Genomic DNA, 57,671 nt, shown 5'->3' on the forward strand with positions numbered 1-57,671 from the left:
TGGACTGGGAGGCGGGCGCCGTACGTCTGTTGACCGAGTCCGCCGCCTGGCCCGAGACCGGCCGGCCCCGCCGCGCGGCCGTCTCCTCCTTCGGCATCAGCGGCACGAACGCGCACACCATCATCGAGCAGCCCCCGTCCGCGTCCGCTCCGGAACCGGTGGGGGACCCCTCGGGCCCACTGCCGTACGTGCTGTCGGCGCGGTCACCGGAAGCGCTGCGCGCCCAGGCCGCCCGGCTGCGGGCGCATCTGGAGCAGACTCCGGGGGAGCGGACCGTGGACGTGGCCCACACGCTGGCGGTGCACCGTGCCGTGTTCGACCATCGCGCGGTGGTCGTGGTCGGAGACCACGACGAGCTGGTACGTGGTCTGAACGCCCTCGAGTCCGAGGGCCCGGCCGCCGGGGTGGTGCGCGGGGAGGCAGACGCCCGGGGCAAGGTCGCCTTCCTGTTCACGGGGCAGGGGAGTCAGCGGCTCGGCATGGGACGTGGGCTCTACGCCGCGTACCCCGTCTTCGCGGCGGCGCTGGACGCGGTCGCGGAGCGACTGGAGCTCGAAGTGCCGCTGAAGGAGGTGCTGTTCGGGGACGACGCGGAGGTGTTGAACCGGACGGAGTACGCGCAGCCGGCGCTGTTCGCGGTCGAGGTGGCGTTGTTCCGGCTGTTCGAGTCGTGGGGCGTGAAGCCGGACTTCGTGTCCGGTCACTCGATCGGTGAGATCGCTGCCGCGCATGTCGCCGGGGTGCTGTCTCTGGACGACGCCTGCAAGCTGGTGTCCGCTCGTGGTCGGCTGATGCAGGCGCTGCCCGGGGGCGGGGTGATGATCGCGCTCCAGGCCACCGAGGCCGAGGTCACGCCACTTCTGAACGAGCGGGTGAGCATCGCCGCGATCAATGGGCCCCGGTCGGTGGTCATCGCGGGCGACGCGGACGAGGCGGAGAGGATCGCCGGATCGTTCGGCGACCGCAGGTCCAAGCGGCTGACCGTCAGTCACGCGTTCCACTCGCCGCACATGGACGGCATGCTCGACACCTTCCGCAAGGTGGCCGAGAGCCTGACCTACGAGCTTCCGCGCATAGCGGTGATCTCGAATGTGAGCGGTGCTCTCGCTTCGGAGCAGTTGACGCAGCCCGAGTTCTGGGTCCGTCACGTCCGTGAGGCGGTCCGCTTCGCCGACGGCATCCGCGCCCTGGAGGCCGCGGGCGTCACCACGTACCTCGAACTCGGCCCCGACGGCGTCCTGTCCGCCATGGCCCAGGACTGCGTCGAGAACGCCGACGTCACCCTCGCCCCCGCGCTGCGCGCCGGACGCGACGAGGCCGAGACCATCGTCACCGCCCTCGCTCAGGCTCACGCCCACGGCACGCGCGTCGACTGGGCCGCGTACTTCGCCGCTACCGGCGCACACCGCGTGGACCTGCCGACGTACGCCTTCCAGCACGAGCGGTACTGGATCGACGTGCCGGTCGGTGGTGTCGGCGACGTGGCCTCGGCCGGGCTCGGCGACGCCGAGCACCCGCTGCTCGGCGCGGCGGTGGAACTGCCGGACGGGGCGGGCACGGTGTTCACCGCGCGACTGTCGCTGGCCGCGCACCCGTGGCTGGCGGACCACGCCGTCGCGGGCACGGTCCTGCTGCCGAGTACGGCCTTCGTGGAGCTGGCGCTGCACGCCGGACAGCGAGTCGGCGTCGGCGTCCTGGAGGAGCTGACCCTGGAGGCGCCGCTGGTGCTGCCCGAGCAGGGCGCCCGCCAGCTGCGGGTCTCCGTGACCGGGCCGGACGAGGCGGGCCGGCGGGCGCTGCACGTGCACTCGCGTCCCGAGGGCGAAGCGCGGGCGGACGACCTGTGGACGCGGCACGCCAGTGGCACGCTGGCCTCGCCGGAACCGGCGTCGCTGCCGGACCGGCTGGAGAACTGGCCGCCCGCGGGCGCCGACGAACTGGACTCGGACGACCTGTACGAGCGGTTCGCGGCCGGTGGGTTCGGCTACGGTCCGGCCTTCCGCAACCTGCGGGCGGCCTGGCGCCACGGCGAGGAGCTGTACGCGGAGCTGGCCCTGGCCGAGGGCTCCGGCGCGGACGCCTTCGGGGTGCACCCGGCGCTGCTGGACGCGGCCCTGCACGGCCTGGCGTTCGGGATCGTTCCGCTCGGCGCGGGGCAGGACGCGGCCGGGCAGGTCCGGCTGCCGTTCTCCTTCAGCGGGGTCGCCCTGCACTCGGTGGGCGCGGACGCGCTGCGGGTGCGGCTGGCTCCGGCCGGTTCGGGGGCGGTGTCCCTGACGGCCTACGACGTGCAGGGCGCACCGGTGCTTGCGGTGGAGTCGCTGCTGCTGCGGGCGCTCGACCCGGCCCGGCTCGGGGCCGCCCAGGCGCCCGCGCACCACGAGTCGCTGTTCCGGCTGGAATGGCCGATCGTGTCCGCCGCGCCCGGACGGAACGAGCGCTGGGCGGTGGTCGGGGACGACCCGATGGGCCTGGAGGCAGCGCTGCGCGGCGCCGGGTACGCCGTCGACGGGTTCGCCGACGTGGGTGCCCTGGCCGGTGTGGTGGCCTCGGGCAAGCCGGTGCCCGACACCGTGCTGGTGTCGTACGTCCCGTCGGACAGCGGCGATGCGACACCGGCCGCGCACGACACGCTGGCGCTGGTGCGCGACTGGCTCGCCGGTGACGTACCGGAGGACGCCCGCCTGGTCGTGGTGACCCGGGGCGCGGTGGAGGCCCGACCGGGCGAGGGCGTGGCCGACGTGGCCCACGCGGCCGTATGGGGTCTGCTGCGCTCGGCGCAGTCGGAGAACCCGGGCCGGTTCGTGCTGCTGGACCTGGACGCGTCCGCCGCCAGCGATCCGGCCGAGGCACTGGCCGCCGCCGCGGGCACGGGCGAACCCCAACTCGCGGTCCGGGACGGCGAGATGCGTGCGGCCCGGCTGGCCCGCGTGCCGGCCGACCGGGAGACGGCCGCGGAGATCGCCCTCGATCCCGAAGGCACGGTCCTCGTCACCGGTGGCACCGGTGCGCTGGGCGGCCTGCTGGCCCGGCATCTCGTCGTCGAACACGGAGTACGGCACCTGCTGTTGACGAGCCGGCGCGGTCCGGCCGCCGAGGGCGCGACCGAACTCGTGGCGGAGTTGCACGAGTTGGGGGCCGAGGCGACCGTGAGGGCGTGCGACGCGGCCGACCGGGACGCGCTGGCCGCGCTGCTGGCGTCCGTGCCGGCCGCGCACCCGCTGACGGCGGTCGTGCACACCGCCGGCGTGGTGGACGACGGCATGGTGGGGTCGCTGACGCCGGAGCGCCTGGAGAAGGTGCTGCGGCCCAAGGCCGAGGCGGCGCTGCACCTGCATGAGCTGACGCGCGGGCTGGACCTTTCGGCGTTCGTGCTGTTCTCCTCGGCGGCCGGCACCCTCGGGAACCCCGGCCAGGCCAACTACGCTGCGGCCAACGCCTACTTGGACGCGCTCGCCCAGCATCGGCGCGCGGCAGGACTGCCCGCCGTCTCGCTGGCCTGGGGCCTGTGGGAGCAACGCAGCTCGATGACCGGGGAGTTGTCGCAGGCGGACGTGCAGCGCATGGCGCGGGCCGGGCTCGCGCCGCTCACCTCGGAGCAGGGACTGGCGCTCTTCGACACCGCCTGCACGCTGGCCGCAAGCCGCGAACGGCCGGACGCCGCGGTGTTCGTGGCGATGCGCCTGGACACGGCCCCGCTGCGTGGCCAGGCCGAGGCCGGGGCGCTGCCTCCGGTGCTGTCCGGGCTGGTACGGGGCGGACCGCGCCGGGCCGCGGCGGGACGGGCGACCGCCCCGGTGGCCTCGGCCGCCGCGCGGCGACTCGAGGGCCTCGCCGGGCTGCCGGAGGCCGAGCAGGAGCGGATGCTGCTCGACGTGGTGCGGGCGGAGGTCGCGGCAGTGCTCGCGTACCCCTCGCCCGAGGCGGTCGGTGCCGACCAGCAGTTCCTGGAGCTGGGTCTGGACTCACTCACCGCCGTTGAGCTGCGCAACCGGCTGAACGCGGCGACCGGGCTGCGACTGCCCGCCACGCTGCTCTTCGACCATCCGACACCCGTTCTGGCCGCGGCACGGCTGCGTAGCGAACTGGGCGCGGGCGCACCGGCGGAGCGGTCCGCCGACGCGGGTGCGGCGGAGGAGTCCGGGGTGTTCGGCGCGATGCTCCAGGAGGCGGGCGCGCAGGGCGCGTCCGGCCGGTTCATGGAGCTGCTGATGCAGGCGTCGCGGTTCCGGCCGTCGTTCTCCTCGGCGGCGGACCTGCGTCGCGCGCCGGCCCTGGTGCGGCTGGCCCGCGGCGGGGAGGGCGTGGAGCGGCCCGGGCTGATCTGTTTCTCGTCGATCCTGTCGATCTCGGGCCCGCACCAGTACGCGCGGTTCGCCGCGGCCTTCCGGGGCCGCCGCGACGTGCACGCGCTGAGCGCCCCCGGGTTCCTGCACGGCGAGCAGTTGCCGGTGAGTACGGACGCCGTCGTGGAGGCGCAGACGGAGGCGGTGCTGAGGCACGCGGACGGCAGGCCGTTCGTGCTGCTTGGCCACTCCTCCGGCGGCATGCTGGCGCACGCGGTCACCTCCCGGCTGGAGGACGCGGGCGTGTTCCCGCAGGCCGTGGTGCTGATCGACATCTACTCGCACGACGACGACGCGATCGTGGGCATCCAGCCGGGCCTGTCCGCGGGCATGGACGAGCGGCAGGACAGCTACGTGCCGGTCGACGACGACCGGTTGCTCGCCATGGGTGCGTACTTCCGGCTCTTCGGCGGGTGGAAGCCGAAGGCGGTCAAGACGCCGACACTGCTCCTGCGGGCCGGTGAGCCGTTCTTCGACTGGCGTCGGGGCTCGGACGGTGACTGGCGCTCGTACTGGGATCTCGACCACACGGCGGCCGATGTACCGGGGAACCACTTCACGATGATGGAGGAGCACGCGGGGGAGACGGCCGGGGCGGTCGAGTCCTGGCTCGACGCCCCCCGCTGAGGACCTGAAGGGCGGCACCGCCGGCATCCTGCCGGCGGTGCCGCCCTTTCCGCGCCCTTCGCCGGGCGCCGCCCCTACACCCCCGGACCCCCACGCCCCGCAGTTCCCCGCGCCCCCGAGGCCGCGGCGTGGCTGGACGGCCGGGCTCCGGGCCGGGGCCCGCACGACTTGGGCCCGGGCCGAGCGGAAGAACCGCTCGGCCCGGGCCCCGGTGTGTGGTGGTCAGGACGCGGTGCGCCGCCCCGGCCGCTGACGCTCCCGCTTCTTGGGCAGCCCCACGGTCCGCACCGTGAACAAGGAACGCGTGAGGTCGAGTCGGTGAAACAGGTTGTCCGGCCCGGTCACGCACACCGTGCCCACGTCCAGCCGCGTGAGGGTCTCCACGACGCTGGGCCAGTTGATCGGCCGGTCGAACGTGTCCAGCATCATCGAGCGCAGCTCCGCCGCCGTCCGCACCACGCTTCCGTCGTGGTCGGAGACCACGGGAAGGGTCGGATCGGCCAGCTCGTACCGGGTGAAGACCTCCTCCTCGGCCTTGCGCCGCAGCGCGGAGAACGAGGCCGCGTGCACCGGCGGGCGCATCGAGTACATGGAGTACCCGCCGGCCGCGCTGATGCGCGCCTTGAACTCGTCGAGGTCCTGCTCGCGCACGGACACCATGTGGAAGGCCTCGTCGAGTCGGCCGGAGAAGTCGTACCAGGCGCCGCGCGCGTCGAAGTCGGCGAGGATCTCCGCCAGGCGCTCCTGCGGGGTGCGCACGAAGGAGTGGGTGACCACGTCCGGATGGGAGGTGGCGAAGAACTCCTCCTCGCAGCGGGCCAGTTCGGCCGTGAGCCGGACGACGTCGGCGAAGGGCAGCGCGCCGGACCAGGCCGCCGCGGCCTTCTGGCCGAAACTGGGGCCGGTGATCACGGTGGGGGAGAGGCCGAGTTCGGCGACGGCCCGGTCGGCCAGCGCCATGGAGTTGACCAGGAAGACGATCTGCGAGTGGACGGAGTAGTCCTCCTCGGAGTCGCGGAAGCGGTCGAAGACCGAGTGGCCGAGGGCCTCGTCGGCCTGGGCGAGCCGTTCGCGGGCGTACGGGTCGAGCAGGAGGAACTTGCCGACCTCCGCGAAGGCCGAGGGGCCCATGCCGGGGAACACGATCGCGGTCCCGGTCCGGTCCGGTGCGACGGTGTGGGTCATCATGCTGAACGCCTCTGCTGGTAGGGGTGGTTCGTCGAGGGGAAGCGGTCGGGGACGGGCGCGGCCCCGTGTCCGGACCGGCGGGCGCAGGTCCGGACACGGGGCCGGGGAGGCGAGAGGGACGAGGGGGGAGCGGGAGGGAGTCCCGCGCCGCCGCGGGATCAGTCCTGCGGGAGCGGCAGTGAGTCCCGCGTCCCGGCGGGATCAGTCCCGTGCCCCGCGGGATCAGTCCTGCGCCCTGCGGTGGAAGCCCTTGATGCCGATGAGGCCGAAGATCACGACGGCCCCGCCGAGAGCGGTGAGGTCGAGCCAGAGCGGGATGGACTCGGGGCCGCCCGGCGGCAGCAGCAGGGCGCGGATGCCCTCGCTGACGTACGTGAGGGGGTTGAGCGTGCACAGCACCTGGAACCAGCGGATGCCGGCGAGCCCGTGCCAGGGGAACTGGGCGCAGCCGGTGAACATCAGCGGGGTGAGGGTCACCGCGAAGATGACGCTGATGTGCCGGGGCGGGGCGAGCGTGCCGATGGTCAGGCCGACGGTGCTGCCGGCCAGCGCGCCCATCAGCAGCACGCCGAGGGTGGCGGCGAACTTGTCCATGGGCCAGGAGACGTCGTCCAGGACGAGGAATCCGACCGGGATCATCACCAGCGAGGCGATGACGCCGCGCAGCGCGCCGAAGACCAGTTTCTCCACGGCCACCAGGCTGGTGGGGATGGGCGCGAGCAGCCGGTCCTCGATCTCCTTGGTCCAGGAGAAGTCGATGACCAGCGGCAGGGCGGTGTTCTGCAGGCTGACCAGGAAGCTGTTGAGGGCCACCACGCCGGGCAGCAGGACCTGGTTGAAGCCGCTGACGTAACCGAGTTCGCCCAGCACCTTGCCGAAGACGAACAGGATGAAGAACGGCTCGACCAGCACCTGGGCGAGGAAGGGGCCCAGTTCGCGGCCGGTGACGAAGACGTCCCGCCACAGGATGAAGAAGAAGGTGCGGGCGGCGGTGCGCACGTCGGTGCGGGCCGGTCGCAGGGCGGCGGGGAAGTCCCGGACCGGGTCGGGGGCGGTGGTGGCCGTCATCGCAGCTCCCGACCGGTCAGTTCGATGAAGACGTCCTCCAGTGAGGCAGTGCCCATGCTGATGTCCTTGATGTCGCAACTCGCTTCCGTGAGGGCCACGATGGCGCCCGGCAGCACCGCGCCGGACGGCGCGTCGCTGTAGAGGCGGAGCCGTACGACGGCGCCGGCGTCCTGGCCGGCCGGCTCCTGGTCCTCCTGCTGCACCACTTCGACCCGGTCCACCGCGGGCAGCTTCCCCAGCAGCCGGACGACTTCCTCGTGGCCGGCGCGGGCGGGTTGCACCGTGAGCCCGACCGCGGTGGCGCTCAGGGTCTTCATCAGGGCCTCTGGGGTGTCCAGGGCGAGCAGCCTGCCCTGGTCCACGATGCCGACCCGGTCGCAGAGCTTCGCGGCCTCGTCCATGTCGTGGGTGGTCAGCACGGTGGTGACGCCCCGCGAGCTGAGTTCGGCGATCCGCTCGTGGATGAACAGCCGTGCCTGCGGGTCGAGTCCGGTGGCCGGCTCGTCCAGGAAGAGGACCTGGGGGCGGTGCATCAACGCCCGGGCGATCATCACCCGTTGGGCCTGGCCGCCCGAGAGTTCGTCGCCGCGCGCGTTGCGCCGTTCGGCCAGCCCCACCCAGTCCAGGCACTCGTCGGCGAGCCGGCGCCGCTCGGCCCGGCCCATGCCGTGATAGCCGGCGTGGAAGAGCAGGTTCTGGCGGAGTGTCAGGGAACGGTCGAGGTTGTTGCGCTGCGGCACGACGGCGAACGCCCGCCGGGCGCGGGCGGGTTGGGCCACCACGTCCACGCCCTGCACATACGCGCGCCCCGCCGTGGGGGCGACGCGGGTGGTGAGGACGCCGATCGTGGTGGTCTTGCCGGCGCCGTTGGGGCCGAGGAATCCGAAGACCTCTCCCCGGCGGACGGAGAAGCTCAAGCCGTCCACCGCCGGTCGGTCGCGGTCCCGGTACTTCTTGACCAGTCCGTCGACCACGACAGCAGAATCCATGGGTGGTTGAGAATTCATTTACGCCTGCGAATCGCGCGGGACGCGTAAACGGGGGGTCCGGGCTCTCGCGCAAGAATGTCGCGCCACCGGCCGCACGTCGAGCGCCGACTGAATGGGACACAGAAGTGGTGCTGCCCCTGTCTAGCACTCGGATCCGGGCAGCGGACCAACTTTCCCCGTGCGTAGGGGTCGTTCGGCCGGGCTAGGGGGAATGAGGGGGAAACGGGGCCGGACGGGGTCGGCGGAAATCACCACCCCTATTCGTCGATCTACCGGTGATTGACTGTTGCGATCGCTCGAAAATGCCTCCTAGCATCGCTGCGTGATCACGCCGAATTACTCTTTGCAAAACGAAGTGTCGGTGGGGTGGACGGACACGGCGGAGGGCGAGGACCCGGCCGCTTTGCGATGGATGGTGATCGGCGCGACCGGCATGCTCGGCGGCGAGGTCGTCGCCCAGCTCACCGCCCGCGGCGTCGACCCCATGACGAGCGGGCGGGCCGAGCTGGACCTGACCGACCCGGCGGCCGTCGCCGACGCGGTCGCCGGGGCCCTGGCCGACGTGGTCGTCAACTGCGCCGCCTGGACGGCCGTCGACCTCGCCGAGACCGAGGAGGCCGCGGCCCTCGCCGTCAACGGCACCGGCACGGACCACCTGGCCCGCGCCTGCGCCGCCACCGGCAGCAGACTGCTGCACGTCTCCACCGACTACGTCTTCTCCGGCACCCCGGCGGACCTCGGCCGCCCCTACGCCGAGGCGGCGCACCCCGCCCCGCGCACCGCCTACGGGCGCACCAAGCTCGCGGGCGAACGCGCCGTGGCGCGGCACCTGCCGCGTACCGGCGCCGTGGTGCGCACCGCCTGGCTCTACGGGCGCGAGCGGGGCGGCTTCGCGCACACCATGGCCGGCCTGGCCCGTGAGCCGGGACGCACCGTCGAGGTCGTCGACGACCAGCACGGGCAGCCCAGTTGGGCGCCCGACGTGGCCGACCGGCTGATCGCCCTGGGCACTCTGCCCGCCGACCGCGGCCACGGCGTCTTCCACGCCACCGGCGCCGGCAGCACCACCTGGTACGAGCTGGCCCGGGAGGTCTTCCGGGTCACCGGCCACGACCCCGACCGGGTGCGTCCCGTCGACAGTTCCCGGCTGGACCGGCCCGCCGTGCGGCCCACCTGGAGCGTGCTGGGCCACGACCGGTGGGCCGCGGTCGGCCTGCCCCCGATGCGGCCCTGGCGCACCGCGCTGGCCGACGCCTTCGCGGACGCGGACCTCCCCGCGTCCGACCCCCGTACCCGAAAGGCTGTGGAAACGTGAAACCCCTGTCGCTGGAGGGCGCGTGGCTGTACGAGCCGCACCTCCACGAGGACGAACGCGGCACGTTCCTGGAAGCCTTCCGGAGCGAGACGTTCGAGAGGGCCACCGGACGCCGCCTGGAACTGGCGCAGGTCAACTGCTCCACCTCCCGCCGGGGCGTGATACGCGGCGTGCACTTCGCGGACGTGCCCCCCGGGCAGGCCAAGTACGTCAGCTGCGTGCGGGGCGCCGTCCTCGACGTGGTCGTGGACCTCCGCGTCGGCTCGCCCACCTACCGCCAATGGGAGGGCGTGCTCCTGGACGACCGGGACCGCCGTTCGGTCTTCCTCTCCGAGGGCCTCGGCCACGCCTTCCAGGCCCTCACCGACGACGCCACCGTCGTCTACCTGACCACCTCGGGCTACGACCCCGCCCGCGAGCACGGCGTCCACCCGCTCGACCCGGAGCTGGGCATCGTCTGGGCGCCCGGCACCGACCCGGTGCTCTCGCCCAAGGACGACCGGGCGCCCGGCATCGCCGAGGCCGAGGCCCGCGGTCTGCTGCCGCGCCACGAGGACTGCGTACGCCACCCGTCCTCGCCGGCCGCACCCCTCAGCGAGGAGACGCCGTGAAGGCACTCGTCCTGTCAGGAGGCTCCGGCACCCGCCTGCGCCCCCTGACCCACACCACGGCCAAGCAACTCGTGCCGGTCGCCAACAAACCCATCCTCTACTACGTGCTGGAGGGGATCGCCGACGCCGGCGTCACCGACGTGGGCATCATCGTCGGCGACACCGCGGAGGAGATCCGCGCCGCCGTCGGCGACGGCTCCCGCTTCGGCATCAGCGTCACCTACATCCCCCAGCACCAGCCGCTCGGCCTGGCGCACGCGGTGCGCGTGGCCCGCGACTGGCTGGGCGACGACGACTTCGTGATGTACCTCGGCGACAACTTCCTGCTCGGCGGGATCAGCGAACAGCTGGAGGATTTCCGCAACCGCAGGCCCGCCGCGCAGATCATGCTCACGCGGGTCCCCGACCCCTCCGCGTTCGGCGTCGTCACCCTCGATGACGAGGGCCTCGTCACCGGCCTGGAGGAGAAGCCGAAGTTTCCCAAGAGCGACCTGGCCCTCGTCGGCGTGTACTTCTTCACCCCCGCCGTGCACGACGCGGTCGCCGCCATCCGGCCGTCCGCGCGCGGCGAACTCGAGATCACGGACGCCCTCCAGTGGCTGCTCGACCAAGGCCTGGACGTCACCTCCTCCACCGTCCACGGTTACTGGAAGGACACCGGCAACGCCACCGACATGCTGGAGGTCAACCGCTCGGTGCTCGACTCACTGACCGCCGCCTGCGCCGGCACCGTGGACGAGGACAGTGACATCGTCGGCCGGGTCGTGGTGGAGGAGGGCGCGGTCGTCACCCGCTCCCGCATCGTCGGCCCGGCCGTCATCGGCCGCGGCACCCGCGTCGAGGGCTCGTACATCGGTCCGTTCACTTCCGTCGCGGAGGACTGCCTGGTGGCCGACAGCGAGATCGAGTACTCCATCGTGCTGGCCGGCACGGCCATCGAGGGCGTGCGCCGCATCGCCGCCTCCGTGATAGGTCGGCATGTGCAGGTCACCCCCGCGCCCCGTACGCCCCAGGCCCACCGACTGATCCTCGGCGACCACAGCAAGGTGCAGATCCGCTCATGAACATCCTCATCACGGGAGCGGCCGGATTCATCGGCTCCCACCTGACGCGCACCGTCCTCGGCCCCGGCAAGCCGCTGGGCGACGACGTCCGCGTCACCGTCCTGGACGCCCTCACCTACGCCGGCGACCGCGCCAACCTGGCCGCCGTCGAGGACGAGCCCGGCTTCTCCTTCGTGCACGGCGACATCACCGACGCCGCCCTGGTGGACCGGCTGGTCGCCGAGCACGACGCCGTCGTGCACCTGGCCGCCGAGTCCCACGTGGACCGCTCCATAGCCCACGCCGACGCGTTCGTGCGCACCAACGTGCTCGGCACCCAGACCCTGCTGGAGGCCGCGCTGCGCCACGGCACCGGCCCCTTCGTCCACGTCTCCACCGACGAGGTGTACGGCTCGGTGCCCACCGGCTCCTCCAAGGAGACCGACCCGCTCGCCCCCAACTCCCCGTACTCCGCCTCCAAGGCCGCGAGCGACCTGCTCGCGCTGTCCTACCACCGCACCCACGGCCTGGACGTGCGCGTCACCCGCTGCTCCAACAACTACGGGCCGCACCAGTACCCGGAGAAGATCATCCCGCTGTTCGTCACCCGACTGCTCGCCGGTGGCACCGTCCCGCTGTACGGCGACGGGGAGAACGTACGCGACTGGCTGCATGTGGACGACCACTGCCAAGGGCTGCTCGCCGTCCTCACCGGTGGCCGGGCGGGGGAGACGTACAACATCGGCGGCGGCTCCGAGCTGACCAACAAGGAGCTGACCGGGCTGCTGCTGGAGGCATGCGGCGCGGGCTGGGAGCGGGTGGAGCACGTCACCGACCGCAAGGGCCACGACCGGCGCTACTCGGTGGACTGGACCAAGATCAGTGGCGAGCTGGGCTACCGGCCCCGCCACGACTTCACCGACGGTCTCGCCGAGACCGTCGCCTGGTACCGAGCCCACCGCCCGCCGCTGACCGCGCCCGAGGCGGAGCTCCAGGGCGCATGACACCCGAGTGCACCGAGCACTCCACCAGGGAGGTCACCCCGGACGCCGTCACTCTGATCCAGATCCGGCAACCCGCGGTCCCCAGCACGTACCGCATGATCTGCTTCCCCAGCCGGCGCAACTCCTCCGTCTGCTACCTCGCCATGTCGGAACTGCTGCTGCCCACAGTGGAGTTGCTGATCATCCAGTACCCCGCCGGCTCCACGGAGGAGGAACAGGAGGACGGCGACCGCGCACGACTGGTGGACAAGATCTTCCAGTCGATCCGCGGCTGGGCCGACCGTCCGCTGGCGCTCTTCGGCCACCGGCTCGGCGCCGAACTCGCCTACGCCGTCGCCCGCCGCCTGGAGCAGGAGGAGCACGCCGTCCCGCTGACCCTGTTCGTCTCCGGGTGCACCGGACCGGCCAACCGCGGAAGCATCGGCCCACCGGCCCTCACCTGCCGGGTGGTCGCGCTCGCCGGGAACCACGACAACCGTGCGCCGCTCACCGGGATCCGGGCCTGGCGCCGGTGCACGGCCGGCCGCTTCGACCTGGAGGTGTTCCCCGCGCCGCGCGGCTACCTCGACTCCTACCGCCGCGAGGTCGTCAACCTCGTGCACGACCAGCTCATCTCGCTGCACGGGACCGAACCGGACTGAAACGCAAGGGAGTTGAGGACTCGGGTCGGCCCCCGGTCGGCACCCGAGGTGGCGTTGACAGGGGGCGGCAGGGGCGGGACTGGGGTACCCGCGCCCACCCCGACTGAATAGCGTGCCGTGCGGAGACCCGCGTCAACCGGGCGGGACCGACCGGTCTCCCCGTCTCTCGTGAAGCTCGCGATTCCGCGATTCACCCACCGGACCAGCCGGACCCGCCTCGGCACGGCGCACCGCGCGCCGCCTCCGGTCCCGTCCGGTCCAGAGGAAGGACAGTGTGCGACCGATGACCGCGAAGATCTTCGCAGCCGACTCGGTGCGGCCCGTTGCCGAGTTCGAGCAGGACGCCCTGCGCGTCGCCGATGTGATCCGCGACCGCGGTGTCGGCCTCGGCGACCGGGTCATGCTCAAGGCGGGCAACTCGGCCAACTACGTATGCGTGCTCTACGCGCTGATGCACGTCGGCGCCTCGATCGTCCTCGTCGACCAGCAGGAGCACAAGGAGGAGACCCGCCGCATCGCCCTGCGCACCGGCGTCAAGGTCACCCTGGTGGACGACGAGACCCCCGTCGACCGGGACGCCGACCCCATCCACCTGTACGAGCTGATGGTGGACGCGGCCGACCGCGTACCCGTCGAGACCGAGCTGTCGTTCGACGCCTGGGGCGAGCTGCCCGACGGGCTCATCATGTGGACCTCCGGCTCCACAGGCTCCCCCAAGGGCGTGGTGAAGTCCGGCGCCAAGTTCCTCACCAACCTGCGGCGCAACGCCGCCCAGGTCGGCCACCGGCCCGACGACGTGCTGCTGCCGCTGCTGCCCTTCGCCCACCAGTACGGGCTGTCGATGGTGCTCATCGCCCAGCTCACCCGCTGCTCCCTGGTGATCGCCCCCTACCGCCGGCTGGACCGGGCGCTGCGCATGGCCCGCGACGCCGGCACCACCGTCGTCGACGCCACCCCCTCCAGCTACCGCAGCATCCTGGGCATGGCCACCAGACAGGCCGCCCTGCGCGAGCACCTGGCCGGGGTGCGCATGTTCTGCGTCGGCGCGGCCCCGCTCGACGCGCCGCTGGTCGAGGGCTACGTCAAGGAGTACGGGCTGCCGCTGCTGGACAGCTACGGCTCCACCGAGCTGGGCAACATCTCCTTCGCCACCCTGGAGAACCCGGTCGCCTGCGGCAGGGCCATGGACGGCATCCGGCTGCGCATCGTCGACGAGGACGGCCGCGAACTGCCCGCCGGGCAGCCCGGCGAGATCGAGGTGGACACCCCCGACGCGCTGGAGGGTCAGATCGCCGACGACGGCACCGTGGTGCCCGCGCCGACCGGCTGGCAGCCCACCGGCGACCTCGGCCACCTCGACGCGGAGGGCAACCTCCATGTGCTGGGCCGCAAGTTCGCCGTGCACCGCATGGGCTACACGCTCTACCCCGAGCTGATCGAGCGCAAGGTGGCCGGCGAGGGCTGCTCCACCCGCATCGTGCCGGTGGACGACGAACTCCTCGGTTCCCGGCTGGTGTTCTTCGTCGAGGACGACGAGCGGCGCGACGCCGCCCACTGGCGGGAGCGGCTGTGCGCGGTGCTGCCCGCCTTCGAGCAGCCCAACAAGGTCGTGGTGCTGGAGCAGTTCCCGCTCAACCGCAACGGCAAGCCCGACAAGAAGGCCCTGGCCCGCCTGGCCGCCGAGGAACAGCGCTTCCCGGCAGCGTAGTCGGCGACTGCCCACGCTCCAGGGACGGGACCTTCCACGCAACGGACGCCGCCCCCGTCCCGGTTCGCCGGGACGGGGGCGCCATCGGTGCGGCCCTCAGCCGTCGTAGGGCAGTTCCACAGGAGCCAGCGCGTCGAAGAGGTCACCGGGGCCCGGGTTGTCGGGGTGCGTGGCGCCGCCGAGGTGGTCGAGGACGGCCCACACCGCGTTGAGCGCGGTGGTGACCGCGCCCTCCGCGAAGCCGGCCGTCCAAGACACGTCGTCGCCGCACAGGAAGAAGCCGCGCTGGTGCGCGGCGAGGTCGCGCTGCACGAACTGGGTGAACAGCCGGCGCTGGTAGCGGTAGTGGCCGGGCAGGTTCGACTTGAAGGCGCCCATGAAGTGCGGCTCGTTCTCCCAGGTGATGGTGATGGGGTCGCCGACTATGTGGGAGCGGATGTCCACGTCCGGGTAGATCTCGGCCAGCCGCTCCAGCAGCACCTCCAGGCGCCGCGCGGTGCTCAGCGTGGAGATCTTCGCCGAGTCGTCGTTCCAGGTGTACGACAGGCACATCACACCCGGCCGGTCCGGGCCGTCGTCGAAGAGGTACACCCCGCGCGGCATCCGGTCGGTGAGCGTCATGCTCATCGCCGGCCGGCCGGTGAGCGGGTCGAGGTCGTGCCAGAAGGGGCGGTCCGTGAGCACGAACAGTTTCGAGGCGCCCATGTAGTGGGTGCGCTCCACGGCCGTCCACAGCGGCGCGGTCAGCAGCGCCGGATCGCACGCCACCCGGTTCAGCAGGGTCCACACGTGCGGGGTGTAGACCACCGCTGCGAACCCCTCACGGTCGCCGTCCGCGTCGGTGACGACGAAGCGGTCACCGTCGCGCGCCACGGCCGCCGCGGCCGGGCGGGTGCGCCCGCCGTGCAGCGAGGCCAGCGAAGTGCCGGCCGGCCAGTGCGCGAGCGCGTCCGGACTGTGCTCCCACAGCCCCAGCGGCACCCGCTGTGAACCGCCGTCGATGGAGACCTGGTTGTCGTCGGCCTCGGTGTAGACCACCCGCAGGATCTCCAGCAGCGAGTTGGGGAAGTCGGTGTCCCAGCCGCCGGAGCCGAACCCCACCTGGCCGAAGATCTCGCGGTGCCGGAACGACTGGAACGTCGAACTCGTCGCGAGGAAACCGTAGAACGACTGGTCGTCGAACTCCCTGACCAGCCGGTTCCATATCTGCTTGAGGATGTCCACGTCGCGGCGCTGCACCGCGTCGCGCATGGTGGCCAGCTCGGCCCGCTCCTGCAGGGCCTTCTCCCAGGCGACCGCCACCTCCTGGAAGACGTCCGGGAGTTGCTCCACCATGCGGGCGCTGTGCCGCTCGCCGCCCAGGTCGATCAGGGTGCTGGGGGTGGTGGGGGCCAGCGGGTTCGGGAAGGGGCGGGTGGACAGCCCCAGCAGGTCCACGTAGTGGAACAGGGCGCGGGCGGAGAGCGGGAAGCGCATCGCCCCCATCTCCGCCACGCACCCGGGCGCCTCGGGGAAGGGCAGCGACCGCATCCGGCCGCCCACCTGCTCCGCCTCGTACACCACCGGGCGCAGCCCCAGCCGCATCAGTTCGTACGCGGCGGTCATCCCGGCCATCCCGCCGCCGACCACGGCCACCGGGGTGCCCGCCCGGTGCGCCGGCAGCGTGCCGAGCCCGGCCGGGTGGCGCAGCCAGTCGTCGTAGGAGAAGGGGAAGTCCGGTACGAGCATGGTGGTGGGAGGCGCGCTGGCTGACGTCATCTGGAATACCTCTCGGGCCGATTCCACATCGTTTCCGGGGAAACCGGAGACCTGTCCCGGCGGAGCCGGAACGCGCGGAGTCGGGCCGGGCACCGTGAGACGGTCGCCGCGAGCGGCCCGGCGCGGTCGTGCCGGTCACCTCACGCTAAGGACCGGCCACAAACCCCGACAACCCCTATCCACCCTGGTTGCGCCCCGTACCCGGGGTACCGGGAGACACGGCCGTCGCCCGCCGGGCCGGCACCGCGATCGCCGTCACGACGATGCCGCGCCCGGACAGCCAGCGACCCGCGAACCGGTCGACCAGCCGGCCGTCCGGGGCGTGCCGGGGCCGCAGCACGCGCGCCGCGAAGACGCCGCGCGCCGCGCCGGTGACGGCGTCCTCGTGCTCGGTGCGGAAGGCGATGTCCGCGTCGTCGAAGTCCAACTCGGTGCCCAGCGCCGGGAACCAGGTCTTGTAGACGGCCTCCTTGGCGCTGAACAGCAGCCGGTCCCGGCACAGCCGCCCGCCCGCCCCGGCCCGTACCCAGGCCAGTTCGCGCGGCAGGGCGATCGACTCCAGCACCCCGTCCGGCAGCGGCCGGTCCGGCTCGGCGTCGATGCCGACCATCGCCAGATCGGTGTCGCGGGCCAGCACCGCGGCGCGGTAGCCGGCGCAGTGCGTCATGCTGCCCACCACGCCCTCGGGCCAGCGGGGCACGTTGCGCACGCCCGGCAGCACCGGGGCGGGCGGCAGGCCCAGCGCCGTCATCGCGCGGCGGGCGCAGGCCCGTACGGTGGTGAATTCCTCGCGGCGCTGGTCGGTGGTGCGGGCCACCAGCTCCGCCTCCTCCGGGTACAGCGTCGCCGAGCCGTCCGGCCCGAATGCCTCGACCGCGACGGCCGTGTCCGGCAGCAGTACCTCGATCACGTTCCTGCCTCCTGAGCCTGGCGCGCACCCGTCCCGGTGACGCTCTCCGCGCCGGTCGTGGTGCGGGCCCCCTGCCGACCGGGCTCGGGCAGGATCTGCCGCAGCAGGCCCTTGGGATGGCCGCGTCGGCGCCACTCGCGCGGATAGCCGATCGACACCTCCTCGAACCGCACGCCGTCGTACCAGGTGGTCCTGGGGATGTGCAGATGTCCGTAGACGACCGCGGCGGTGGAGAACCGGCGGTGCCAGGCGGCGGTGAGCACCGTGCCGCACCACTGGGCGAACTCCGGGTGCCACAGCACGTCCGTGGGCTCGCGCACCAGCGGGAAGTGGTTCACCAGCACCAGCGGCACCGCCGGGTCGTGCGCCAGCAGCCGCTCGCGGGTCGCCGCCACCCGGGCCCGGCACCACGCGTCGCGGGTCGGATGCGGGTCCGGGTGCAGCAGGTACTCGTCGGTGCACACCACGCCCGCCTCGTGCGCCCGGGCCAGCGACTCCTCCTTGGTCGTCGTGCCCGGCACCCGGAAGGTGTAGTCGTACAGCAGGAACAGCGGGGCGACCGCGACCGGACCGCCCGGGCCGCGCCACACCGGCCACGGGTCCTCCGGTGTGCTCACGCCCAGGTCCCGGCACAGCCGCACCAGGTACTGGTAGCGGGCCTCGCCGCGCAGCTGCACCGGGTCCTCGCGCGCGGTCCACAGCTCGTGGTTGCCCGGCGTCCAGATCACCTTGGCGAAGCGCCCCGCCAGCAGCCGCAGCGCCCAGGCGATGTCGTCGGTCAGCTCGCCGACGTCCCCCGCCACGATCAGCCAGTCGTCCTCGTGCGTCGGGCGCAGCGACTCGGTGATGGGCCGGTTGTCGGCCATCCCGATGTGCAGGTCGCTGACCGCGAGCAGTCGCGGGGCGGAAGTCCTTTCGGCACCGGGGATTCGGGGCGCGGCGTACGGGTCATGCGGTGTGTGCGACATCTATGTCCAGACTGACCGGCAGGTCCTGACGGTGGGTTATGTTGATCTTCCGGTAGACCCGGGTGAGGTGCTGCTCCACGGTGCTGACGGTGATGAAGAGCTTGGCGCTGATCTCCCGGTTGGTGTAGCCGTGCGCGGCCAGCGCCGCCACTCTGCGCTCGGCGTCCGTCAGCGAGGCCGACGCCTCCGAACCCTGCCGGCCCGCGCCCGCCGCCCTGTCCGGGCGGGGCAGCACGGTGCGGTCCGCGAGCCGCGTCGGCGCGTCGCCGGCGGCCTGCGCGGGAGCGGTCTGCCGCTGCGCGCCGTCCGTGCGGTCCTGGTACGGCTGGAGCGCGCGGTACAGCTCCTGCGCGGCGCAGCCCTTGGCGATCCGACGGGCCCGCCGGGTGTGCAGCTTGAACTGGGCCGCGTCACCGAGCTGCTTGTACGCCGAACCCAGGTCGCTCAGCGCCCGTGCCAGCTCGTACCAGTCGCCGTTGTCCTGCAGCAGCGACACCGCCTCGCCCAGCAGCGCCGGGCGCTCGGCGGCCGGTCGGGCGGTGGCCAGCACCCGCAGCGCCAGCCCGCGCACCCGGGGACCGGCGTCCCCGGCGAGCTGCTCGCGGGCGAACCGTTCCGCATCGTCGCGGCTGCCCAGCGCCAGCGATGCCTCGGCCACGCCCACCCGCCACGGCACCAGCGCCGAGCGGTCCATGTCCCAGCGCCGCATCAGCCCGCCGCAGGCGGCGAAGTCGTTCAGCGCCGCGTGGTGCCGGCCGGTGGCCAGCCGGTGCCGGCCGCGCGCGTAGAGGTAGTGCAGTCCGTAGCGGGTGCGCAGCATCGCCTCAGGCACCGGCCGCCGCACCAGCTCGCCCGCCGCCTCGTGGTCGCCCATCGCGGTGCGCGCCTCGATCAGCGCGGCCAGCGGCATCCCCACGCCCACGCCCCAGCTGTGCGGCGGCAGTTGCTCCAGCGCCTGCTCCGCCATGTGCCGGGCCTCCGCCAGGCAGCCGCGGCGCAGCGACATGTGTGCGCGCATCCCGCGCAGCACCGCCGTCCAGCCCGGTGCCCGCCGGTCCGCCGCCTCCGCCAGCAGCCGGTCCGTCCACACGGTCGCCGTGCCCAGCCGGTCCGCGTACAGCAGCGCCAGCAGACAGCCGCGCATCCCCAGGTGGGTCTCCTCCGTCAGCCGGGTGGCGGCCAGCAGCCGCTCCGCGGTGTCGGCGAGCTCCTCGTCGGCGGCCTCGCCCGCCCCGGCCGCGCCCAGCACCTCGTGCAGCACCCGCGCCGCCTCCAGCCGGGGATGGGACGGCGTCGGTGCCCGGTGCCCGGCGAGGGCGGCGTCGGCAGCGGCGACCGGCGCCCCGTCGAGCTGTTCCAGGACCGTCGGGTACGTGCCGGCCAACAGGAGCCACAGGGTTCGCAGTTCCGCGGCGAGCGGCTCGTCCGGCTCGTCCGGCATCTCCGCCAGCACCTGGCACAGCGCGGCCGAGGCGTCGTCGGTCCAGCCGTTCCACAGCAGGTCGCGCACGAGCCGCAGGGTGTCGGCGGGCGGCAGCAGCCCGTCGCGGACCGCGCCGAGCAGCGAGCGCAACTGCTGTGCCCAGGCCGAGGGTTCGACCCGCCAGATGTACTTGGCGAGCGCCGCGCGCAGCTGCATCCGCTCGGCCTCGTCCGCGCAGCAGCCCTCCGCCAGCCGCAGGCAGCGCACAGCCAGGGCGACGTTCTGCGCGGACAGCGCGGTGCGCGCGGCCTCCCGCAGCACCCGGGGTGCCCACTCCTCCTCGGGCGCGGGCATCTCGTGCGCGAGGAGCTGGGCGGCGACCGCCATGGGCGAGGCGCCGTCCGCGTACAGCAGCCGGGCGGCGCGCAGCCGCAGCCGGGTGACTTCGTCGTCGGCCAGGCTCTCCACCACGGCGGCCCGCACGCCGCCGTGCCGGAAGCGGGTGCCGGCGAGCACCCCCGCGTGGTCCAGGGCGCTCACCACGCGGGCCGCGGTGCGCTCCTCGACCTCCACCAGCCGGGCCAGCAGCGCCATCGAGCCGGCCGAGCCCAGCAGCGCGATGCCCTGGGCCACCCGCAGCCCGTCGGGGCCGGTGCGATGCACGCAGATGAGCGCGTTCCGCAGGAAATGCTCGTCGGGCTGGCCCGCGACGACCGGGGCGGGCGCGGCGGTGCCGTCCGGGTACAGCAGTGGGTCGGCGGCCGGGTCGCCCAGCTCGGCGAGGTCCATCGGCGGGCGCGGCCCGAAGGCACCGTCCGCCGCCGGCGGGTCCGCCTCGTCGTGCCCGTCGCCCGTGTCCGGAGCCGGTACGCGGTAGGGGTCTTCGCCGGCCGGCCGGCCCAGGCGGTCCTCCATCAGGCCGAGGACCAGCAGCGGGTTGCCACCGGTCGCCGCGTGCAGGGTGTCGGCCAGCGCGGCCGTCTGCCGGGCGGTGCGGCGGGCCGGGCGCCGCAGGGTGCGCTGCCCGGCGGTCGGTGCGGTCGGTACGGTCCCGGTCGTCGTGGCGTCCAGCCCGGTCTCCCGGGCCGCGAGCAGCCGTGCCACGCCGTCCACGCTCAGCGGCACCAGACGCAGGTGCACCCCGTGCCACTGGTGCAGCAGCCGCGACAGCACGCGCGGGGCCGGGCCGCCCGCGTAGGGGTCGTGGGTCACCATCAGGGAGATCGGCGCGCCGGGCGAGGGGGCCCGCAGCGCGTGCGCCAGGCATTGCAAGGACTGCGGGTCGGCGTACTGCACGTCGTCCACCGCGATCAGTACCTGCCCGCGGGACCGTACGGTCGTCAGCCTGGCCTGGAACTCCTCCAGGACGTCGAGGGGGACGTCCTGCGGCGCGTCCGGACCGGTGGGCGCCACGGGCGGGCGCAGCGGCGGCAGCCCGTCGACGGCCGGGGCGTCGCACAGCAGCTGCTCCACCACGCCGAAGGCGATGGCCTGTTCCGCGGGCGAGGGGACCGCGGTGAGCACCTGCGGGCCGGTGTCCGCGGCGGTCTCCAGCGCGCGGTGGAGCAGTGCCGTCTTGCCCGAGGCGACGGGCCCGCTGATCACCGCGATCCGCCCGGCCCCGCGGGCGGCGCCGGGAGCCGTGCCGGAGGCCGCCCCCGATATGAAGGAGGTCAGCCTTCCTATCTGTTCGTCCCGCTCCACCAACACAGCCGCGAAAGCCTTTCCGTTGTATGTCAAAAGGCGTCTGCGGGGCGCGCTGCCGCACCCCCGTCCGCTCTCCCCGTCCCCGCACGCTGCAGAGGCATCAGGCCAACTCGTTTGGGATGCACCGGGAATTCACCGAACTTGTCCCAGGCCGCACGACACCCCGGTTCTCCTCGTTCGGCGGGTTTCTCGAACTGTACCAACGACGCGGCCCCCGATTGCGTCCACGACATTACGGCTTCGCCCCGTCGTGTTTCCCGGGTAACTCCGGGTAATGGAAGCCCAGTTACCTCTTGACTGGGATCGTGGCTGGTCAGGCGGGTAAGCGTGCCGCATGGGACCTGAACCTCAGGGAAACCTCAAGGAATGGCCGCGGCACGGAGAACTGGCCGATGGCCAGCCGCTATTGAACCCCTCTTCTTCTAGGGGTGATCGTGCCGAGAGTAGGGGTGGCCAGCGGTGTCGGGCCCATTGCTCAGGCCGCTTGAATTACCGGACGTGGGCATTTGGCGCCCACAGGACCGCAGAGTCGCCCGCACCGCCGGGCCGGGTTGGGGATGGTGCATGTCGACGATCCGGGAGAGTGCTTCGGCACACGGGAGCGCCACGACAATCAACGGCAAGGTTGCCGAGTTGTGCGCTGTTCGTGAAGCCGCCGTACGCGGTCCGAGCGAGAAGGCGACCGAGGCGCAGCACGCCAAGGGCAAGCTGACCGCCCGGGAGCGGATCGAACTGCTGCTGGATCCGGGGTCGTTCGTGGAGGTCGAGCAGCTTCGCCGGCACCGGGCCCAGGGCTTCGGTCTGGAGGCGAAGAAGCCGTACACGGACGGTGTCATCACCGGCTGGGGGACGGTCGAGGGCCGGACGGTCTTCGTGTACGCCCATGACTTCCGGATCTTCGGCGGCGCGCTGGGCGAGGCCCACGCCGCGAAGATCCACAAGATCATGGACATGGCCATCGCGGCCGGTGCGCCGCTGGTGTCCCTGAACGACGGCGCGGGCGCCCGTATCCAGGAGGGCGTCTCCGCGCTCGCCGGCTACGGCGGCATCTTCCAGCGCAACACCAAGGCCTCCGGGGTCATCCCGCAGATCTCGGTGATGCTGGGCCCGTGCGCCGGCGGCGCGGCCTACTCGCCGGCGCTGACGGACTTCGTGTTCATGGTCCGGGAGACCTCGCAGATGTTCATCACCGGCCCGGACGTGGTCAAGGCGGTGACGGGCGAGGAGATCACCCAGAACGGCCTGGGCGGCGCCGACGTCCACGCGGAGACCTCCGGCGTCTGCCACTTCGCGTACGACGACGAGGAGACCTGCATCGCCGAGGTGCGCTACCTCCTGTCGATGCTCCCGCAGAACAACCGCGAGAACCCGCCAGTGGTCCACTCCGGCGATCCGGTGAACCGGCGCGGCGAGGTGCTGCTGGACCTGGTCCCGACCGACGGCAACCGCCCGTACGACATGACCAAGGTCATCGAGGAACTCGTCGACGACGGCGACTACCTGGAGGTCCACGAGCGCTGGGCCCGCAACATCATCTGCGCGCTGGCCCGCCTCGACGGTCAGGTCGTCGGCATCGTCGCCAACCAACCCCAGTACCTGGCAGGGGTGTTGGACATCGAGGCCAGCGAAAAGGCCGCGCGCTTCGTCCAGTTGTGCGACGCCTTCAGCATCCCCCTGCTGACGCTCCTCGACGTCCCCGGCTTCCTGCCGGGCGTGGACCAGGAGCACGGCGGGATCATCCGGCACGGCGCGAAGCTGCTCTACGCGTACTGCAACGCGACGGTGCCCCGGATCTCCCTGATCCTGCGCAAGGCGTACGGAGGTGCCTACATCGTCATGGACAGCCAGTCCATCGGGGCGGACCTCACCTACGCCTGGCCGACGAACGAGATCGCGGTGATGGGTGCGGAGGGCGCGGCGAACGTGATCTTCCGTCGGCAGATCGCCGAGGCGGAGGACCCCGAGGTCATGCGGGCGCGCATGGTCAAGGAGTACAAGGCCGAGCTGATGCACCCGTACTACGCGGCGGAGCGCGGCCTGGTCGACGACGTGATCGACCCGGCGGAGACCCGTGAGGTGCTGATCAAGTCCCTCGCGATGCTCCGGACCAAGCACGCGGACCTGCCGTCCCGCAAGCACGGCAACCCGCCTCAGTAAGCCACCGGAAAGGTACCGATCCCACCATGACCGCCCACCCCAATGGAGTGACCCCGCCGGTGCCGCCGGTGGAGTCGGACCGCACCGTCCACTTCGCGGGCCTCGCGACGTTCGGGCGGGTGCCCCGGCTCGACCAGGTGGACAAGGCGGAGGTCGCCGTCGTCGGGGTGCCCTTCGACGGGGGCGTCACCTACCGCCCCGGTGCCCGCTTCGGCAGCAACGCCATCCGCGAAGCCTCCCGAACGCTGCGCCCGTACAACCCCGCACAGGACGTCTACCCCTACCACTACAGCCAGGTCGCGGACGCCGGCGACATCACCGCCAACCCCTACAACCTCGACGAGGCCGTGGAGACCATCGAGGCCGGCGCCGACGAACTCCTTGCCACCGGCGCCCGGTTGATGACCCTGGGCGGTGACCACACCATCGCGCTGCCCCTGCTGCGCGCCGTCGCCAAGAAGCACGGCCCGGTCGCCGTCCTCCACTTCGACGCCCATCTGGACACCTGGGACGACTACTTCGGCCAGGCGTTCACCCACGGCACGCCCTTCCGGCGCGCCGTCGAGGAGGGCATCGTCGACACCTCCGCCCTCTCGCACGTCGGCACCCGGGGCCCCATCTACGGCAAGCAGGACCTCGACGAGGACGCCAAACTCGGCTTCGGCATCGTCACCTCCGCCGACGTGATGCGGCGCGGCGTCGACGAGGTCGTCGACCAGCTGCGCCAGCGCGTCGGCAACCGCCCGCTCTACATCTCCATCGACATCGACGTCCTCGACCCCGCGCACGCCCCCGGCACGGGCACCCTGGAGGCGGGCGGGCTGACCTCCCGCGAACTGCTGGAGATCCTGCGGGGCCTCAGCGACTGCAATCTGGTCTCCGCCGATCTCGTCGAGGTCGCCCCCGCCTACGACCACGCCGACATCACGTCCGTCGCCGCCAGCCACGCCGCGTACGAGCTGGTGAGCATCATGTCGAAGCAGATGGCCCCGGTACGGTGGGGGAGCGGGCAGTAGCCGCCCCGCACGCCCCGGCCGGACCCCTTGTGCGGCCCCCCTGTGCGGCCCCCCTGCGCGGGGCCACTGGGTGTCTGGCGCGCCGCGGGGTCAGAGCCCCTGGCCAACCTGGAAATAGCCCTTGACCTGCAAGAACGCAGGCAGGGAGCTGCCATTCCGCGGTTCACGGCAAGCTGGTGCCGTCCCCTTCCGTCGCTGCGTCAAGTTCCTGGCCGGAGCGTGGAACCCGCCGGGCAGGCGGCAGTCGCGCCGTACGCGGCCGGCCGACCGAGAGCTGTCCGGAAGTCCACAGGGGCAAGTGTCAGCAAAAGTGTCTGATAGATCGCTAGGTATATTGTTAACAATCTTGTAGCGTCCATCAGGCCTTGACTCCAAGGCGTCGGCGGAGCACTTGGTGCTCAACGAGGGGAGACCCCCATGCAGCGGCTCTCTGCGTCCTTCGGACGCGATGGACTGACCCGAGCGACGGGCAAGCGCGAAGGACACCCTGTGATCCGTAGAGACTTCCTGAGAGTCATGGCGATCACGGGCTCCCTGGTGCTCACTGCCGCCCCGGTGCCCGCCTCCTTCGCGGCGGCCGGCACCGGGGTGGCCCACTCGCGGGGAAGCGGCCAGGCCGCAGACCCGCAGGACGTCGCGCTGGCCTTCGACTCCGCCGCCTACACGACGATCACCGTCTCGGTCGACGGCCAGCCGATGAACGTGCGCTGGTACAAGGAGATCTGCTACGTCGCGAACCCGGTCGCTGCGGCGGCGCAGCAGCCCGGCGGTCCCGGCGGCGGCAGCACCACGATCCCCAACACCGCCTGCGGCTACCAGAGCATGAACGTGTTCGTCCCCGAAAGCGCCTTCGGCAACCAGCAGGCGCCGATCTACTTCGCGGTGAACAACGCCGGCTGGATGGCCAGTTACATCAAGGCCGGCGTGACCGACGGCACCGCCTACGACAGCGCGACGTCCAACGTCGGCGCCGCGCTGAAGGCCGGCTATGTCTTCGCCGACGTCGCCAACCGCAGCCGCGGACTGATCGGCGCCGACGGAACGTCTCCGGGCAAAGCCCCTGCCGCGGTGGTCGACGCCAAGGCTGCCGTCCGCTACCTGCGCCTCAACGACGCGACGATGCCCGGCAGCGCCGAGCGGATCGTCGTGAACGGCACCAGTGGCGGCGGCGCGCTGTCCTCGATCCTGGGCGCGTCCGGCAACAGCGCCGAGTACAACCCCTACCTTGCCGCGATCGGCGCCGCAGGCATCGACGCGAAGGGCCGAAGCACCCTGCGCGACGACGTCTTCGCCGTCAACGCGTACTGCCCGATCACCGACCTCGGCAACGCCGACATCGCCTATGAGTGGCTGTACAACATCCTCGGCACCCGCGACACCACCGGTGAGAACCCCTCGCCGGCGGACGCCGCCGCCATCGCGGCCCAGTTCCCCGCGTACGAGAAGAGCCTCGGGCTGCGCAACCCCGCCGGCTCCCGGCTCACCGCCGCGAACATGCTCGACACCATCAGGAAAGAGGTCGTCCGCTCCGCGGAGACCTACCTGAAGGCCGATCCCGCCAACACGATTCCGCCTCTGGGCGGCACCTTCGAGATCCAGTCCGGTGGCCCCGGAGGCCCGCCCACCACCAAGTCGTACGTCAACGACTGGATCGACGCCGACAACGCCACCGACAAGGTGCTCTCCGTCGACATGGCGAAGTACCTCGCCTTCGTCGCCACCCAGGCCGCCCTCAAGACGACTCCCGCCTTCGACGCCGTGGGCGTCAACGGCAACACGACCAGCGGCACCGAGACCAACCTCTTCGGCCCGTCGACGCAGAAGTACATGAACTACACCGAGTACAGCTGGAATCACAACAACGTCGCCGGCGACGGAAGCGGCATCGACGACACCGGGCTGACCTGGGACGAATACACCAGCAAGAGGAGCACCACCGTCGACGACCAGGTCCACCTGATCAACCCGATGGACTTCGTCGGCACCAGCGCCGACACCGCGCCGAACTGGTACGTCCGCAACGGCACCCGCGACCGGGACACCTCGTTCATCATCTCGCTCAACCTCGACCGCGCGCTCGAAGCGGACAAGCAGGTCAAGAACGTCGACTACCAGCTCGCCTGGAACAAGCCGCACGCCGGCAACTACGACGTGCCCGAGGCCATGGCCTGGATCGCCGGCGTAGTCCGCGATGCCGGCAACCCGCTTGCCCCCGGCCACCACGGATAGGCCGGCCGCGGCAGCGGTCCGACGCACGGCGCCGGGGCGCGCAGGAGCCGCGGCGCCCCGGGCTCCGCGGTTCAGAGCCCGCCGGCTGCGCACGGATGGGGATCTTGGCACAGGCAAGGCGCCGAGGGGCCATACCGTGCTCCATCCGGTATTTGCGGACTTCAGTAAGAAACTTGCAATCACTTGAGTGGCTCATTCTCGCCGTCGGCAAGCCCACCAGCGAGTCCAGCCGCACCGACGTGCACCCGTCGTCGCACGTGACGGACAGCAGCCGACGCTACTTCCGCGTCACCATCACCGCCAACAGCGGCTGGCCCGCAGGCCAGGTGTCCGAATTCCAGATCCGGACCTCCTGACCCCGCCCCCCCACGGTGCCGCCGGACACCCCGTCCGGCGGCACCGCCATGTGTGGGGCCCGGTGCCGGGTGCAGCCTCAAGGCATCGCATTAGATCTTGCAGGCTTCATTTTTATTGTTGCAATGTCTTGTCTAGTTCTTGCGTGTCCATGTCGAGGATATTACGGTCCCCCTCGCGTCGTCAGCACCCCCTGTCTTCCCCTTGTCTTCCGTCTCCCCTTGGGTCCCGTTCCTTCCTCTCTGGTGGTGTCAGCGGCACAGTTCCGGCATTTCGTTACGAAAGGAGTGGCACGTGTTCCATTCCATCCGAGATCTGAGACGAGCCCTCGTCTGGGCAGTCAGCACCGCGATGCTGGCCGCCGTCGGCGTCTTCGTGCTGGCTGTCCCACCTGCTTGGGCGGCGACCGCTGCCACCGGCGGCAGCGGCGCGAGCCTGCCGTACGTCGAGGTGCAGGCGGAGAACTCCGCGACCAACGGCACACCCATAGGCCCGAGTTACACCCAGGGCCAGTTGGCCGACGAGGCGTCGTACCGCAAGGCGACGACGCTCCAGGGCACCGGCAAGTACGTCACGTTCACCACGCCGGTGGCGACCAACTCGATCAACTTCCGGTACAGCATCCCCGACACCTCGGGCGGCTCGGTCTACACCGCCGCGCTGTCCCTGTACATCAACGGCGTCAAGCAGCCCGACTTCACCCTGACCAACGCCTACAGCTGGTACTACGGCAGCTACCCCTTCACCAACACGCCGGGCAGCAACCCGCACCACTTCTTCGACGAGGCCCACCGTCTGTTCTCCACCACCTATCCGGCGGGAACGACCTTCAAGCTGCAGGTCGACTCGGGGGACACCGCCTCCTCGTACACGGTCGACTTCGCCGACTTCGAGCAGGTCGGCGCAGCCCTGACCGCACCCTCGGGGTCGGTGTCGGTGACCAGCAAGGGCGCCGACTCCACCGGTGTGAGCGACGCGACCGGCGCGTTCAACTCCGCGATCAGCGCGGCCGGCCCCGGCGGCACCGTCTGGATCCCGCCGGGCACCTACAACATCCCCGGCCACATCAGTGTCAACAACGTCACGATCGCCGGCGCCGGAATGTGGTACTCGACCGTCACCGGCACGGCACCCGGCTTCTACGGCAACTCCGCACCCTCGGCGAGCACCAATGTGCGCCTGCAGAACTTCGCGATCTTCGGCAATGTGCAGGAACGCGACGACAGCGCCCAGGTCAACGGCATCGGCGGCGCGATGAGCGACTCGACCGTGGCCGGCCTGTGGATCGACCACATGAAGGTCGGTGCCTGGATGGACGGGCCGATGGACGGGCTGACGTTCAGCGGCATGCGCATCCGCGACACCACCGCGGACGGCATCAACTTCCACGGCGCCGTCACCAACTCGAAGGTGACCAACAGCGACATCCGCAACACCGGTGACGACGGCATCGCCACCTGGGCGGACTCCGGTATCGGTGCCGACGCCAACGACACGATCTCCAACAACACCGTGTCACTGCAGATCCTCGCCAACGGCATCGCGATCTACGGCGGCCACGACAACACCGTCAGCGGCAACCGGGTGGTGGACACCGGCCTCGCCCAGGGCGGCGGCATCCACGTGGGGCAGCGCTTCACGTCCACGCCGGTCGGCACCACCACGATCTCCGACAACACCATGATCCGGGACGGCAGCCTCGACCCGAACTGGCAGTTCGGCGTGGGCGCACTCTGGTTCGACGGCAGCCAGGGCGCGATCACCGGCCCGGTCAACGTGACCAACGCGCTGATCCAGCAGAGTCCGTACGAAGCCGTCCAGTGGGTCGAGGGCACCATCAGCGGGGTCAACCTCAACAACGTGACCATCGCAGGCACCGGAACCTTCGCCCTCCAGGAACAGACCGGCGGCGCGGCGAAGTTCACCAACGTCACGGCGACCGGCGTCGGTTACTCGTCCCCGGTGTACAACTGCTCGGGCGGCAACTTCGTCGTCACCGACGGCGGCGGCAACTCCGGCATCAGCGGCACGCCGTACTGCGGAGGGTGGCCGGCTCCGGTCTACCCGCCCTACCCGTCCGAAGGCGTGACAGCCACCCCCGGCGTGCTGAACTTCGGTTCGGTCCCGACCGGTTCGACGAGCGACGCACAGACCGTGACCGTCTCCAACCCGACCAACACCGCCGCGTCCGTCTCGTCGATCTCCACCAGCGGCGACTACTCCCAGACCAACACGTGCGGCTCGTCGATCGCGGCCAACGGCTCGTGCACCGTCAGTGTGAAGTTCGCGCCGACGGCGACCGGCAGTCGTAGCGGATCCCTGACCGTCAACGCGGGCGGGATCACCAACACGGTCAGCCTCTCCGGTACCGGCACCGCGCCGGGCGCGGTTCTGAACACCGACCCGGCGAGCCTGGCCTTCGCCGGCACGGTGGTCGGCTCGTCGGCCACCGCGCAAGCGGTGAAGGTGACGAACTCGGGCACCGCATCGGCGACCGTCTCGGCCGTCGCGGCGACAGGTGACTTCAGCCAGACCAACAACTGCTCCACCCTCGCGGTCGGTGCGTCCTGCACGGTGAACGTCGGGTTCAAGCCCACCGCGGGCGGATCCCGTACCGGCAACCTGACCGTCACCAGCAACGCCAACAACAGCCCGACCGTCGTCGCCCTGACCGGCAGCGGCATCGACAGCACCACCAATATCGCCGCCGGGCGCCCGGCGACGGCAAGTTCGGGCAACAGCCCCTACGTCGCCTCGAATCTCACCGACCCGGACGCGTCGACGTACTGGGAGGGCACGAACGGTTCGTTCCCGCAATGGGCCCAGGTCGACCTCGGCCAGAACTACGGCGTCGGCAAGGTCGTGCTCAAGCTCCCGCCGGCGACGGCGTGGTCGGCTCGCACCCAGACGCTGTCGGTGCAGGGATCCACGGACGGTTCGAGCTTCTCCACGATCAAGGCATCGGCCGGGTACACCTTCGACCCGAACGCCAACAGCAACACGGTGACCATCACGTTCAGCGCCGCCACGGCGAGATACGTGCGGGTGAACATCACCGCCAACACAGGCTGGAACGCGGCCCAGTTGTCGGACTTCGAGGTGTTCCCCAGCAGTGGCGGCTCTTCGCCGGCGACCTTGTCGGTCGACCCGACGTCGTTGTCGTTTCCCACCCAGGCGCTCAACACCTCCAGCAGTGCGCAGACGGTCACGGTGACCAACACCGGAACCGCGGCCGCGACAGTTTCCGGCATCACCGTCACGGGAGACTTCTCGCAGACCAACAACTGCGGAACGTCGATCGCGGCGAACGCCTCCTGCACGCTGAACGTCACCTTCAGGCCCACCGCGTCCGGCACCCGCACCGGCGATCTCAGCATCGCCAGCAACGCGTCGAACGGCACGACCACGGTCGCGCTGACCGGCACCGGCGCCGGCACGGTGAGCAGGAACCTGGCAGCCGGCGCGGCCACCACCGAGTCCAGCCACACCGACGTGTACGCGTCGTCGAACGTGACGGACGGCAACCAGGGCTCCTACTGGGAGAGCGCCAACAACGCCTTTCCCCAGTGGGTCCAGGTCGACCTCGGCTCCGCGCAGAGTGCCGGCCGCGTCGTCCTCCAGCTCCCGGCCGGCTGGGGCGCCCGCAACCAGACGCTGTCCCTGTCGGGCAGCACCGACGGCGCCGCCTTCACCACCATCAAGTCGTCGGCCACGTACACCTTCGACCCCGCCACCAACAACACGGTCACCATCACGTTCACCGCGACCACCCAGCGATACGTCCGGGTGAACATCACGGCGAACAACGGCTGGCCGGCCGGTCAGCTCTCGGTGTTCCAGGTCTGGAACACCTGACCTGGCCTGGCCTGGCCCGACCTGATCTGGCCCGACCTGACCTGACCTGATGGTGCCGCCGAGCGCAGGCGCGCTCGGCGGCACCGACCACCGAAGAGGAGTCCGGAGGAATCCACATGGGTGTCACACGCAGAGTCTTCTTACGGGCCGCGATCACCTCCACCGCGGTGGGAACGGTGGGAGCCGCCGAGACCGTAGTCGCCCCGACCGTGTCGGCGGCCGGCCCGCCGGGCGACGTGGTCGGCAAGATCAGCGTCGGCTACCAGGGCTGGTTCGCCTGCGTCGGCGACGGCGCGCCCATCAACGGCTGGTGGCACTGGACCCAGAACTGGGGCCGGCCGCCGTCCCCGTCCAACACCGGCATCAGTTGCTGGCCCGATGTGCGTGAGTACACCAACACGTACCAGACGTCGTACGCCGCCCTGGGCAACGGCCGGCCTGCCACGCTGTTCTCCTCGTACGACCAGCAGACGGTGAACACCCACTTCCTGTGGATGCAGCAGAACAGCATCGACACCGCGGCACTCCAGCGCTTCGACCCCACCGGCGGAGAGGGCCCCACCCGCGACGCCATGGCGACCAAGGTGCGCAGCGCCGCCGAGTCGTACGGGCGGAAGTTCTACATCATGTACGACGTCTCCAACTGGACAAACATGCAGTCCGAGATCAAGACGGACTGGACGAACAAGATGTCCGCGCACACCGCGTCCTCGGCGTACGCGAAGCAGAACGGCAAGCCGGTCGTCTGCGTCTGGGGCTTCGGCTTCAACGACAACAACCACCCCTTCACCGCCGACGCCTGCCTCGATGTCATCAACTGGTTCAAGGGCCAGGGCTGTTACGTCATCGGCGGCGTCCCGCGCGAATGGTGGACGGGCACCGGGGGCTCACGGCCCGGCTACCTGGGCGTCTACCACGCCTTCAACATGATCTCGCCATGGATGGTCGGCGCCATCGGCAATGTGACCGAGGCCGACAACGCCTACAACACCTATACCGTCGGCGACCAGGCCGACTGCAACGCCAACGGCATCGACTACCAGCCCTGCGTCCTGCCCGGCGACGTCTCCGGCCGGCAGCGCGCCCACGGCGACTTCATGTGGCGGCAGTTCTACAACATGGTGCGGGCCGGGGTGCAGGGCATCTACATCTCGATGTTCGACGAGTTCAACGAGGGCAACCAGATCGCCAAGACCGCCGAGACACAGGCATGGGTGCCCACCAACTCCGGGTTCCTCGCCCTCGACGAGGACGGCACCGCCTGCTCCTCCGACTACTACCTTCGCCTGACGGGCGACGGCGGCCGCATGCTCAAGGGCCAGATCGCGCTGACCGCCACTCGTCCCACCCAGCCGACCGTCCCCACCGGCGGTGACACCACACCGCCCGCCGCGCCGACTGCCCTGAGCGTCACCGGGCATACCAGCAACTCCGTCTCGCTGGCCTGGAACGCCTCGACCGACAACGTCGGTGTCACCGGCTACCGGGTCCTTCAGGTGTCCGGCTCGACCAGCAGCCAGGTGGGCGCCACCGGCGCCACCGCGTTCACGGTGACCGGACTCGGTGCGGCCACCGCGTACATCTTCGACGTCGTCGCCCTCGACGCGGCGGGAAACGTGTCGCAGCCCTCCAACCAGGTCACCGTCACCACCGACCCCCCTTCCAGCACCACCAACCTCGCGCTCCACCGCCCCACCTCGGAGAGCAGCCACACCCAGACTTACGCCTCGGGCAACACGACAGACGGCGACACCAACACCTACTGGGAGTCCGCCAACAACGCCTTCCCGCAGTGGGTCCAGGTCGATCTCGGCGCCACGACCGGCGTCGAACGGATCGTCCTCCACCTTCCCCCGGCGACCGCCTGGGCCACCCGTACCCAGACCATTTCCGTCCAGGGCAGCACGGACGGCGGCACCTTCGGCCAGCTGCTCGCCCCGGCGGGTTACACCTTCGACCCGGCAACCGGCAACACCGCGACCCTCACGGTCCCCTCCACCGTCACCACCCGCTACGTACGCCTCACCTTCACCGCCAACAACGGCTGGCCGGCCGGGCAGGTCTCGGAGTTCCAGGTCTTCGGCGCCTGACGAGCAGAGGGCCTCGAGAACGAGGTGAGGCGTCGGCCGCATTATGCGGTGCGGTTCGGGTGCAGAAGTCGTGCCAGCCAGTCGGTGCGGGTTCGGCGGGCTGTGGCAGAGATGTGTGCCTGCGGGTACAGGGCGTCGAAGCCGTGGAAGCCGCCTGCCAGACGTGGAGTTCGGCCTGTCCGCCGGCCGCCCAGATACGGGTGGCGTAGTCGGTGTCCTCGTCGCGGAAGACTTCGGCGGAGCCGGTGTCGATGTAGGTGGTGGGCAGGCCCGAGAGGTCGTCGGCCAGCGCGGGCGAGACGTAGGGGGGTATCTCGTCGGGGGTGAGGTCGCCGAGGACGGCGCGCCATCCGAACGCGTTCATCTCGCCGGTCCAGACACCGGGCACGCCGGAGTACTGAAGGCTGGAGACGCTGGTGTTGCGGTGGTCGAGCATGGGGCAGATCAGCACCTGCGCGGCGATCGCCGGGGCGTGGAGGTCACGCGCCAGCAGGGTGAGGCCTGCGGCGAGGCCGCCGCCCGCGCTTGTGATCGCCAGACCGTCCGGGCCGGTGACGGTAGCGCGGGCGGGGAGTGATCCCGGCCCGCGCCCAGTGGTCGGTCTCAGCCGCCGGGGGTCAGCCGAGCAGCTTGCTCGCCAGTGTCGCCGCGTTGTACGAGCCCCATCCGCTGGTGAAGTCCCAGCCGGTGGCGGCGGAGTAGGCGCCGTTGCTGCCGCTGGTGATGTCGTGGAAGCCGGTGCCGTTCGCCGTGTAGAGGGCGGGGTTGGCGAAGCCGAGGTTGGCCTTGCCGGCCGCCGCGGCCTGCTGGTTGTACAGCGCGGCGAACGCCGCCCATTCGGGCGCGGCGGCGCTGGTGCCACCGACCGCGGTCCAGGAGCCCTGCGAGTAGACCGAGACGCCGGGGCTCGGGTTGGCGTGGGCCGAGACGTCCGGCACCTGGCGGAAGCCGCCGCCGGCGGTCTTCTGCACCGCCGTCTGCCAGCTCGGGATCTTGAAGACGGAGGACTTTCCGCCGCCGCCTCCGGACCAGGCCACCTCCTTGCTCCAGACGTTGGACGAGGTGACGGTCAGCTTGGTGCCGCCGACACCGGTGACGTACGGGTCACTGGCCGGGTAGTCGACGGCGGTGCCGCCGTTGCCGGCGTCGTCGGAGCCGTCGTCACCGGAGGCCGCGTAGAAGCCGAGGCCCTGGGCGGCGCCCGCCTTGAAGACTGCGTCCACGGCGTTGATGTTGGACGTGGTGCGCGCGCTCTCCGCGGCGCCCCAGCTGATCGAGGTGGTCGGGATGCCGCTGTCGACGATGGCCTGGTAGGTGTCGACCTCGCCGGCGTCGGAGTTGGGGCCCTCGAAGACCGTGACGTTCGCCTTGGGCGCGATCGCGTGCAGGACCTCGATGTCCAGCTCGACCTCGACCTGGCCGTCGCCGAGCGCGCCCGAGCCGCCGTCCACCTTCTGCACCACCGGGGTGGGGGAGCCCAGGCTGTAGTTGGTGTCGTACTTGGTGATGTTGGACTGCTGGAAGCCGTCGAACTCGATCAGTGCGATCTTCTGGCCGCTGCCGGTGTACGTACCGGAGACGTTGTAGCCGCCCTTGAGCTGGGCCGGGGTGTAGCCACCACCCGGTCCGTTGTGGGGGGTCACGGTGGAGGTCGCCTGGTGGTGCAGCTGGACGCGGTTGTTGAGTCCGGCCACGTCGCTGACGAGGGAGGCGATGGCGGTCGGCAGGGTCGGCGCGGTGTCGTTGGCGTAGAACGAGCGCCCCGACGAGGCGTCCTTCCAGGTCGACAGCTTGGTGCCGAAGGCCTTCTCCAACTGGGCGGCGGTGCCGCTGGCGTCGACCAGCAGGTTCCCCGAGTGGACGGCGGTGACGGTGACCCCCTGCGAACGCAGGTACTCCTTGAGGTGCTTGACCTCGGCATCGGTCCGGCCGAAGCGCGCGGCGAACTGATGCTTCGTCAGGTAGTGGCCGTAGGAACTCGACCGCGGGTCGCTGACCTTCGCCACGAAGGTGTCGAGTGCCTTGGCGTCTCTGGGGGTCAGGCTGATCGCCACCGATATCCGCTTCCCCGCGGCAACGTTGCCGGTGCGGGTCGCGTTCTTGTTCAGGCCCTTCAGGACATCTCCGCTCACGGCCGTGCTCGCGTGCGGCTGGGGAGTGCCGACGGCGTAGGCGGCGGGGACGGCGGCGGCGAGCAGTGCCGGTACGGCGACCAGGCCGACCAGTTTCAGACGTGACATCACTGAGGTTCTCCGGAGAGTGGGGGTGGTGTCCCGGAAGCGGAACTGCTTCAACGTAGGAACATCAGCCCCACCCGCATAAGCGGGGGAACCCTTGCTTCACGTGTTAACTACTGATGTCACGTCAACGGCGTGTGTCGAATGTACGGGGAATTCGCATGCGGCCGACCTGACTCGCCGTCACTGTCTGTTCCGCGGGCCTGACTTGGTCGTCCTCTCCGGAATCCACGGCCGCCCCCGACGCGATGACAGCGACCGCCATCGCGTGCGCGAGCGCGGTGCGCGAGCGGACCCCGAACTTGCGGTAGACCCGCGACAGGGCGCCTTCCACCGTCTTGACGCTGATGAACAGCTCCGCGGCGACTTCCCTGTTGGTGGCCCCGCCGCCGACCAGTCCGGCGATCCTGGCTTCCGTGGGGGTGAGTTCGGGTTTGCCCGAGCCTGCCTCACCTCTCCGGTCTCCGGCTTCCAGCCGCGAGAGCTCGTCCCTGGCCCGCGCCGCGAGCGGAGCGGCGCCGATGAGTGTCGCGGTCTCCAGCGCCTCGCCGAGGGCCGTTCGCGCCGCGTTCCTGCGGCGCGCGCGACGTTCGGCCGCACCGAGCGCGATCAGGGTGCGCACCAGCTCCACGGGCAACGGAAGCCGACGCAGGCGGTCCACGGCGGCACGCAGCCGTAGCGCCCCCTCCTTCGCCCGGCCGATCGCCGCCTCACGCAGTCCCTCCGCCCTCTCGAGAGCCGCCAGTACGCTCCCGGGCGCCTCGCCGGACACACGCGTGCGGGCCTCGCGGATCACGGCCCCGGCCGCGTCCGTGTCGCCGAGGACGACCAGGGCTTCGGCCAAGTCGCCGTACCAGTGCAGCAATGGCGGGTCGGCGGCGGACATGGTCTCGCCGAGTTCCTTGACGCGTCGCAGCGCCTCGACCGCGGCGGCCGCCCCCCGCGGGTCGCCGACGAGCAGCTCGGCCTGCCCGAGCACCGCCAGCGCGCGCAGCAGGAACAACCGGTCGCCGTCCGCCTCCGAAGCCCGTACCGCCTGTTCGGCGAGGTGCCGGGCCTCGTCGGCGGTGCCGCCCGCGGTGGCCGCGAGCGCCGCCGCGTACAGCGCGGGAGCCGCCTGTACGCCCGTCTCGGCCAGGGCACGCGAGCAGCGGGCGGCGGTGCGCAGCGCCTCGCGGCAGTGTCCCGAGCGCACTTGAATACGGGTCAGCGCCACCAACGTCGCCATGACCTCCTCGACCCCGGCGAACTCACCGATTTCCGCCAGGAGTCCGGTGACCTGCGTCCGGGCCTCGGTCACTTTGTCCGAATCCAGGGCGAGGATCGCCCGCATCCGGATCAGTCCCCAGCTCTCCGGGCCGGCGTCGGCGCCGCCGGCCAGGGCGAGCGCCTCCTCGAGCGCGGCGTCGGCGGCGACCGGTTCCCCGGCCAGGGACCGCATCCGGGCGAGGGTGGCGAGTGCCCCGATCCGGGTGTCCGTGTCTCCCGCCCTAGCCGCCAGCCGGGCAGCGCGCCGGGCGTACCGGGCCGCCTCCTCCAACTCCCCGCACAGCAAGCCGCGTAGCGCCGCCCAGTGGTACAGCCATGCCTCCGCCTCGGGGTCGCCGTCGGCGTCCCGGAGGCCCTCCTCGATCAGCTCATGGGCGCCCTCCAGCGCCTGCCCGGCATTGCGCAGCAGGATCAGCCGGGCCCGCACCCGCTGCCGTGCGGAACCCGCCTCGGCGAGGACGGTCTCGGCCAACTGCCCCGCCTCCTCCAGTTGTCCGGCGTCGCACGCGTACTCGGCAGCGGCCAGCAGTCGCTCGGCGCGTTCCACGGGGCGGTCGCCCGGAGTGCGTCGGGCAGCGAACTCGGCCAGTTCGAACGCGGTGTCGGGTGCGCCGTGGCGGCGTGCGTACGCGGCCGCGGACATCAACGTGTGGGCGGTGGTCTCGTCCTCGTGCGGGTGGGCGAGGGCGAGGTGGCGGGCCTGCTCCACGGGCTCGGTGACCGCACGAGCCAGCAGGGCGTGTGCCTGCCGGCGGCTGTGCTCCGGGGCGTCGGCATAGACGGCGGCACGGAGCATTGGATGCCGGAAACGTACGGTCCCGCCGACGTCGACCGTCGCGACGCCCGTGCCGTCGGCCTCCGCGAGGTCCGCGGCGGGGTCACGGAGCCCGGCGGCGCGCAGCAGAGTGAGGCTGGGGTGGGCGGCGGCGCTCGTGACGAGGAGGGTGCGCCGTGCCGTCTCCGGCAGCGTGCGCACCTGGTCCAGCAGCAGGGTACGCAGCCTTCGGGGTACGGGCAGCGCCGGACCGAAAACGACGGGCGCTCCGTCGCGCAGCGCCTCCCGTCCCAACTCCAGTGCGTACCAGGGGTTCCCGGCAGCGGCGTCCTGGATGGCCCGCAGCACCGCCGGTGGCGGATCGGCACCGAGACCGGTGCGCACGAGATGGGCCACCTCGCTGTCCGCCAGCGGGGGCACGGGAAGTGCGACGGTTCCCGGTGGGCAGCAGCGCAGCCGTTCGGGCTGCTCACCGTCGGCCACCCGCTCGGCGGCCACCATCCGTACGTCCAGGTCCTCGACACGGCGTGCGGCGAAGGCGAGCACCTCGGCGCTGGGCTCGTCGAGCCACTGGAGGCCGTCGACGACCAGCAGAACGGGGCCGGTGGCGGCCAGCGTTCGCAGCACTCCGAGGAAGGCGACGCGCACCGCGAGACGGCTGTGGTCGTCGGCCGGTTCCCGGCCGCGCAGCAGGGCAGCCCTCAGCGCCGCCCGGGGCACAGGCGCCAGGGTCTCCAGGCAGCTCTCCGGGACCCGCGCGAACAGGTCGATGAGGCCGACGAACGGGAGCCGGGCGTCCTCCTGCACGGGCGAGCAGTGCAGCACCGTGCCGGCCGGCCGGTCATGCGCTGCCAAGGACGTCATGAGGGCGGCCACGAGCAAGGACTTGCCGATCCCCGGGGGACCGTGGAAGAGCACTCCGGTACGGGCCGTCAACTCGGCCCGGGCGGTGCCGAGCAGCTCGCGGCGCCCGGTCAAGGACCGTACGTCCATGGCAGTCGCCCGCCCTTTGCCCTGGGGGTGGCACTGGCGGTCTTCGTGCATGCCGCACCCGGTGACGGGCTACGACCGGCGCCGAGGGCGGAGTCGTCGGCTCGGCGAGCGCAGCAGGTCCCAAGGCATCGGTGCATGTGTTCATGACAACCTTCACGGATTCCGCTTGTCAATGACGTCCGTCACGCCGCCTGTTCGCCGGGTTCCTGCTGGTGCCATGCCCCTTGTCGTCGCCGCCCCCGCTGCCTGCATGGCTCTGCAGGCGCTGGTCGGAGCATGCGTCAATCGGTCGTGACGGACGTTCCACCCCATTCCTCCGGGGCAACATCTGCGAGCGTCTGCGAGAACGTCCACTGGTGGCCCGCAAGGTCCTCGGCGGTGTACTGCCGTTCGCCGTACTCGAAATCGGTCGGTTCCATGACGATGCGTGCACCATGCTCGCGGGAGCGCTCGTAGTGGGCGCCAACGTCTTCCACGCGCACCGTCGTCGAGTGTGTGACCTCGCCGGGGCGTGGCGGGCGGCGATCGTTTCGTACATCTCCGACGATCACGGCACCATCGCCGAAACTGAGCTGTGCGCGGTGGTCCTCGCCGATCCGAACGCGCTCGGCAAACCCGAAGGCTGCGCCAAGCCAGGCGACCGCCTCGCGCACATCGGGATAGATCAGGACGGGGATAACCGTCGACGCCGGAATGGAGCGATTCGGCTTCATGTCTGACTCCAGACGTTTGGGCCGCGCCGCGCGACTGAAGTACGTACCCGTCGGCGGACGCCAGGGCTGCTCGTCACCGGAAACCGTCGCGGACGCGGAAGGAGGTCGTCCGATCTCGGCTCCAATTTAGCGGAGCAGCATCTGCGTGAGCCGCCACAGCGCTACGGCAGGTCGGCCCTCCTCGGACCCTCGTGACCTTGGAGCGATCTTCGATGAGGCGGAGAGCGAGTTCGACACGGTCGAACGGGGAGGCGGCTGGGCGGCCGTACGGAGGGCGGCCCCGGTGCATCCGTGTCAACCGGCAGTGAGCCGCCGGGGTCCAGGACGTCCGGCCCACGGTGGTGGCCTGCCAGGACACCTTTCCTGGCAGGCCACCGCCATGGTGACGCGGTTGATCAGACGGTCTTGGGCGCCCCGTTCATGACGGGGTCCGGGCTGGTCGTGGTGCCGTCGGCGGACGGCGGCGCCGCGGCGTGCGCGGCCGCGGTCTCGCGGGCGAGGAAGGAGCCGAGCTCGCCGATGGTGCTCATCAATGGGGCGGGGAAGACGACGGTGGTGTTCTTGTCGACGCCGATCTCCACCAGACTCTGCAGATTGCGCAGTTGGAGAGCCAGTGGATGGTCCATCATGATGTCCGACGCCTCCCCGAGGGCCGCGGCGGCCAGGGACTCGCCCTGGGCATTGATGATCTTCGCCCGCTTCTCCCGCTCGGCCTCGGCCTGACGGGCCATCGCGCGCTTCATGCTGTCGGGCAGCTGGATGTCCTTGAGCTCGACCAGGGTGACCTCCACGCCCCATTCGACGGTGGCGACATCGAGGATCTCGCGGATGTCCAGGTTGATGCGGTCGGTCTCCGACAGCGTCTCGTCCAGCGTGTGCTGTCCGACGACCTTGCGCAGCGTGGTCTGTGCGATCTGATTGATCGCCGCATGTACGTTCTCGATCGCGATGACCGACTTCACGGCATCCACGACGCGGAAGTACGCCACCGCCGACACGTCGACGCTGACGTTGTCGCGCGTGATGATCCCCTGCGACTGGATGGGCATCGTGACGATCCGCAGCGAGACCCGGTGCAGGACATCGACGAACGGAATGATGAACCGCAGACCGGGAGAGCGAGGGCCCACCAGTCGGCCGAACCGGAACAACACGCCCTTCTCGAACTGCTTGACGACCTTGATGGCCATGGCGATCGCCACGACGACCAGCAGGGCCACCACGACGATCAGGAAAACGAGTACTCCCATGTGCTGCTCCTCGGATAGGGCACGAGACCGCTGGCCCTTCACGCTCCAGTCGGAGCACGAAGGACACGGAAGCCGGACCGGGCTCCTGCGCCAGAAGGGCCGAAAGGCCCCCAGCGGCGGCCCCGTTGGGCTCCGCAGTTCGTGCCGTGTTTCGAGCATGGCTCGCTGCCCGCGCCGAAGGCAGGGGCCAACCGGTCCCGACTTCCGTTTCTCGCCGCCGACCGGAAGACCGGAAGGCCGGCAACCCGGCCAGGCAGGGCCGATCGGCCGGGAAAGGCAGAACGGGGGCGCGGTGCTGTCGGCGTCGGGCAGGAGCGGCGTCGTCCAGGGAGCGCGCCACCCATGTCGGCCAGCCCGTTCCAGTAGGGCGCCCGAATATGAAAAGTTGACTGGCAACTGTGGCTCCAGGAGATGGACTTCAGCGGGCGCGATGAATACGTCCTTTCAGTAGATGCCGCTCCGCGACCCGTCCCGCGGGAGCGCCGGAAGCCGAGGCGCCCCTCGAAAGGGATCAACTCGGGGCTGACCACCGGTCGGCGCATTCACGCCGTGCGTCACCCGCCCCGGTTGCTGGGCCGCCGCGTGGCCGCGATCGGTTACGAGAAGGCGGTTGAATCCGAAACGGGACGAGACCCTTACTCGCGTGCTCATGTGACTGGCGCGGTGTCAGGAACGTCGGCAATGGGTCGGTGTGAGTCCTCCAACACCTGGCGGCAGCTGACCGGACATGCGAATCGAGATAGTCTCCGGAGACCGCCCTTGACCTGTGTGAAGCAGGCAGGGAGCAGACGTTTCGGGGGTTTCTTCACGGTTCGGACAATATTCAAGTCCAAGATCTAGCATTTGGGCGTTTCCCCAGGTCAGAGACCTGAATTCCGATTCCGGGTCAGCAAATGGTCAGCTTCAGGCCGGACGGTGTCCGGCTTGCTGACCTGCATCGCGGCAGGGACCTGCTGCCGCGCCCTGCGCCCTGCTTGGAAGGTTTGATACATGGCTCGACAGCTCGATCGTGGGATGGGGCCGCTCTTCAAGGAATGCGGATGTTCCAGGGCGACCCGCTGCCCGCGCCCATACACGATTCGGTTCAAGGACGCTCTCGGCAAGTAGCGCGAAGAGGTCAGTTATGGCACGCAGAATGACGCGATCGAGCGCTTGACGCAGGGCTACCGAGAGAAAAAGTGTGGATGAGGCGCAGTGATCAGTTGCTTGGGGTTAGCCGATACCGGGTGCCGAGCGACGGAACTCAGTGGGCGGGAACCGGCTTGGACGACGGCTGCCACTCCCGCCTGATCAGCCCGTAGACCCACGAGTCAGAGACCTCGCCGTTGACGACGCAGTCTTCCCGCAACGTCCCTTCACGCACGAAGCCGAGCTTCTCCAGCACGCGGGCAGAAGCCACGTTGCGCGTATCGGTCTCAGCTTGGACGCGATTCAGGTCCAGCGTGTCGAATGCCCACCGCAGCAGAGCGCGCGCGGCTTCGGTCGCGTAGCCGTGGCCCCACGCTGCATCGTCGAAGCAGTAGCCAAGCGATGCGCTGCGGTAGTCCGGATTCCACCTGTTCAGGCTGCACCAGCCGATGAACGCCCCGTCGGAGAAGCGGCTTTCCGCCCAACCTTTGGTGAGAACGCTCAGCCGCCGTCGTCATGGCCCTGGGCGAGAACGCCCGTGTGGTCCGTGTCGACCGCGGTGACCTGACGCTGGCCGCCGCGGTCGTCCTCCTGGACGACGAGCGCCTGCACATGTGGGCAGGCGGCACCAGCCACGCCACCCTCGACGGCTTCAGCCCCAACTACCCTCCGTGGGCCACGGAAATCCGAACGGCCATCGAGTGGCGCAAGCGCTGGGTGGAGGGCGGCCGCAGCAACGAGCCCATGAAGACCCGCCACGGCATGAGACCCCTACGCCTGTACGCCTGCGTCACCCTGTCCGGGGCCTGACCGGTGGCCATGCCCGGCTCATGGTCCGCGCCAGAGGTTGGCGAAGGCCGCGTTCTCGATGGTCCGCCGCTGCCGTACCGCCTCCAGCTCCATCACCGCGTCGTGGACGGCGGCCACCACCATCGTCACGGCCTCGTCATCGAGGCCGGTCTCGTCTCGTCAGATGGTTCGTCGTCGATGCTCAGGACTGCGACGAGGGCGGTCAGGACGGGTTCCTGCTCTTCCCAGCGGTCGACCGCACGGCGGCGCGTGGGCGTATCGACCGGTTCCAGGCTTTCCGAGCCGAAGGACAACCGGCGGCTTCGCTGCGGCTTCAGCTCACCGTTCTCCTCCAGGTCGGCCTGGTATGCGGCCGAGAGGTCTCGGCCCCGGCGCCACAGCCAGTCCTCGATCCGCTCGTACGGTGCCTGCCGCGTGAGACCTGCCGCAGCCTCGCCCAGGATTCGATCGCCCAGCGGCGGCGGTCCACCCGGCACGATGTGGTCGGCGTCCACGGCGACCGCCCCCGCACCGATGAGATCGATCAGCTCGGCTCCCGCGAGCGCGAGGGACAGGTCGCCCTGCCCCACGGGATGCTTCAGGTCCATGGCGATGATGAACAGATCTTTCGCCGTGGTCATGAACGGCTCCCCTCGGAGACATCGACAACGGTGCGTCCCCACCGACCACGCCCGGTCGTCGGCGGCCTCCTCGCGACTACACGGTGTGCAGGGGTTCCTTGAAGGACTTGCGGAACACCGGACCGGCGAAGGGAATGATCGAGGACTTCATCTTTGATGTGAACGAGTCGGGGTGCCGTTCGAGTCTGACGTCGACACGCGTCCCGTCATCCGTGGGAGTCATCTGGAACTGCCAGCCCCCCGAGCCGAAGGGCACCGAGTCCCGAGTGGTGACCGTGACCCTGTTCGCCGAGGGGTCCCATTCGTAACGTGCACGCTCCCACGACTTGTCGTTGCCCTCGGTCACCTCCGCCCAGGTATCACCCCGCTCGTGGACCTGGAAGTGCTCGGCATCGATGGAGGGCCACTCGTCGACGCGGGAGGGGCTGAAGTTCGTCAGCACGCCCATCACCTCCCCTGGGCTCATCGAGGAGTTCACATGGAAGTGTAGGGACGGCATGACCTACTCCCTGGTTCAAGATGCCCCTTGTCCGTCGGCGGCCACCGGTACGCACCTCGCGGGTGCCTGGCTCGCTTCGCCGACGCTGGTTCGCGGACCCGGCCCTGCTGAGGCCTCGTAAGGGCCTGCTGGGCAGGCTCACTGACCGGGACGCTCACCTTTCAGAATGCACCTGCGCCCGGCAGCGTGCACCAGCAGGTACCGGACAGCGACCGATCAAGCCCCACGCCGGCTGTCACAGGACTTCCGCCCCATCGATTCTGCGTCGGTCGAAGATGAGCCGCACCGCTGCGGAACCCTCCCCAACCGCGGCGGCCACTCGTTTCACGCTTCCACTTCGCGCGTCACCGACGCAGAACACCCCGGGCACGCTGGTTTCAAAGGGCAGCGGCATGCGATGCCCCGCAGCGAGGGCGACGTCCTGCCCGGTCAGCAGGAAGCCGTCGGGATCCATCGCCGGCCGCCCGTCGAGCCAGTCCGTGCAGGGCGTGACACCGATGAACACGAAGACGGCACTGGCCGTCAGTGCGGAGCGGCGTCGGCTCGTCCGGTCCACGACATCAAGCCCTGTCACCTCGGAGCCGGCGGAAATACCGACCACCTCCGTGTGTACCCGCACATGGATCTTCGGGTCGGCGGCGATCGCGTCGATCAGGTAGCGGGACATCGAACGATCAAGGTCGTCTCCGCGGACCACGAGGTACACCGGATCAGACGTCCGGGCCAGGAACAGTGCCGCCTGACCTGCCGAATTCGCGCCGCCGATCACTGCCACAGGTCGCCCGCGCGAGTACGTCGCCTCGACAACCGTGGCGGCGTAGTGGACGCCGTTGCTCTCCCAGGCTTCGATGCCGGGCACGGCCAGGCGCCGGTGGTTGGCACCGGTGGCGATGATGACGTCGCGAGCGCTGAATGCCCGGCCGTCGTCGCAGGTGACGGTGTGGATACCGTCCTCGCTGGTGAAGGCCGCCGCGCGGGCGTTCCGATGAAGCCGCACTCCGAATTTTGCCGCCTGGATGGTCCCTCGGGCCGCCAATTCGGCACCGGGCAGACCAGCCGGGAATCCTAGGTAGTTCTCAATTCTCGATGATGTAGCGGCTTGACCGCCAAAGGCGTCCGCGTCGATGAGGGCGGTCGTCAGTCCCTCGGATGCGCCGTAGACCGCGGCCGCCAGACCGCCCGGGCCGCCACCGACGACGAGCAGGTCGCACATCTCCTGATCGTCGACTGCGTGCGGCGATTCTCCGAACTCTGCGGCAATGTCGGCCGGCTGTGGATTGCGCAGCATTGGCCGGCCGGGGACGAGGACGATGGGAAGGTCTGTCAGGGATACCTTGAACCTTCGCAAAAGCATCTCGGCCTCTGGCCGATCCTCCAGGTCCAGCCACTCCACGGCCGTCCTGCTGAGTGAGAACGAATGCAACAGGACTCGGCATCGTTCGTCATAGCGGGAACCGATGAGGGTGATACCCGCACCCCTTCTCAACAGGTTCGCCCGTCGTACGAGGAATGTTCGAAGGATGAGCTCGCTGAGATCACTGTCTTGCGCGACGATCGTCCGGATCTGCTCCAGCGGCACCCTCAGCAGTCGGCCCGGGCTCTTCATGACGCCGGCGAAGCGTGAGCGCTCGCCCGTCAGCATGCCTATCTCACCCAGGAACTCCGCTTTGCCGTATGACGCGACGAGCCGCTCTTCCGGCTGACCGAGCCGATCGATGATCTCCGCGGTCCCCTCCAGAACGACAAAGAAGTCGTAGGACGCGTCACCTGCCGAAAAGAGAACCTCGCCGACGGGTGCCGGATGCTCTGATCCGAGAGCCGCCAGCTTCTTGAGCTGGTCCCCGGACAGCCGCGCTGCCGGAGCTCGCTCCACAGATTCCCCCCGCACAGGCTTGTCCATAGGGGGCCTTCTTCCGCCTGGGCGGGAACAACGTGGCCGTCAGGAGAGTGCTACTTCGACGGAGACGCGGTCACGACGGCAGTTCGGTCCCGGCCTGCTCACGCACCATGTACTGGGCGTACCAGTCCGGCCAGTTCGGGTCTTCCGCACCGATGCGTGCCTCATGCACCCCGTGCGCGGCCGCGGCGCGGCGCAGCGCGCTCGCCAGGTCCTCCGCGGAGGTGAACGTCGTGGTCGCGGGGTCGAGGCGTCCCGGGAGCCGGGTGGTGATCTCCTGGAGGAGCCAGCCGTTGCCGTCCGGGTCGCTGAAGGACAGGAACGAGCCGTAGCTCGTGCGCTGGGGATCCGGCCCCGGGAGCCGGGCGTCCGTTCCGGCGTGGTGGAAGACGCCGCCGGCGTCGTGGAACACCTCGCTCGGCTCGGCGCCGAGCCGTTTCAGCTCATCGTATGCGGCGTTGATGTCGTCCACGATCAGTTGCAGGCCCTGAGCCGAACCCGGCGTCTGGGACGTGACCGAGGTGCCGATGATGACCGACGCCGGCGAGCCCGGCGGCGTCACCTGCACCACCCGGAAGTTCTCGTCCGGGGCGATGTCCGCGTCCAACCTCCAGCCCAATCGCGTGTAGAAGCTCTTGGCCCGGTCGACGTCGGACACCGGCACCACCACGATTTCGAGTTTCATGTCCATGACTGACACTTCCTCTGCTCGTACAAGATGCCGACATGACGAGACTTGCACGGCGGGACGCGGGCCGCGCCCGGGAATCCGGTTGACGGTGGCCCGGTCCACGCCGGGCGCGGTAGCCGGCTTACGGTCTCTGACCGACGGCGCCCGTGCCGAGTCGGCTGAGCAGCCAGAACGCGATCGCGGTGCCGGTGCCGTAGGCGACGTGCGCGCCGAGATCCCAGGCCAGGGTCGTGGCGTCGTACTGCCAGATCGGCTTGTAGAGCCCTGCGATCGGCAAGGCTACGTAGTCACCGGCGAACACCGCGGCACCGAAGGGCACGCCATGTACGGGGGAGGGTCTGGGCAGTGATCCGGCCAGGATGCCGTAGGCCGCGCCGGCCGCCGATCCGTAGGCCCAGTGAGCGATGGTGCTCGTGAGCCAGGCGGAACCATCAGGAAGCCGGCGCTGAGTGAAGCCCTCGATCACCCGCTTTGCCACCTGCCCGGGATCGGGGGCCTTCTCCCAGCTCTCGACCGGTGCGAATTCCCAGGCGAGCGGGCTGTCCGTCCCGCCTGCGCGACGGTACTTCAGGTAATGGACGGCATCCAGGCACACCGTTCCCACCGCCCCGGCCAGCAGGCCGGCCGTCACCGCTTCGAGGGGAGTCAGCGGAATCCTTCGGGAGCGCATGACGCAGTCTCCTCATCGCTCGGGGCCAGGAAGGGAGGTCGATGTTCTTCACCGCCTGGACCGCGGTTGGGAGGCATTGAGCCCGCATCGAGTATCCGGCGGCCACGACGCACGCGCACGAGGAGAACGTCCGCGGGCGGCCTCGTCCAGGGCTGGGCTCGACGCGCGTGATCGCCCCAGACCTGTTGCCCTGGTATCAGGCCCTTGCATACATCCACCGGAGGGACCAATGAACAGTTACCGAGTCGCGCAGGTAACCGCCCCGGGCGGCACCTTCGAAATCGCCGAGCGAGAGGTGCCGCAGCCCGGCCCCGGACACGTCAGAATCGCAGTGGAGGCGTGCGGTGTCTGCCACAGCGACGCCAGTTTCGTCGAGGGTCGTCTACCTGGTGTCTCGTTCCCGGAGGTGCCCGGACACGAGATCGCCGGGCGGATCGAGGAACTGGGCGACGGGGTTCACGGGCGGGGGTGGCAGGTGGGCGAACGAGTGGCGGTCGGCTGGTTCGGCGGTAGCTGCGGCCACTGCATACGCTGCCGTCAAGGCGACTTCATCGTGTGCGAAAACCTGAAAGTCCCGGGCTGGGCCTACGACGGAGGCTTCGCGGACAAGGTGATCGCGCCCGTCGACGCGCTCGCCAGAATCCCTGACGATCTCGCGGCAACCGACGCGGGGCCCATGGCATGTGCCGGTGTGACCACGTTCAACGGATTGCGACGCAGTCCCGCTGAACCCGGAGACCTCGTCGCCGTCCTCGGCCTGGGCGGCCTGGGTCACTTCGGAGTCCAGTACGCGGTCGCCATGGGTTTCGAAACCGTAGGGATCGCCCGCGGCGCCGAGAAGGCGGAGTTCGCCAAGCGACTGGGCGCCCACCACTACATCGACAGTACGTCGGACCTCCCGGTCGCGGAGGCGCTGCAGGCCCTCGGCGGGGCGAGGACCGTTCTGGCCACTGCCGGAAACTCCCAGGCCATCAGTGCGACCGTGGAAGGCCTGACACCGCGAGGTGAGCTGGTCATCATCGGAGCGGATCCCTCGCCGATGACCATCGCCCCCGCCCAGTTGCTTCTCAGCGGCCGTGTCGTCCGTGGTCATCCGTCCGGCACCTCGCAGGACGTGCAAGACACCATGGCCTTCAGCGTCCTGCATGGCATCCGGCCGATGACCGAGGCCGTACCGCTGGACCACGCCGATGAGGCCTTCCAGAAGATGCTCTCCGGAGCCGCCCGCTTCCGGATGGTGCTCACACCTGGCTGACTCCGGCCGGCCGTCGACGGGTGCGGACGCCCAGCAGCGGGCGATCTCACCGGAGTTGGACAGGGCCCACTGGGTCGACCGGGCGGTCCAGCGGGTTCGCCCGGACGCGCTCGTCGAGGCCGCCCCGGACCGACACGGCCGGTGAGCTCTGCGGCTTGCGGGCGGCCTGGTCGTGGAAGCAGGCCAGGAACTCGTCCGAGCGTCCCGCGCGCGGGTACCGCGGGACTGCGCGGGACATCTGGGCTCCGGAGCCGTACACGGGTCAGTCCCGGCGGGCCACCAGGCGGTAGGCGTTGGACACGCCTAGCCGGTGCGCGAGCGGGCGGACCGCGAACCGGTCCAGCAGCGTGGCCAGGACCAGGGCCGGGATCCCCGCGACGAGCAGGGCCGTACGCCCGGCCCGCCGCAGCGCGCCCGGCGGCCTCGGCAGCCAGGGCGCGTCCTCGCGCGGAGCGGCGTGGTCCAGCGCCAGCCAGACGGCCGCGAGCAGGTCCACCGGATCGTGCGGCTCGGCATGCTGCTGCGCCACCACCGTGAACCCCAGCTCCGCCAGTCGGTGGCGCAGATTGGCGACAGGCACGAAGTGCAGGTGCTGCGGCTGGAGCCAGGGCAGCCACCAGCGGCCCAACAGCCGGGCGTAGCGGCTCGCGGGGTCCGGGACCTCGATGAGCAGATGGCCGCCGGGCCGCACCGCCTGCCACGCGGCCCTCAGTTCACGGTCGGGGTCGGTGCTGTGCTCCAGGTAGTGGAACATGCTCACCACGTCGTAGCGGGCGGCGAGTTCGGGTGCCAGGTCGGGGAAGGCGCCGCGGTAGCCGTGCTCCACCCGGCCCTCGCGGGCGGCGAGTTCGACGCCGTCCGTGAAGTCGAGACCGTCGAACGCCGTACCGGGCAGCACCTCGCGGGCGGTCGCGCAGAAGTGGCCGTGCCCGGTGCCGACGTCGAGCCAGGTCTTCGGGACGGAGTCGTACGGCAGTATCGACTCGGCGCGGTCGCGGTACATCCCGGCTCGGCCGCCGAAGGTGTCGCCGAGTCTCTTCTCGCCGAGCCCGTCGTAGAAGTCGCGGTAGTAGAACTCCAGCCCGGCCTCGCTCAGCCGGGGGTTCTGGAAGACGTGCCCGCAGGCGTCGCACCGGTCGAGGACGAACCGGCCCGGCTTGTGCTGGAGCAGGTCGGTGGTGCGCAGACGGGTGGTCAGCCGACCGGAGCCGCACCAGGGGCACGTGGTGCGCGGCGGCTCGAAGAAGCGGCCCGTGCCCTCGGCCAGATCGGCCAGGTAGCCGGGGCGCAGCCCGGCCACCCGCTCGGCACGGCCGGGCTCCCTGACCGGTTCCTCGACGTCCTGCCCGGCCGGCTGCTCGGGGGCCTGTCCGGCCGGTTCCCTGGAGTCGTGTCCGTCCGGCTCCCCGGTGTCGTGCCGGGGCGGCTGCTCGGCGTCCTGTCCGGCCGGTTCGGCGGCGTCCTGCCTGGCCGCCGACTGCCCGGCGGCTTCCCCGGTCGGTCGATCCGTCTGCTCACTCATCGGTACTCCCAGGCGAGTTGTTCGAGGCTGTCAGCCGCCGCCGTCGCACCGCCGGCGGCGCGGAACGCCGTACCGATCCGCTCGGCGGACGCGCGGTGCCCGGGTTCGTGCAGCACGGCGTCGAGCGCGGCGCCCAGCTTGGCGGCGGTCACCCGGCCGAACCTGACCCGGACGCCCGCCCCCGCGTCCACCACCTGCCCGGCCACCACCGGCTGGTCGTCGCGGATGGGCGCCACCACGAGCGGAAGCCCGTGCCACAGCGCCTCGCACACGGTGTTGTGACCGGCATGGCAGACCACGGCGTCGACCCTTTCGAGGAGGGCGAGTTGGGGTACGGAGGGCAGGACCAGCAGGTCCTTGTCATGGCCGGGCGAGGGCTGAGCGCCGTACGGAGCCCTGGTGCCGTACGGAGCACCGGTGACGTCCGGGGACGGGATGTCGCCCCGTGACGAGGCGGCGTCCGCGCCCAGAGTGTTCCCCGGGTCGACGACAACCCCCTGCACCCGGTCGGCCCGTGCGCGCAGGGCCTCCCGGCAGACGGCGAGGAAGCGCCCACCGGCGTCCGCGTTCGCGGTGCCGAGGGTCACCAGCACCGTGGCCCGGCCGGGGTCGAGCCAGTCCCAGGGGAAGCCGGCCGCGGGCGGTCTGGCCGTGATCGAGGGGCCGACCCAGCGGATCGGGCCGCCCCGCGCGGCGGCCGGCGGACCGACCAGCTCCACCGTGCTGAACGCCAGCACCAGATGCGGCGAGAACCGCGGATCGGTGTCGCCCGCCGGATCCCCGACGGACCCGCGCAGGCCCGCCAGGCGCTCCGCCAGCCACTCCGTGACCCTCGGCAGCCCGGCCAGCGGGTCGGCGAACTCGGCCGAGGTGGTCGCCGAGGTGGCCCACGGCAGCCCCGCCCGCTCGGCGACCAGTCCACCCGAGAACGCCTGCTGGTCGGCGACGACCACGTCCGGACGGAACGTCTCGACCGCCGCCCGCACCCCCGGCGCCATGGCCTCGGCCAGCGGCAGCAGATACCACTCCCACAGGAACTTCAGCGCCTCCGGCCCCCGCAGGTCGGGAGGCCGCCGCGCCTCGCCCACCCCCGGTACCGGCCCGGCGCACGGGAACACCGGGGCCCGGTCACCCGCGAGGCGTCCCACAAGACCGGGGTCGGCGCAGGCCCACGCCACCCGGTGCCCGCGCGCGAGCAGCAGGTCGGCGACCCCGACGGCCGGGTTGATGTGCCCGACCAACGGCGGTACCACGAACAGGAATCCGCTCACCCGGCCTCGGCCCCCACGCTCAGGGCCGCCGAAGTCCCCTGGATCAGCGCCAGGATGTGACCGCCCACGGTCCCGGCCGCCTCCACCAGAACCGAGTGCTCGTGCCCCGGGATCACCACCGTCCGGCAGTCCGGCAGCAACGACCCCAACCAGGGCGCGAGTTCGGCGAGGTCGGAGTCACCCCCGTACACGGCGAGCACGGGACGGCGCATCGCGACGATCTGATCGTCCGTCAGTACGCCGCTCGCCGGGATGTCCTGTCCGAGGGTGGTGTCCCGGGCGAGCCGGGCCGCGCCTCGGGCCAGCCGGGCCGTGTTGTGGCCACGGTTCGCCGTGATCCACGCGAGGGCTTCGGGCTCGTTGTGCGCCAGTTGGGCCACCACCCGGTCGAGGATGCCGCCGAGCTTCGACGCCCAGGCGGCGGTGGCCGGTTCGGACTCGATCAGGGACACGCTGGCCACACGCTCCGGGTGGCGGGCCGCGAAGCCGAAGGCGATCGTCCCGCCGTAGGAGTTGCCGACCAGGTGCACCGGTCCGGTCACCGCCAGCCGGTCCAGCAGCGCCCGGAGGTCGTCGATGTTGTGGTCCAGGGTGTAGCCGTCGGGCGGGCGTTCGCTGCGGCCGTGGCCCCGCAGGTCGTACATGACGACGTCGAGGCCGGCCGCCGCGAAGGCGGGTGCCACGGTGAAGTAGTAGCTGGCCAGGCTGTCGGTGAGCAGACCGTGGACCAGTACCGCGGTCGCGGTGGCCACCCGGCCGTCCCGGGGGCCGATCCGCTGTACGTGCAACCGGAGTCCACCGGTGTCGACCATCGCCATGCGTCAGCTCGCCTCCGCCGCTTTCAGGCTGGTCACGACGTAGGCGACGAGCTGCCCCACGGTGAGCCCGATGATCTCGTCGAACTCCATCCCGGCCAGGAACTCGGCGAAGTTGACCCGTCCGCCGTACCGCTCCTCCAGCAGCCCCGACAGCGTCACCAGGTCGATGCTCTCCAGCTCCAGATCGCGGTTGAACGTGGTCGCCATGCCGATCTCGACGTCGTCGAGGCCGTACTCGTCCTCCAGAAGCCGGGCGAGCAGTCCGACGATGTCGACGAGGACCAGGTCCGGGTCGGCGGGGCGGGGGGTCGCGTCCGCGGGGTGGGGGGTGGCTTTCATGGGGCGTGCTCCTCCTCGTGGGGGTGTCCCGTCGGTCCGGTCGGCCCTGTGGTCCAGGCCACGACATAGGCCCGTTCGGTCAGTCCGGGCGGGTTCGCGGCGGGCGCGCACCGCACCGCGTAGGCGCGTTCCAGGCGCCCCGAGACGATCAGCTCGTCCCCGGCCGGTGCCGCCTCGAGCACGGCGAAGTCGCGTGGCCGGCCGCCGAAGCCGGTGCCCTCCGCCTTGGCGACCGCCTCCTTGGCGGCCCAGAACCGGGTGAACCACAGTGCCTCGCTGCCGCTGCCGCTGCCGCTGCCGCTGCCGCTGCCGCTGCCGCTGCCGCTGCCGCTGCCGCTGCCGCTGCCGGCGGTGGCGCACAGCGCGCGCAGCAGCCGCAGCTCGTCCGCGCCGAGCGCCGTCGCCATCGCCTGCGGGTCGCGGGCCGTGACCTCCTCGATGTCGATGCCAGGACCGGGAGCGGGCGTGTGCGGCCGTACGATCGCCACCCCGGCCTCGGCGCGGTGGGCGAGAGAGATGTCCAGCGGGGGCAGTTCCCGGCCGTGCATTCCGGTGACGTACGGGCGGCCCATGCTGTCGTTGCGCACCCGCAGCTCCGCGGGAAACACCGGGCCCTCGCCGTGGTCCCACAGCCATCGCCGTACGGCGTCCTTGACCGCGATCCGGCCCAGCAACCACTGCCGCCGGCCGCGCGGCGCGTGCCCGGCGTACTCCGAACGCTCCTGTCCGCCCAGCGAGTTGCGCATGATCAGGTCGCGCGACGCCAGATCCGGCCACCGTTCGTGCACCAGTGACCAGCCGCCCGGACGGGCCTCGGACAGGGTGTTGCGCCCGGGGAAGCGCTCCACCGGCCGGGTGTGCGGATCGTTGTCGAACCGGCGGTCCTGCCAGCCGCGCAACTCCGCCCACACCACGCCCGCCACCGAGAGCTGTACGTCGGCCTCCAGCACGGTGTCGGTGAGCGAGGTGATCCGCACCAGACATGCCACCTCCGTCCCCGGGGCAGGGTGCGGGCCGTGGAAGCGCATCTCCCGCATCCCGACCGGGAACACGACCGTCCGCTCGGAGCGGGTCGCCATGATCCAGTAGCCGAGGATCTGGCCGACGTTGTCCAGCAGGGCGCCGGGCGCCGCCGGGGTGGTGATGATCCCGCGGATGTGCCGCTCGCCGAGCGCGGTGAGTTCGGTGACTCCCTGGAACGCCGGGCCGTGGAACATCCAGCGCTCGCCGTACAGTTGCGCCGCGGAGTGGATGGGTGCGCGTTCGCTCGCGGGGTCGGTCCGCCAACGGGCGGGCGGTGGGGCCGGGTAGCCGGTGGCGAGTTCGACGGTGGCGCGGGCCCGGGGACCGAAGGACAGGGCCAGGCGGTCCGGTGCCACGGGCTCCGCCGCGACCTGTACGTCGACGGCGGGGGTGGCCGTCAGCCACTCCTCGAACCGGGCGCCGTGCACGGCGACCGGCACCTTGCCCGGCGCCGCCCGCCGGGCCGCGTCCATCAGGTGGTGCACGATCGTGGTCGCCGGGACGACCGGCCAGCGGTCGGCCACGTCCGGCCAGCCGGGCCGCTGGGGGAAGAAACAGTGGTCGAGCAGGTACGGCATGGTCTCCGTAGAGACGCGGACGACGGAGGTTCCTACGAGGGTGCCCGTCGCCGCGTCGCCGACCACCGTGCGCGTCTCGGCGACGGGTCTGGAAGCCGGCACGGAGACGGGGACAGAGACGGGCACGGGGACGGGGACAGAGGCGGCGTCGGGGTCGGGGGGAGGGGGCGTGGCGGCCGGCCGGCGGGCGGGCCGCGCGGTGATGAGCGCTGCCGCCGTGTCCGCGGTGTCCCGCAGCAGAGCGTCCAGTTCGGCGGCGCCGGGGAACCGGTCGGTGAGCCCACGCAGCGCACCCGGCGCGTACCGGGCGGTGGCGCCCGGAGCGGCGACGGCCGCTCCCAACTCGGCGCGAAGGTCCGCCAGTTCCGGGCCGTCGAGCGAGATCAGCGCGCCGTCCAGGTCGAGTCGCACGGGGGGCCGCGCCGACAGCGTGCCGCCGTCGGCGGATCCGGCTCCGGATCCGGATCCTGAAGTGGTCTCCGTACGGGGCCCGGTGGGCAGGCCGGGGGCGACTGCCGCCCCCGCCGTCCACAGCGCGGCCGCGACCCGGCGCAACTGGGCGAGGCCGGTGCGGTGGGGGGAGTTGGCGGCCACGGTCAGATGGTCGCGGTCGCCGAGGGTGTCGCCCACGAGCGACCCGAGCTGCCCGGGGCCCACCTGGACGAAGGCCCGGTGCCCCGCCGCGTACAGGGCCTCGGTCAACTGCCGGAAGCGCACGGGTTCCAGCAGGTGCCGGACGAACAGATCACGTACCTCCGCCTCCCGTTCGGGGAACGGCGCCGCGGTCGTCCCCGACCACACCGGGACGGTGGCCGGATGCAGCCGGAACCGCTGCGCCGCCTGTCTGATCGGCCCGAGGTAGGGCGCCAGCATCGGCGTGTGGAAGCCGGACCGGAACGGCAGCACCTGGCCGAGCACACCGCGGGCCCGGAACGACCGGACGAAGTCCTCGACCGCGCCGTCCGGCCCGCACACCATCGACTGGCCCGGCGCGTTGTCGTGGGAGAGCACCAGGCCGGCGCCCGTGAACTCCTGTTCCAGGGCGGCCAGTACACGCTCCGCGGGCGCGCCGACGGCACCGAACGCGAGACCCGGCACCGTCACCGTGTCCGGATCGAAGCCCGCCATGAAGGCGTCGACCTCGTTCCCGGAGTACAGCCCGGCCACCGTCATCGCGGTCCACTCGCCGACACTGTGCCCGGCGACCGCGTCCGGCACGACACCCAGGCGACGCAGCGCCGCGTCGAGCAGGCGTCCGACGGCCACCACGCCGAGGCCGTGCCGGCCCACGTCGCCGACGGGGTCGCCCTCGGGCGCCGCCCGGGGCAGTCCGAAGTGCGCAGCCACGTCGTCGACGCGCGCGGAGAACTCGCTCTCCAGGCCGGGGAAGACGAAGACGAGCTTGCCGTGCCCGGGACCGAGCAGGGGGCCTGGCCGGAACCAGACGTCGCCCCGGCCGTGCCAGGCGCGGCCCCGGCTGACCGCCCGGCGGGCCAGGGCCAGCCGTTTCGCGGTCGGGTCGACGATGCCGAGCCGGGCCCGGCCCGCGGCCGGATGGGGAAGCGCGGGGTCGAGTCCGGCGGCGCGTACCGCGGCGTCGTCGGTGTCCAGCAGGGCGGCGAGCGGTTCCGGACCGTCCGCGGCGAGCAGCAGGACCCGCTCGGGCTCGGCGACCCGCACGGCCGGGCGCCCGGTTGCCGGAGCGGGCGCCGTCGTGACGGGCGCCGGTGCCTCCTCCAGCACCACGTGCGCGTTGATCCCGCCGAAACCGAAGGCGTTCACGGCGGCCCGGCGCACCGGGTGACCGGGCGAGACTTCCCAGGGGACGGCCTTCTCCAGCGTACGGAAGCGGGTCGCGGCCAGTGCCGGATGCGGGTCGTCGCAGTGCAGGGTCGGCAGCAGCGTCGCGTGGTGCACCGCGAGGGCGGCCTTGACCAGTCCGGCCACCCCGGCGGCGGGCATGGTGTGCCCGATCATCGACTTCACCGAGCCGATCACCGCGCGGTCCGCTCCGGATCCGTCGGGCGGGCCGAACACCGCGCCGAGCGTGGCCAGTTCGGCCGCGTCGCCGGCCGGGGTCGCGGTGCCGTGTGCCTCCAGCAGGCCGACCGAGCCGGGCGCGGCCGGGTCGAGTCCGGCGGCGAGCCATGCCTGCCGCACCGCACTCGCCTGACCGCCGGGATCGGGGTTGACCAGGCCGGCGGCCCGGCCGTCGCTCGCCACCCCGGTGCCCCGGATCACCGCGTAGATCCGGTCGCCGTCGCGCCGGGCGTCGGCCAGCCGCTTCAGTACGACGACCCCGGTGCCCTCGCCGACGAGGAGGCCGTCGGCGTCCCGGTGGAAGGGGCGGATGCGCTCGCTGGGGGAGAGGGCGCGCAGTTGGGAGAAGACGCTCCACAGGGTGATGTCGTGGCAGTGGTGGACGCCTCCGGCGAGCATCAGGTCGCAGCGCCCCGAGGAGAGTTCGCCCACCGCCTGGTCGACCGCGACCAGCGACGAGGCGCAGGCGGCGTCCACGGTGTAGGCGGGGCCGCGCAGGTCGAGCCGGTTGGCCACCCGGGAGGCGGCCAGGTTGGGCACCAGGCCGATCGCCGACTCGGGGCTGTCGGGGCCGAGCCGGTCGGTGAACGCAGTTCGCACACGGTGCAGTTGACTCTCCGTCAACTCCGGTAACAACTCGCCCAGGGTGCGCACCAGTTGTCCGGCCGTGCGTACCCGCTGGTCGAGCCGGACCAGGCCCGGGGTGAGGTAGCCGCCCCGGCCGAGAACGACACCGACGCGCCGCCGGTCGGGAAGCCGGTCCGGGCCGCCCGCGTCCGCGAGGGCCGCGGCGGCGACGTGCAGCGCGATGAGCTGGTCGGGCTCGGTACCGGCCACCGAGTTCGGCATGATCCCGAACCGGGTCACCTCCACCTCGGCCAGTGCGTCCACGAACCCGCCCCTGCGGCAGTACACCTGGTCGGCGACGGCCGGTGCGGACGCGGTGCCGGGGCGGTAGTACCCGGCGTCCCACCGCCCCTGCGGCACCTCTCCGATCGCGTCCACGCCGTCCCGTAGGTTGAGCCAGTACGCCTCCAGATCCCGGGCCCCCGGCATCAGCACCGCCATGCCGACGATGGCGACCGGAACCTGCCGCCGCGCCACCGGCTCTCCCGCCGCACCCGCCGTCCGATCCTGCTCCTGGCCCGTCCCGGAAACCTTCGCCCGGTGCGTCACCGGACCCGCACCGGGATCCGTCATCGAACCCGCCGAGGGATCCGTCACCGAACCCCTCACCAGCCCGAAGCGGTGTAGACGACGGCGGTGGTCGACGGGTCGCCCCAGGCGAGTTCACGCAGCAGGGCCGCGGTGCCCTCCTCGGGGTCGATCAGGCCGATGCCCCGGCGGCCGTAGGCGCGGGCCAGCTCCGGTCCGACCATGCCGCCGTGCCGGGCGGCGGGCGCCCAGGGTCCCCAGTGCACGGTCAGTGCCCGGTGCCCGGTGCGGGCGGCCCAGGCCGAGCCGAGGGTCTGGAGCGCGTCGTTGGCCGCCGCGTAGTCCGCCTGGCCCCGGTTGCCGAGGACGCCGGAGATGCTACCGAACAGCACACTGAACGCCGGTCCGTTGGGCAGTTCCTCCAGCGCGGTGAGCAGTGCGTCGGCGCCGGTCGCCTTCGTGCCGTAGACCCGCTGGAAGGACTCGGGGGTCTTCTCGGCGATGATCCGGTCCTCGATCACCCCGGCCGCGTAGACGACACCGTCGAGGCGGCCGTGCTCGGCGTGGATGTCCTTCACCGCCTGGAGCACCGCCTCCGGCTCCCGGAAGTCGACGCAGCGGTAGCGGACTTCGCTTCCGAGCGCCCTGAGCTCCGTCAGCGCTGCGGTGATCTCCCGCTGGGCGAGAAGGAGTTCGGCGGCCTGGTTGATCGCCGCCGGTCTCATCCCGCCGCGGGCGGCGAGCGCCGCGCGCAGTGCGGCCGGGGTACGGGCGGCGGCCGTGTCCGGGTCCTCCGGGCCGTCCGGCGCGGGCGTCCTGCCGAGCAGTTCGAGCCGGCACCGGCCGGCGGCGGCGAAGGCCGCGGCGCACTGCGCGGTGATGCCGCGTGCCCCGCCTGCCAGCAGGACCACCGCGTCCCGGTCCAGGCCGAGCGCGGCGGCTTCGGCCGCACCGGCACCGGCCGGCCCCGCGCCGGTACCGCCGAGGATCCCCAGCGGTGACTCGACGAGCTCCAGGCCGAACCGGCCCTCCGGCCGGCGCACGACGACCGGGGCGAGGTCGGACGCGCACAGTTCCTCGACCAGCGCGTCCGCGAGCAGCAGCGCGTCTG

Annotated in this window: 37 protein-coding genes and 3 pseudogenes (1 of these 40 running past the window's edge); 15 read left to right on the forward strand and 25 right to left on the reverse strand. The window is 71.3% G+C overall.

What is annotated here, in order from left to right; genetic code table 11:
• A partial coding sequence (locus ACFYR3_RS22435; RefSeq protein ID WP_389284496.1) for an SDR family NAD(P)-dependent oxidoreductase occupies positions 1-4,973 on the forward strand: 4,973 nt, incomplete at its 5' end.
• A 222-nt stretch (positions 4,974-5,195) separates the two neighbouring features.
• On the opposite strand, the gene ACFYR3_RS22440 is transcribed toward ACFYR3_RS22435, so the two are convergent.
• The 3 genes from ACFYR3_RS22440 to ACFYR3_RS22450 all read right to left on the reverse strand — a co-directional run bounded on the left by ACFYR3_RS22440 (position 5,196) and on the right by ACFYR3_RS22450 (position 8,218).
• On the reverse strand, positions 5,196-6,161 hold the full coding sequence (locus ACFYR3_RS22440; protein WP_355857908.1) for an ACP S-malonyltransferase: 966 nt from the start codon (positions 6,159-6,161) through the stop codon (positions 5,196-5,198).
• A gap of 222 nt (positions 6,162-6,383) precedes the next feature.
• Positions 6,384-7,229, reverse strand: coding sequence for an ABC transporter permease (locus ACFYR3_RS22445; protein WP_355857911.1), 846 nt, complete (start codon positions 7,227-7,229; stop codon positions 6,384-6,386).
• Entirely contained in the window at positions 7,226-8,218 is a 993-nt protein-coding gene (locus ACFYR3_RS22450; protein ID WP_355857914.1) for an ABC transporter ATP-binding protein, read from the reverse strand. Before ACFYR3_RS22450 ends, ACFYR3_RS22445 begins: the two co-directional genes overlap by 4 nt.
• A gap of 361 nt (positions 8,219-8,579) precedes the next feature.
• Between ACFYR3_RS22450 and rfbD the strand changes: the two genes are divergently transcribed.
• From rfbD to ACFYR3_RS22480, 6 genes are all read left to right on the forward strand, one after another.
• Positions 8,580-9,533: a dTDP-4-dehydrorhamnose reductase gene (rfbD, locus tag ACFYR3_RS22455; RefSeq protein ID WP_355857917.1), complete on the forward strand. Its 954-nt coding sequence runs from the start codon at positions 8,580-8,582 to the stop codon at positions 9,531-9,533.
• Positions 9,530-10,144 carry a dTDP-4-dehydrorhamnose 3,5-epimerase gene (gene rfbC / locus ACFYR3_RS22460; protein WP_389284499.1) on the forward strand — a complete coding sequence of 205 codons (615 nt, stop codon included), beginning with the start codon at positions 9,530-9,532 and terminating at the stop codon, positions 10,142-10,144. Before rfbD ends, rfbC begins: the two co-directional genes overlap by 4 nt.
• Positions 10,141-11,208, forward strand: a complete 1,068-nt coding sequence (locus tag ACFYR3_RS22465; protein WP_355857923.1) for a glucose-1-phosphate thymidylyltransferase — start codon at positions 10,141-10,143, stop codon at positions 11,206-11,208. The genes rfbC and ACFYR3_RS22465 overlap by 4 nt, the downstream gene beginning before the upstream one ends.
• Positions 11,205-12,191 carry a dTDP-glucose 4,6-dehydratase gene (gene rfbB / locus ACFYR3_RS22470; protein WP_355857926.1) on the forward strand — a complete coding sequence of 329 codons (987 nt, stop codon included), beginning with the start codon at positions 11,205-11,207 and terminating at the stop codon, positions 12,189-12,191. The genes ACFYR3_RS22465 and rfbB overlap by 4 nt, the downstream gene beginning before the upstream one ends.
• Entirely contained in the window at positions 12,188-12,832 is a 645-nt protein-coding gene (locus tag ACFYR3_RS22475; RefSeq protein ID WP_355857929.1) for a thioesterase domain-containing protein, read from the forward strand. Before rfbB ends, ACFYR3_RS22475 begins: the two co-directional genes overlap by 4 nt.
• Positions 12,833-13,115: 283 nt before the next feature.
• Complete coding sequence (locus tag ACFYR3_RS22480) at positions 13,116-14,540, forward strand: class I adenylate-forming enzyme family protein (protein WP_356786639.1); 1,425 nt, start codon at positions 13,116-13,118, stop codon at positions 14,538-14,540.
• A gap of 96 nt (positions 14,541-14,636) precedes the next feature.
• Here ACFYR3_RS22480 and ACFYR3_RS22485 read toward each other — a convergent pair whose 3' ends face one another.
• The 4 genes from ACFYR3_RS22485 to ACFYR3_RS22500 form a co-directional block, all read right to left on the reverse strand.
• Positions 14,637-16,298: an FAD-dependent oxidoreductase gene (locus ACFYR3_RS22485; RefSeq protein ID WP_355857935.1), complete on the reverse strand. Its 1,662-nt coding sequence runs from the start codon at positions 16,296-16,298 to the stop codon at positions 14,637-14,639.
• 175 nt (positions 16,299-16,473) lie between these two features.
• A complete protein-coding gene (locus ACFYR3_RS22490; protein WP_355857938.1) occupies positions 16,474-17,208 on the reverse strand; it encodes a 4'-phosphopantetheinyl transferase superfamily protein in 735 nt (244 codons plus the stop codon).
• Positions 17,205-18,176 (reverse strand): metallophosphoesterase family protein, encoded by a 972-nt coding sequence (locus ACFYR3_RS22495; RefSeq protein ID WP_389284502.1) that lies wholly within the window; start codon positions 18,174-18,176, stop codon positions 17,205-17,207. Before ACFYR3_RS22495 ends, ACFYR3_RS22490 begins: the two co-directional genes overlap by 4 nt.
• Positions 18,157-21,303, reverse strand: a complete 3,147-nt coding sequence (locus ACFYR3_RS22500) for an AAA family ATPase (protein ID WP_389284504.1) — start codon at positions 21,301-21,303, stop codon at positions 18,157-18,159. Before ACFYR3_RS22500 ends, ACFYR3_RS22495 begins: the two co-directional genes overlap by 20 nt.
• 567 nt (positions 21,304-21,870) lie before the next feature.
• Here ACFYR3_RS22500 and ACFYR3_RS22505 point away from each other — a divergent pair.
• The 6 genes from ACFYR3_RS22505 (at position 21,871) to ACFYR3_RS22530 (ending at position 33,007) form a co-directional block, all read left to right on the forward strand.
• Positions 21,871-23,463, forward strand: coding sequence for an acyl-CoA carboxylase subunit beta (locus ACFYR3_RS22505; RefSeq protein WP_389284506.1), 1,593 nt, complete (start codon positions 21,871-21,873; stop codon positions 23,461-23,463).
• Between the two features lie 26 nt (positions 23,464-23,489).
• Positions 23,490-24,479 carry an agmatinase gene (speB, locus tag ACFYR3_RS22510; protein WP_355846831.1) on the forward strand — a complete coding sequence of 330 codons (990 nt, stop codon included), beginning with the start codon at positions 23,490-23,492 and terminating at the stop codon, positions 24,477-24,479.
• A 489-nt stretch (positions 24,480-24,968) separates the two neighbouring features.
• Entirely contained in the window at positions 24,969-26,708 is a 1,740-nt protein-coding gene (locus ACFYR3_RS22515) for a subtype B tannase (RefSeq protein WP_389284508.1), read from the forward strand.
• A 173-nt stretch (positions 26,709-26,881) separates the two neighbouring features.
• On the forward strand, positions 26,882-27,064 hold the full coding sequence (locus ACFYR3_RS22520; RefSeq protein ID WP_389284510.1) for a hypothetical protein: 183 nt from the start codon (positions 26,882-26,884) through the stop codon (positions 27,062-27,064).
• Between the two features lie 292 nt (positions 27,065-27,356).
• Complete coding sequence (locus tag ACFYR3_RS22525; protein WP_389284512.1) at positions 27,357-30,917, forward strand: choice-of-anchor D domain-containing protein; 3,561 nt, start codon at positions 27,357-27,359, stop codon at positions 30,915-30,917.
• A gap of 116 nt (positions 30,918-31,033) precedes the next feature.
• Positions 31,034-33,007, forward strand: coding sequence for a discoidin domain-containing protein (locus ACFYR3_RS22530; RefSeq protein ID WP_389284514.1), 1,974 nt, complete (start codon positions 31,034-31,036; stop codon positions 33,005-33,007).
• A 41-nt stretch (positions 33,008-33,048) separates the two neighbouring features.
• Here ACFYR3_RS22530 and ACFYR3_RS22535 read toward each other — a convergent pair.
• The 6 genes and pseudogenes from ACFYR3_RS22535 to ACFYR3_RS22560 form a co-directional block, all read right to left on the reverse strand.
• Positions 33,049-33,536, reverse strand: a pseudogene (locus tag ACFYR3_RS22535) (alpha/beta hydrolase fold domain-containing protein); the annotation flags it as partial.
• Between the two features lie 88 nt (positions 33,537-33,624).
• The gene (locus ACFYR3_RS22540) at positions 33,625-35,247 is read right to left on the reverse strand and encodes a S53 family peptidase (RefSeq protein WP_355846844.1); all 1,623 of its coding nucleotides are present in this window, start codon (positions 35,245-35,247) and stop codon (positions 33,625-33,627) included.
• 124 nt (positions 35,248-35,371) lie between these two features.
• The gene (locus ACFYR3_RS22545; RefSeq protein WP_389284516.1) at positions 35,372-38,281 is read right to left on the reverse strand and encodes a helix-turn-helix transcriptional regulator; all 2,910 of its coding nucleotides are present in this window, start codon (positions 38,279-38,281) and stop codon (positions 35,372-35,374) included.
• A 281-nt stretch (positions 38,282-38,562) separates the two neighbouring features.
• Positions 38,563-38,994 (reverse strand): VOC family protein, encoded by a 432-nt coding sequence (locus tag ACFYR3_RS22550; protein WP_355846850.1) that lies wholly within the window; start codon positions 38,992-38,994, stop codon positions 38,563-38,565.
• A gap of 395 nt (positions 38,995-39,389) precedes the next feature.
• Entirely contained in the window at positions 39,390-40,244 is an 855-nt protein-coding gene (locus ACFYR3_RS22555) for a slipin family protein (protein WP_355846853.1), read from the reverse strand.
• 1,243 nt (positions 40,245-41,487) lie between these two features.
• Positions 41,488-41,853: pseudogene (locus tag ACFYR3_RS22560) on the reverse strand (GNAT family N-acetyltransferase); the annotation flags it as partial.
• 35 nt (positions 41,854-41,888) lie between these two features.
• Here ACFYR3_RS22560 and ACFYR3_RS22565 point away from each other — a divergent pair.
• Positions 41,889-42,182, forward strand: a complete 294-nt coding sequence (locus ACFYR3_RS22565) for a GNAT family N-acetyltransferase (protein ID WP_355846856.1) — start codon at positions 41,889-41,891, stop codon at positions 42,180-42,182.
• A gap of 18 nt (positions 42,183-42,200) precedes the next feature.
• Here ACFYR3_RS22565 and ACFYR3_RS22570 read toward each other — a convergent pair.
• The 5 genes and pseudogenes from ACFYR3_RS22570 to ACFYR3_RS22590 all read right to left on the reverse strand — a co-directional run bounded on the left by ACFYR3_RS22570 (position 42,201) and on the right by ACFYR3_RS22590 (position 46,559).
• Positions 42,201-42,802, reverse strand: a pseudogene (locus tag ACFYR3_RS22570) (GPP34 family phosphoprotein).
• A gap of 76 nt (positions 42,803-42,878) precedes the next feature.
• The gene (locus ACFYR3_RS22575; RefSeq protein WP_261709417.1) at positions 42,879-43,301 is read right to left on the reverse strand and encodes a hypothetical protein; all 423 of its coding nucleotides are present in this window, start codon (positions 43,299-43,301) and stop codon (positions 42,879-42,881) included.
• Between the two features lie 235 nt (positions 43,302-43,536).
• A complete protein-coding gene (locus ACFYR3_RS22580; RefSeq protein ID WP_389284519.1) occupies positions 43,537-45,201 on the reverse strand; it encodes an FAD-dependent oxidoreductase in 1,665 nt (554 codons plus the stop codon).
• Between the two features lie 70 nt (positions 45,202-45,271).
• On the reverse strand, positions 45,272-45,889 hold the full coding sequence (locus ACFYR3_RS22585; protein WP_389284521.1) for a VOC family protein: 618 nt from the start codon (positions 45,887-45,889) through the stop codon (positions 45,272-45,274).
• Positions 45,890-46,010: 121 nt separating this feature from the next.
• The gene (locus ACFYR3_RS22590) at positions 46,011-46,559 is read right to left on the reverse strand and encodes a hypothetical protein (protein ID WP_355846865.1); all 549 of its coding nucleotides are present in this window, start codon (positions 46,557-46,559) and stop codon (positions 46,011-46,013) included.
• Between the two features lie 229 nt (positions 46,560-46,788).
• Between ACFYR3_RS22590 and ACFYR3_RS22595 the strand changes: the two genes are divergently transcribed.
• Complete coding sequence (locus tag ACFYR3_RS22595) at positions 46,789-47,814, forward strand: alcohol dehydrogenase (protein WP_389284523.1); 1,026 nt, start codon at positions 46,789-46,791, stop codon at positions 47,812-47,814.
• A gap of 46 nt (positions 47,815-47,860) precedes the next feature.
• Here the strand turns inward: ACFYR3_RS22595 and ACFYR3_RS22600 are convergent, their stop codons facing one another.
• From ACFYR3_RS22600 to ACFYR3_RS22630, 7 genes are all read right to left on the reverse strand, one after another.
• Positions 47,861-48,052, reverse strand: coding sequence for a hypothetical protein (locus ACFYR3_RS22600; RefSeq protein WP_355846871.1), 192 nt, complete (start codon positions 48,050-48,052; stop codon positions 47,861-47,863).
• 24 nt (positions 48,053-48,076) lie between these two features.
• Positions 48,077-49,114 (reverse strand): class I SAM-dependent methyltransferase, encoded by a 1,038-nt coding sequence (locus tag ACFYR3_RS22605; protein ID WP_355847105.1) that lies wholly within the window; start codon positions 49,112-49,114, stop codon positions 48,077-48,079.
• 218 nt (positions 49,115-49,332) lie between these two features.
• Positions 49,333-50,607: a glycosyltransferase gene (locus ACFYR3_RS22610; RefSeq protein ID WP_355846874.1), complete on the reverse strand. Its 1,275-nt coding sequence runs from the start codon at positions 50,605-50,607 to the stop codon at positions 49,333-49,335.
• The gene (locus tag ACFYR3_RS22615) at positions 50,604-51,425 is read right to left on the reverse strand and encodes an alpha/beta fold hydrolase (RefSeq protein WP_389284526.1); all 822 of its coding nucleotides are present in this window, start codon (positions 51,423-51,425) and stop codon (positions 50,604-50,606) included. Before ACFYR3_RS22615 ends, ACFYR3_RS22610 begins: the two co-directional genes overlap by 4 nt.
• A 3-nt stretch (positions 51,426-51,428) precedes the next feature.
• Positions 51,429-51,764 (reverse strand): acyl carrier protein, encoded by a 336-nt coding sequence (locus tag ACFYR3_RS22620; protein WP_355846880.1) that lies wholly within the window; start codon positions 51,762-51,764, stop codon positions 51,429-51,431.
• Positions 51,761-56,473 carry a beta-ketoacyl synthase N-terminal-like domain-containing protein gene (locus ACFYR3_RS22625; RefSeq protein WP_389284651.1) on the reverse strand — a complete coding sequence of 1,571 codons (4,713 nt, stop codon included), beginning with the start codon at positions 56,471-56,473 and terminating at the stop codon, positions 51,761-51,763. Before ACFYR3_RS22625 ends, ACFYR3_RS22620 begins: the two co-directional genes overlap by 4 nt.
• 164 nt (positions 56,474-56,637) lie before the next feature.
• On the reverse strand, positions 56,638-57,671 hold the final stretch of the coding sequence (locus tag ACFYR3_RS22630; RefSeq protein WP_389284529.1) for an SDR family NAD(P)-dependent oxidoreductase. The gene runs 6,247 nt beyond the window's last position; the window shows 1,034 of its 7,281 coding nt (coding positions 6,248-7,281); its start codon lies off the right edge, out of view; the stop codon is at positions 56,638-56,640.

The organism is Streptomyces sp. NPDC005784 (genome assembly GCF_042871525.1).
Classification (GTDB): Bacteria; Actinomycetota; Actinomycetes; order Streptomycetales; family Streptomycetaceae; genus Streptomyces.

Excerpts from the sequence above, each read along its gene's own strand:
- ACFYR3_RS22565 (WP_355846856.1), top strand. The coding sequence starts at position 41,889 with ATGGCCCTGGGCGAGAACGCCCGTGTGGTCCGTGTCGACCGCGGTGAC.
- ACFYR3_RS22450 (WP_355857914.1), bottom strand. The coding sequence starts at position 8,218 with ATGGATTCTGCTGTCGTGGTCGACGGACTGGTCAAGAAGTACCGGGAC.
- ACFYR3_RS22475 (WP_355857929.1), top strand. The coding sequence starts at position 12,188 with ATGACACCCGAGTGCACCGAGCACTCCACCAGGGAGGTCACCCCGGAC.
- ACFYR3_RS22495 (WP_389284502.1), bottom strand. The coding sequence starts at position 18,176 with ATGTCGCACACACCGCATGACCCGTACGCCGCGCCCCGAATCCCCGGT.
- rfbB (WP_355857926.1), top strand. The coding sequence starts at position 11,205 with ATGAACATCCTCATCACGGGAGCGGCCGGATTCATCGGCTCCCACCTG.
- ACFYR3_RS22505 (WP_389284506.1), top strand. The coding sequence starts at position 21,871 with ATGTCGACGATCCGGGAGAGTGCTTCGGCACACGGGAGCGCCACGACA.
- ACFYR3_RS22580 (WP_389284519.1), bottom strand. The coding sequence starts at position 45,201 with ATGGACAAGCCTGTGCGGGGGGAATCTGTGGAGCGAGCTCCGGCAGCG.
- ACFYR3_RS22620 (WP_355846880.1), bottom strand. The coding sequence starts at position 51,764 with ATGAAAGCCACCCCCCACCCCGCGGACGCGACCCCCCGCCCCGCCGAC.
- ACFYR3_RS22575 (WP_261709417.1), bottom strand. The coding sequence starts at position 43,301 with ATGCCGTCCCTACACTTCCATGTGAACTCCTCGATGAGCCCAGGGGAG.
- ACFYR3_RS22480 (WP_356786639.1), top strand. The coding sequence starts at position 13,116 with ATGACCGCGAAGATCTTCGCAGCCGACTCGGTGCGGCCCGTTGCCGAG.
- ACFYR3_RS22550 (WP_355846850.1), bottom strand. The coding sequence starts at position 38,994 with ATGAAGCCGAATCGCTCCATTCCGGCGTCGACGGTTATCCCCGTCCTG.
- ACFYR3_RS22615 (WP_389284526.1), bottom strand. The coding sequence starts at position 51,425 with ATGGCGATGGTCGACACCGGTGGACTCCGGTTGCACGTACAGCGGATC.
- ACFYR3_RS22555 (WP_355846853.1), bottom strand. The coding sequence starts at position 40,244 with ATGGGAGTACTCGTTTTCCTGATCGTCGTGGTGGCCCTGCTGGTCGTC.
- ACFYR3_RS22600 (WP_355846871.1), bottom strand. The coding sequence starts at position 48,052 with ATGTCCCGCGCAGTCCCGCGGTACCCGCGCGCGGGACGCTCGGACGAG.
- ACFYR3_RS22440 (WP_355857908.1), bottom strand. The coding sequence starts at position 6,161 with ATGATGACCCACACCGTCGCACCGGACCGGACCGGGACCGCGATCGTG.
- ACFYR3_RS22595 (WP_389284523.1), top strand. The coding sequence starts at position 46,789 with ATGAACAGTTACCGAGTCGCGCAGGTAACCGCCCCGGGCGGCACCTTC.
- ACFYR3_RS22530 (WP_389284514.1), top strand. The coding sequence starts at position 31,034 with ATGGGTGTCACACGCAGAGTCTTCTTACGGGCCGCGATCACCTCCACC.
- ACFYR3_RS22445 (WP_355857911.1), bottom strand. The coding sequence starts at position 7,229 with ATGACGGCCACCACCGCCCCCGACCCGGTCCGGGACTTCCCCGCCGCC.
- ACFYR3_RS22540 (WP_355846844.1), bottom strand. The coding sequence starts at position 35,247 with ATGTCACGTCTGAAACTGGTCGGCCTGGTCGCCGTACCGGCACTGCTC.
- ACFYR3_RS22590 (WP_355846865.1), bottom strand. The coding sequence starts at position 46,559 with ATGCGCTCCCGAAGGATTCCGCTGACTCCCCTCGAAGCGGTGACGGCC.
- ACFYR3_RS22585 (WP_389284521.1), bottom strand. The coding sequence starts at position 45,889 with ATGGACATGAAACTCGAAATCGTGGTGGTGCCGGTGTCCGACGTCGAC.
- ACFYR3_RS22485 (WP_355857935.1), bottom strand. The coding sequence starts at position 16,298 with ATGACGTCAGCCAGCGCGCCTCCCACCACCATGCTCGTACCGGACTTC.
- ACFYR3_RS22545 (WP_389284516.1), bottom strand. The coding sequence starts at position 38,281 with ATGGACGTACGGTCCTTGACCGGGCGCCGCGAGCTGCTCGGCACCGCC.
- speB (WP_355846831.1), top strand. The coding sequence starts at position 23,490 with ATGACCGCCCACCCCAATGGAGTGACCCCGCCGGTGCCGCCGGTGGAG.
- ACFYR3_RS22625 (WP_389284651.1), bottom strand. The coding sequence starts at position 56,473 with ATGGCGGTGCTGATGCCGGGGGCCCGGGATCTGGAGGCGTACTGGCTC.